The organism is Streptomyces soli (assembly GCF_003999195.1).
Classification (GTDB): domain Bacteria; phylum Actinomycetota; class Actinomycetes; order Streptomycetales; family Streptomycetaceae; genus Actinacidiphila; species Actinacidiphila soli.
On record NZ_RJVR01000176.1, the window covers coordinates 1 to 51,864 of the forward strand.

The following is a 51,864-nucleotide window of genomic DNA, read 5'->3' on the forward strand; positions in this document are numbered from 1 at the left end:
GGGCGCAGGCCGCCCCGGCCGCGCCCGTCGCCCCGGCGGTCCCCGCCCCGGCCGCCGAGCGGCCGCAGGAGGGCTGACCGCCTGTCGGCGCCGAGGCCGGTGCAGTGGGTCCTAGACTCATCCGCAGTCTCCAGCGTTCGGGTGCGTTCAGCGGAAATCGCTAGACCTGCCCGACCAAGGCTCAAACGCGCTGAACCCCTCTGAACGGTGGCATGCAGAGTTGGAAAGCGTGTTGGGGGCAACTCCTCACGAGTTCGAATCTCGTATCCTCCGCAATTGCTCTCACCGGGCAATACACGTGGCCCCGACCAGATCCTGGTCGGGGCCTTCGTGATCTTCCGTCTCACTTTCCGTCTCAGTCGGGGTCTGTGGAGTCGGGAGCGCCCCGGAGGGCGTCGCCGATCTGCCCCGCCACCCTCTCCGGCATGGGGCCGGTCAGGTGCATGCAGCGCGCTCGCATACGGGCCGCACCGCCCGGCTCCCAGCCCATGATCGCGTCCACCACGGCATCGGGGACTCCCAGCAGAAGAAGAACGGTCCCCGCGGTGTGGCGTGCGTCGTGCAGTCGCCGATCCCGTACGCCGGCGTCTGTCAGGAGCTTCTTCCAGCGGTGGTAGTCGGTGTTCGGATCAGCGGACCGTCGGCCGGGGACGCGAAGGTCCGTTGACCGCGTCACGCCCTGCAGCCTGGGCTCTTTCTCCAGCTCGGGAAAGAAGCGGTGTCGAGTCGCTTCATCCATCTGCCACTCCTTTTCACCATGGCGAGTGACTTGCCGCACCGTTCAGCTGTGGTGGCCGTTGTCCGGGGTGTCCAAGTTCTGCTGATGGGGCTTCCTACAGCGTGGTCTCCACAGCAGAAAGGCGAATGAAAGGGAACATCGTGTCAAAGATCAGCTTCGAAGAGCTGGACGGCCTGACCGGGGAAATGCTGCCGGAGCGCTCGGTCCTGTCCACTCTCGCAGCCCCCTTCCACGGCTGGGGTGGCGGCGAGGGCGGCGCTGCCAGTGACCAGAACGGGATCGTGTCGAACGCCTGCCAGTCCCAGAATATTACCGGCACGCCGGGGCTCACCACGTTGCTCTTCGGCTCGAACGTCCCGAGCTCTTCCCTCACCTGCATGCCGGGGTCGACGGCCGTCTTCTAGTAACAAATGGCAGTGGCCGGGGCCTCGTCCCCGGCCATTCGCCTCACATCAGCACATGCTTTCAGGAACGTGCTGTCGGCGCCTGCAGTGTCCGGGCGCCTCATCTGAAGGTGTCACGGCACCGCATTTCCGGCATGAGGAAGGGTAGCCATGCCAGACATCGGCTATGAGGAACTCAACGCTCTCTCCGGGGAACTGCTCCCCGGAAGGACTCTGCTGTCCATCGTGCTTATCAGTTACGACAACAGCAGCCACCCCACATACAACTTCCCCGCAGGCGGTGGCCATAAGGGCGGGGGAGCCACGGTTGTCTATGCCTGCCAGGCCGAGAGTGTTCACGGCACGCCGGGGCTGCTCGGCTCGCTGGGCCTGGGTTCCAACAACCCCAGCAGCAGCATGACTTGTGTGCCGGCTGCGGTAACCACCCACTGAGACGCACACCCTCTGCAGCTGGCCGCGTTCACCGTGACGGAAGTACCCGAAGCGGAACGTGCCCTCGCGGCCGGGACCAGGGTTGGCGGCTCGAGAACGCCTCTGTCGCAGGCGGTGGAGCACACCCGGGTCCGGCCGCCGCAAGGGCCCGGCGGGAGAACTATTCCCTTGGGAGATCGCTATCAGTACGCAAGCACTCACGCTGAATCCGCCTGCCCTCGCTGGGGCAGTGCCCGTGCTCACCCAGGGAACCGAGCTGGTAGGCGAGTTCGCTGGTTCTGGGTATCGCCGCCCACCACATCTGGTGCACCGCTTCGACGGGCAGGTCATCCATCTGCCCGACCTGCTCTACGAGACCGCCAAGAGCCTCGAGCGGCACCAGGCCATGGCGACGAAATCCGGAGACGGTGGTCACCTTCTCGCTCGTGTGGCGCAGGAACTCACCCGGACCACGGGCCGTACCTTCACTGCCGAACACGTGGCCTTCGTGCTCGACAATAAACTAGCTCCGCTGGGGATCACCACCCGAAGCGACGGCACTCTTGCCGACTTCGCCAAGGTCGAACACCCGATCCTCGGTCTCCGCCACCGCGCCGCGCTCGTCTCCGAACAGGCCACGTGGATCGTCGCGGGGATTTTTGCCTGGTTGTTCCGGCCCCTCCTCGTGGCCATGGTCGTAACGGCGTTCCTGGCCACCGAGATCTGGCTGTTCGCCACCCAGGAGACCGGCCTCGCCGTGGCTCGGGTGATGTCTGACCCCGGCGGTATTCTCAGCATGGTGGGCCTGGCTATGGCCTCTGCTGCTTTCCACGAGATCGGCCACGCCGCAGCCTGCCGCTACGGGAAGGTACGCCCCGGGGCCATGGGATGCGGGATCTACCTGGTTTGGCCGGCCTTCTACACCGACGTCACCAACTCCTACCGACTCGGCCGAAGCGGACGACTGCGCATCGACCTGGGCGGTGTCTACTTCAACGGCCTGTTCATCCTCGGCCTGGCCGCGCTTTACCTCCACACTCCGTCCCCGGTGCTGCTGGCGACGATCCTGCTCATCAACCTGGAAGTCATCCAGCAGCTTCTGCCGACCCTCCGTTTCGACGGCTACTACATCATCTCGGACCTGGTCGGCATCCCGGACCTGTTCAAGTACATCGGGCCCATCCTGCGACGCGCCATCCTGCGACGCCCGCCGGAAGAACGTCTTCAGGCCCTCAAGCGATGGCCCCAGGTCGTCGTGACGATCTGGGTGCTTGCGGTACTGCCCGCTCTCGCCCTGCAAGTCGGCATCGTTCTCTTTCGCCTGCCCCAGATGGGGACGACGGCATGGGCCACCGCCACCACGCTCATCGTCAACGCGACCACCAGCACCACACCCGTGTTAAGCACCGCAGCGGCCTGCGTGCAGATCCTCTTCCTCCTGCTGCCGTTGGTCGGCGTCCTTCTCATCCTCTGGCAGCTGGTCAACATGGTTGTCCAACTTCTCCGCAAGCGCTGCGGCAAGCACGCGGCCCGGGCCCAAGGCAGCTGGCATGGCACCCCGTCGCTGCTGCTGTGGGGGGCCGTGGCCACCGTCGTTGCCGTCGGCCTGGCATACCTGCTGTGGACCCTGAGCCGCCCCGCGGTAGGGCCGTCAACCGATGAGGCGGCCGTCCGCCGCGCCACCGGAACAGGGCCGACAGCCCCTTGGGGAACACCGCCCGCCGAGGTGCGGCCCCCAACAAACACCGCGCCGCCCTCCGGCACCACCGGCGTCGGCCACGGCCGCGTCACGCTGCGAAACCCCAGCAGGGCAACTGCCGAAACTCACGCCGCCTCCGGACCATCCGACCGCGGGCACAGAACGCCGACCGCCACCGGACGCACCCTCACCCCCAACAGCAGCAGGGCCGACGCCCCGAACGCTTCTCAGGCACCACCTGAGCCACCGGGGAAAGACCACTCCTCAGATCCCGGACACTCACCCGAAGGTGCGTGTGCTCCCCTTATGCAACTGCCGCTCATTGAGGTCGGCGTGCTCAACATCTGTCCCTGATGCAGGGCTGCTGATTCGGGCCGTTCGGCCAGCATGGTCCGGGTTCGGGGAACTCTAGGGGGCCGGACCGTTCAAGGGCGCCGGTAGGCAAGCCTGCTTCGGTGGCCAGTCGCCCATGAACGCGGGTGAACGGCCCTGTACGCGGCTCCCCTCACGAGTTCGAATCTCGTATCCTCCGCCATTGCTCTCACCGGGCAATACACGTGGCCCCGACCAGATCCTGGTCGGGGCCTTCGTGATCTTCCGTCTCGGTTTCTGTCTCAGTCGGGGCGCTGCGGACTCGGGAGCGCCCACAGCGAGTCCCCGACCTGATCCGCCACCTGGCCTCAGCCGTCCGCGCCCTGTGCGGGCCCCATCGGCTTGTTGCCGTCGCCATGGCAGGCGTAGCCCCCAACCTTTGACTCAGGAGGCGAACACTCCGCACTCCGGGCAGGCCCGCGCGCCTTCGTCAGCCGTGGTCAGGCGCATGCCTCTTTGTTCGGCTTTGTCCGGCCGCCCGCTGTGCGCGATCGTGGTGAGTACACCGGCGGCATCACCAGGCCGCGGCGCGAGATCCGGATCGCTGGAAGGGTGCCGCTTTCAAGCGGGAGGAGCCGGTCGAATGTCCATGACCGAGAACTACGACATCCTCGTCATCGGCAGCGGCGAAGCGGGGAAATACCTCGCCTGGACGATGGCAGGTGAGGGGCACCGTACGGCTGTGGTCGAGCGGAAGCTGATCGGCGGGTCCTGCCCGAACATCGCCTGCCTGCCGAGCAAGAACATCATCCACTCGGCGAAGGTGCGCTCTTTCACCAGGCGCGCCGCCGAATTCGGGGTCGAGCTGGAGTCGGCGGCGACCAGCATGAAGGGCGTACAGGCCAGGAAGCGGGCGATGGTCGAGGGCCTGCGCCGGCTTCATCTGGACCGCTTCCAGGCCAGCGGCGCCGAGCTGATCATGGGCGAGGCGCGCTTCGTCGGCGAGAGGACGGTCGATGTCGAGCCGGCTGACGGCGGCAAGCGCCGGATCCGCGGTGAGCGGGTGTTCCTGGACCTGGGCACGCACGCGACCGTGCCCGAAGTGCCCGGTCTGGCTGCCGCCCGGCCGATGACCCACGTCGAGACGCTGGATCTGGACCGCCTGCCGGAGCATCTGATCGTCATCGGCGGCGGCTATGTCGGGCTGGAGTTGGCGCAAGCCATGCGCCGCTTCGGCGCGCGGGTGACCGTCATCGAGTATGGACCGCAGCTGGCCGGCCGCGAAGACGTCGACGTCGCGGCGGCGATCCTCGAACTGTTCCGCGACGAGGGGATCACCGTCCACCTCCGGACACACCTCCGGAGGGTCGATGGAGAATCCGGCCGTGACGTGCGCGCCGTCACCGACGGGCCGGACGGCGAGCGCGTGATCGACGGTACGGACCTGCTGGTCGGCGTCGGCCGCACGCCGAACACCGGCGGGATCGGGCTGGAGCGGGCCGGGGTGAAGCTGACCGACACGGGCTACGTCGCGGTCGACGAGCGCCTCGCCACCACAGCGGCCGGGGTGTGGGCCATGGGCGAGTGCGCGGGCAGCCCGGCCTTCACCCATGTGGCCTTCGACGACTTCCGGGTGGTGCACGACAATCTGCACGGAGGCGGCAGCACGACCACCGACCGCCTGGTGCCGTACTGCATGTTCACCGATCCCGAGTTGGCGCGGGTCGGCTGCAACGAGTCCGAGGCCAGGCACCGCGGCATCGGATACCGCGTGCTCACCCTGCCCATGGCGGCCGTTCTGCGGACCAGGACGCTGTCCGAGCCGCGCGGGTTCATGAAGATGCTGATCGCCGCGGACGGTGACGAGATTCTCGGATTCACCGCGTTCGGGTCCGAAGCCAGCGAACTCATGGCCGCCGTCCAGACGGCGATGATCAGCCGCACCCCGTACACGGCGCTGCGCAGTGCGATATTCGCCCACCCCACGGCATCCGAAGGGCTCACTTTCTTGCTGAGGGAACACCCCGGACCGCCCTCTGCCGTCCTTGACACTCCCTGACAGCCCCTCGCACGTCCTGGGCGATCGGGCCCGCGTCGTACTCGGCGACCATGCGCGGCCTGTACTCCGGGGAGAAACGGCGACGGTCGGGGCCTTCGTGATCTTCCGCCCGTGTGGGGTGTGTCATGCAGTCGTCGTAGGCCAGCGGTCCCACGAACGACGGTCACGGGCGACTACGACCGCCGTGCTGGGACCTCGGGGCCGCCTGCGCGACGAGCGCCGGAACGAAGCTATGACGAGGGCCGACGTCGACGAAATCGAGGCTGGTCGTGGCCGCCGCACCGCCTGCACGCTTGTCCTCGGCCGGGCCGCTGTTCGAACCCCCGGCTCTCGTACCTACGACGTCCATTCATGGGCGAGGAGGCCGAGGACAACCTGGTCGGCGAACGTGCCGTAGACCCAAGCCTTCCGCCGGAGCGTGCCCTCGATCGTGAACCCGGCTTTCGTCGCAGCCGCGATCATCGAGGCGTTGTCCGCCAGGGTCTCCACCTGCAGCCGTTGCAGTCCGCGCACCGCGAACCCGTACTCGCACAGCACCCGGACGACGTCCGAGCCGAACCCGCGGCCACGGGAAGCGGGGAGCAGGGAGATCCCCAGGTGAGCCGACCTGTTGTGCGTGTCGATGCCCCAAAGCAGGGCCTCACCGGCCAGTGCCTGCGAATCGAGTTCCACCACCGAGAAGGTCACCGCGTCGTCCGCCGGCTCGGCCAGCTCAGCCGGCCCTGGTGAAACCGGCCGCCAGGGGCGGCCGTCGCCGCGCGACCGGGTCACCACGTCGTTGTAGAGCTCTGCGAGAAAAACCGGAACGTCCGCCTCGTGCCGGGCCCGGAGCCCGATCTTTTCGCCGCGCATCATCCGGCATTGCTACCGCAAGGCGACGGGCTGATCAACCGAATAGTCTGGCCGGCCGCCGACCGGACCAGCGGCAACAGACGTGCCGGCCAGCCCCATTGGCAGTCACAGAAGCGGGCCCCGGCAGTCAGCCGGTCAGCTGGCTGCCTTGTACGGCGGCTCGGCGGCGGCGTACACCCCCGGCTGGGCGGGAGCCGGGGCGGCGACCGCGGTCGGCTTGCGGAGGAGGAGGAGGGCGGCGTCGTCGTGGAGGCGGCCGCCGACGTGGGAGAGGAGCTCGGAGTGGAGGGCGGCGAGGGTCCGAGCGGACGGCTGCCAGTACGCGTTCGCGGCGCACGCGCTCCGCGCTGGCCAGGCCGCTGGCCAGGGCGACGGCGACCAGCGCGGACAACACGATCGCCTGCTCGTGGCCCCCCGCACCGCCCCGGGTGCTGAGCAGGGCGCCCAGCGCCACCGCGAGGACGCCGATGCGGAGGACTCCCCACGGCCTGCTGGTGGCGGCGGCCAGGGCGGGCCCGACGGCGAGCAGCGGCAGCCAGCTGAGCCCGGCTCCGCTGACGAGGGCCACGACCGCGACGGCGCAGACGATCAGTACGGGAACGCCGCCGGCGAGGTGTGCGCCGGCAGTGGTGAGTCGTTTCCGGAGTCGTGAGGTCGGCAGTTGCGAGGTCGGCCAGTGGTTGAGCTGGTGGTCTCGGGCATGGGTCATGTCCGCTTTCGCAACTCTTTCTGCTCACGACGCGCGCGCCTGAATGTCCGTTTCATCCAGGGAACGGGTAGTTGTGCGGGGGCCGCAAGGCCAGGGTTTTCAGATAGTGAGCGAAAGGCCCCTGGTCACCCGATTCGCGGTCGGGAGCAGCCGCGCCCGGACCTCGTCGATGCGGGAGAGCCGGTCGGCCCGGAGGGAGACGCCGAGAGAGCCAAGGGTGTCCCCGCTGTACACGGGTACGGCGACGCAGACCGTACCGAGGGAGTACTCCTCCAGGTCCGTGACCGCCGGGGCGGTGGGGGCCGCGTCGAGCTGGCGGAGCAGTTCGGAGCGGTGGGTGATGGTGCGGGGTGTGAGGTCGGCGAGGGAGTGCCGGGAGAGGTAGTCGTTGCGGGAGTCGCCGTCCAGCTCGCGCAGCACGCACTTGCCCAGCGCGGTGGCGTGCCCGGCGTCCTCGAATCCCACCCAGAGGTCGACCCGGGGTGCCCTGGGGCCGTCGACGATCTCGGCGACGCGGATCTCGCCGTCTTCGTAGAAGGTCAGGTAAGCGGCGGCCGACAGTTCGTCCCGCAGCGCTGCCAGCGTGGGCCGGATGCGGGTGAGGAGCTCCTGCCCGCGACTTCCGGCGTGCAGCAGGTGCAGCTTGTCCCCGATGACGAACCCGCCGTCGTCCAGCTTTCGTACGTACCCGTCATGGGCCAGCGTCCGCAGCAGGTGGTAGGTGGTGGCCAGGGGCAGCCCCACCTCGCGTGCCAGTTGCTTCGCGGGGGCGCCGCCCTCGTGGGCCGCTACGGCTTCCATCAAGCGGAAGGCTCGCTGCACGGATGTGATGAGCGTAGGGCCGTCCTGAGCACCCATGCCCCAAGCTTGCGCTCGGCGCACCGCGGCGGCAAGTTTCCGCGATGCGCCCGTCAGCTCGTGCGGACGGCGCTTGCCTCGGCTTCGGCGGCGATGTTACGGGCCATGCCGCCGAACACCATGGCGTGGAAGGGGGACACGCCCCACCAGTACAGATGCCCGGCGAGGCCGCGGGGGTGGAACAGGGCTTGCTGTCGGAACACCGTCCCGCCACCCGCCGGGTCACGGTCGACCCTCAACTCCAGCCAGGCCAGTCCCGGCAGCCGCATCTCGGCCCGCAGCCGCAGCAGCCGGCCGGGGTCGATCTCCTCCACCCGCCAGAAGCCGAGGCAGTCCCCGACCCTCAGCCGTGCCGCGTCCCGGCGGCCCCGGCGCAGGCCCGCGCCGCCCACCAGGCGGTCGAGCCAGCCCCGCAGTGCCCAGGCCCAGGGCGAGGAGTACCAGCCGTTCTCGCCGCCGATGGCCTCCACCACCCGCCACAGTGCCTCCGGCGACGCGTCGACGGCGCGCTCGCGGTGGTCCGTGTAGAGGCTGCCGCCCGCCCAGTCGGGGTCGGTCGGCAGCGGATCGCTGGGCGCGCCGGGGGCGGAGGCGGAGGTCCTGGGGGTCCCCCCGGACGGAGTCTGGGGGAGGGGGGCCACGTCGGCGTCGCGAATACGTGTCAGGGCCAGCCGGAGCGCCTGGTCGAGCCCGAGGGGACCGCCCGGGGGGTCCGGCACGTAGCGCGCGAGGTCGTGTTCGGCGCAGACGACCTCGTGCCGCAGCGATTCGACCAGCGGCCGTGCGACGGCGCCCGGCACCGGTGTGACCAGGCCGACCCAGAGGCTGGACAGGCGTGGGGAGAGCACCGGCACAGGAACGATGACCCGCTTCGGCAGTCCCGCGACAGCGGCGTACCGCCGCATCATCCCCTCGTACGTGAGGACGTCCGGGCCGCCGATGTCGAACGTACGGTTCACGTCGTCCGGCAGCCGCGCGCACCCAACGAGCAGGCGGAGCACATCGCGCACGGCGATCGGCTGCGTCCGCGTGCTCACCCAACTCGGCGTCACCATGGCCGGCAGCCGCTCGGTCAGATAGCGCAGCATCTCGAACGACGCCGAGCCCGAACCGATGACCACAGCGGCCCGCAACGCGGCGGTCGGCACCCCCGAGGCCATGAGGATGCGGCCCACTTCCGCCCGGGACCGCAGATGCGGTGACAGCTCACGCTCGGGCACCCCTTCCGGGGTCAAACCGCCGAGATAGACGATCCGGCGGACCCCGGCAGCGCGAGCCGCCTCGCCGAACAGCCCGGCCGCGCGGCGGTCGGCCTCCTCGAAGCCGGACCCGCTGCCCAGCGCATGCACCAGGTAGTACGCGACGTCCATGCCCTCCAGCGCCGCCCTGACGGAGTCCCCGTCCGTCACGTCCCCGCGTACGACCTCCACCCGTCCGGCCCACGGATGATCGCGCAACTTGCCGGGTGAACGGGCCAGACACCGTACGGAATGTCCCGCCGCCAGCAGCTCGGGCACCAGCCTGCCCCCGATATAGCCGGTCGCCCCGGTCACCAGGCACCGTAGCGCCCGACTGTCGGTAGCCATGCCGGTCCTCCAGAAGGCCAGAAGGCAGGGTGCCGCTTCCCCTCAGCCATCCTTGAACCGGCCGACGGCCCCCGCAACCGCAGGTCCGGTAGGCCGTGAGCGTGCATGCCCGCGAGAAGTAGGTCCCCCACGATGCCAAGACCCGACGGCAAGGCCCCCTTGCTCCTCGCACGCCTCGCGCAAGGCGCGATCGCGGCGGTGGTGGTTGCGGACGTGTTCCGGCTGGTGGCCGTCAGGGCCCACGACGTGCATCCCACGGACGCGTCGCTGAGCACGTCGGGCTTCGCGTCGTTGGTCTTCGTCTACCTGATGGCTCTCGCGTTCGTGCTCTTCCTCGTCTGGCTCAGCCGGTGCCGACGGAACGCGGAGCTTCTCTCCCCGGGCACTGCCGCCGTGAACGGTTTCTGGGCCGTCGTCGCCTGGCTCATCCCGTTCGTCAATCTCTGGATCCCCCGACAATTCGTTCTGGACATCGATCGCGCGACCACCGGCACCTCGGAGAGCGGGCGCAACTCGGTTCTGGGAGAGCTGATCGGGACGTCCTGCTGGGAGGTGGCCAGGAGCGGAGCCGCGGGCGCCACCCCGGTGATGGCACTGGCGGCGCCGTGACGTCTCACAGTGAGACACCGTGCACTCCCCGCCTGCGGCAGCCTCGGAGCAGCGCCGCCGCCAGGGCGAGCGCGAGCGGGAGGAGGCCGGGCCGTGATGATGAGGTCGTGGGGACACCAGGAGAGGCTGAAGGCGCTGGGCGGCGTGGGGCCGGGGTTGGCCGTGGTGGGGGTGGCGCTGGGGTGCTGGGAGGGGGTGGGGTTGTGGCTGGGGAGGATGTACGCCGGGTCTCGGGGTGGGCCGCGGGAGCGGTGACGGGCGGGCTCAGAGCCGGATGCCGTAGGCGGTGACCTTGCGGTAGATGGTGGCGCGGGAGATGCCGAGGGCGCGGGCGGCCTTGGTCTTGTCGCCGCCGTGGTCGAGGAGGGCCTGGACGATCATGTCGCGTTCGGTGGACTCCCAGGGGGACAGGGGGTGCTGGGCCTGGGAGAGCAGGGTCGGCGGCAGGTCGGTCTCCTCGATCATCGGCCCTGTGCGGTGCGCTTCGGCGTACCGGAGGGACCCTTCGAGCTGGCGTACGTTGCCCGGCCAGGGGGCCCGGGACAGGGCTCGGAGGGCGGCGTCGGTACAGCGGATGGCGTCGTCGCCCCTGCTGTGGCGGGCGAGCAGGCCGGCCGCCAGCGCCGGGATGTCGGCGGTGCGGTGGCGCAGCGGGGGCACGGTGACCTCGGCGCTGAACCGTCCCGTCAGGGTGGTGAAGGCGGGGGCCGTGGTGCCGGTGACAGCAGTGGTGTGCCGGTCGCGGGTGAGCAGGCCGGCGACCCAGCCGGAGCGCCCGGCGGTGGCACACAGCACCCCGTCGAGCTGTACGGCGACGGATGAGGGCAGCAGGTCGAGGTGGCGCAGGACGACGGTGCCCTGGTCCTCGGCGAGATCCCGGAACACCGCTTGCAGCCAGCGTGCCGTCGCACCTCGCGCGTTGGCGGCGTCGTGCACGGCGAAGGGGCTCGTCGGGCCGGCGTGCCGGTGGGCGCCCCGGACCAGTTCGAGCTTGCCGGTGCCCGCCTCGCCCTCCACGAGGGTCCAGCGGCTCTGCTCACACTGACGTACGAGCTGGGCGACGGCGCTGCCGAACACCGGGCTCGACCCGATGACGCCGGGCAGCCGGAGCGTACGGGACGGTGTGCGCGGGGCGGGCTCGTGCCGCTCGGCGACGATGCGCAGCTCGAGCAGGTATCCCGCCGGGGCCCCGCCCGCCGCCGGGCCGGCCACCGGCTCGCCGCGCACCTGTACGGTCCGGCCGTCGCTGAGCAGCAGCCGCTGGTCGAGGCCGTCCGGCTGGTCGGCGGCGATCTCGCGGAGCCTGCGGTGGTCGGCCGGGCTGAGCAACTCCGTGGCGGCGGCGTCGGCGAGCAGCAGGCCGTCGGTGAGGGTGACGAGCGCCCGGCGTGAGCCGGGGCGCGAGGTCAGGAAGGCGCGCAGGGCGGCGCGCTCACGCTCGGAGCCGATGTCGAGGACGCGTTCCTCGATGTCGGCGGCGGCCTCCCTGACCAGCGCCAGCATCAGCGGGGAGGCGGTGTGCTGCCAGGAGGTCAGGTCGATCAGGCCGAGCAGCCGCCCGCTGGCCAGGTTGCGGATGGGGGCGGCGGCGCAAGACACCCGCTGGAGGCGCTCGGAGAAGTGCTCCGAGCCGAAGACGTGGGAGGTCCGGCCCTCCTCGGCGGCGGTGCCGATGCCGTTGGTGCCGACGTACTCCTCGGCGTAGCTGAAGCCGGGCGCGAGGCTGATCTCGTCGAGGTGGCGGTGGAGCGCGTGGTCGCCGGTCCTGCGTTCGCGCACCCGCCCCCGGGAGTCGGTCAGGATGAGGCACATCGGGGTGCCGTGCAGCGCGTCGGACAGCCGGTCGAGGACGGGCCCGGCGGCGGTGGCGAGCCGGGAGTGCGGGTCGAAGTCGGCGTTGTACGGGGTCTCGATACGGTCGGCGTCCACGCCGAAGAAGCGCGAACGGCGCCAGGAGTCGAGGATCGGAGGGCGCACCTCGGCCCGTGAGACGTTCTCGTCCTCCAGCTCGCCCTCCAGGAACCGGGTCCGCGCGCGGACCGGATTGGGGTGCGGGACGGCACGCTCCAGGCTGATCCGCGAGCCCGTGAGCGGCGGTTTCCTCTGTTCCACGGGTGACACGTGGTCCATGGGTTCGATGGCTTCCATCGGCGTGTGCCCCTCTGCCGTGGAGTGACTCTCCGGATCCGGGGGGTTTCCTGCACGTTACGTCCGGTGGTCCCGCGATGGCCAGTCCCATGTTCGCGAGGCCGTCTCAACTTGAGACGTCCGGCGCTTGCGGACGACCCCACGATGGCAGCACCCCAGCCGCAGACGGCAGTGCGCCGCCGCAGGACCGGACGGGGCAGACCGAGGATTTTCACCTCGCCGCCGAGTCAGCCGGAGGAGCATCACCCGTGAGCCGACAGAGCCTGAGCAAGGCGCACAAGAAGATCACCGAGTTGTCGTGGGAGCCGACGTTCGCCACGCCGGCCAACCGCTTCGCGACCGACTACCGCTTCGACAGGGCCCCCAAGAAGGACCCGCTCAAGCAGGTCCTGCGCTCCTACTTCCCGATGGAGGAGGAGAAGGACAACCGGGTCTACGGCGCGATGGACGGCGCCATCCGGGGCAACATGTTCCGCCAGGTCCAGCAGCGCTGGATGGAGTGGCAGAAGCTGTTCCTGTCCATCATCCCGTTCCCGGAGATCAGCGCGGCCCGTGCCATGCCGATGGCGATCGGCGCGGTGCCCAACCCTCAACTGCACAATGGGCTCGCCGTACAGATGATCGACGAGGTCCGTCACTCGACGATCCAGATGAACCTCAAGCGCCTCTACATGAATCACTACATCGACCCCGCCGGGTTCGACATCTCCGAGAAGGCGTTCGCCAACTGCTACGCCGGCACTATCGGCCGGCAGTTCGGCGAAGGGTTCATCACCGGTGACGCGATCACCGCCGCCAACGTCTATCTGACGCTCGTCGCGGAGACCGCCTTCACGAACACCCTGTTCGTGGCGATGCCCGCCGAGGCCGCGGCCAATGGGGACTACCTGCTGCCGACCGTCTTCCACTCGGTGCAGTCGGACGAGTCCCGGCACATCTCCAACGGGTACTCGATCCTGCTGATGGCGCTCGCCGACGAGGAGAACCGCCAGTTGCTGGAGCGCGACCTGCGCTATGCCTGGTGGAACAACCACTGCGTCGTGGACGCCGCCATCGGCACCTTCATCGAGTACGGCAGCAAGGACCGCCGCAAGGACCGGGACAGCTACGCCGAGATGTGGCGCCGCTGGATCTACGACGACTACTACCGGTCGTACCTGATGCCGCTGGAGAAGTACGGCCTGAAGATCCCGCACGACCTCGTCGAGCAGGCCTGGCACCGGATCTGGGACCAGGGCTACGTCCACAAGGTCGCCCAGTTCTTCGCCACCGGCTGGCCGGTGAACTTCTGGCGGATCGACGGGATGACGGACGAGGACTTCGAGTGGTTCGAGTCCAAGTACCCCGGCTGGTACGCCGAGTACGGCGCCTGGTGGGAGGCGTACAACCGGCTCCGGCACCCGGGTGCCAACAAGCCGATCGCCTTCGAGGACGTCGGCTACCAGTACCCGCACCGCTGCTGGACCTGCATGGTGCCGTGCCTGATCCGACAGGACATGGTGGTCGACAAGGTCGACGGCCAGTGGCGCACATACTGCTCCGAGACCTGCGCGTGGACCGACACGACGGCCTTCCGGCCCGAGTACGAGGGCCGGCCGACCCCGTCCATGGGGCGGCTGACCGGCAAGCGCGAGTGGGAGACGGTCTACCACGGGCAGGACCTCGCCGACATCGTCACCGACCTCGGGTATGTACGCGACGACGGGAAGACCCTCGTCCCGCAGCCGCACCTGGACCTCGACGACCCGAAGAAGCTGTGGACGCTGGACGACGTCCGGGGCAACACCTTCGTCAGCCCCAACGTGTCGCTCAACGAGATGTCCGACGAGGAGCGCGAGGCGCACATCGCGGACTACCGCGGCCGCAGCAACATCACGCCGTCCACGGTCTGAGCCGACCGGCGGGGCCCTTGCGCCCGAAGGCCCCAGGGCCCCGCCCCGCCGCCTTCCCTACACCCGTCACCTGTCACTCGTACCCGTCACCCGTCCCCCGTCACGGAAGGCCTGGTCCCGTGGGCGACAAGCACCGCATTCGATTCGAACCGGTCGGCATCGAGATCGAGGCCGACGAGGACGAGACCGTACTGGACGCCGCGTTCCGCCAGGGCGTCATGCTGATGCACGGCTGCAAGGAGGGCCAGTGCTCGTCCTGCAAGTCCTTCCTGCTCGACGGCGACCAGCAGATGGAGCGCTACTCCACCTTCGCGCTGGCCGACTACGAGAGCGAGGAGGGATACGTCCTGCTCTGCCGGACGCACGCCTTCGGCGATCTGAGCGTGGAACTGATCAACTACGACGAGGAGATGCTGCTCAACGGCATCCCGCCCCGCGAGGCCCGCACCACGGTCGCCGCGGTCGAGCCGCTCACCCCTGACATCGTCCGGCTCGCCCTGGACATCGACGCCGGCGACGAGATCCCGTACCGCACAGGGCAGTACGTGGACATCGGGGTGCCCGGTACCGACCAGTGGCGGTCCTTCTCGATGGCCGGTCTGCCGGGTGAAGGCCCTGGCGGCAGGCTCGAGTTCCTCATCAAGCGCTACCCGGGCGGCATGTTCTCCGGGTTGCTCGACAGCACTCTGAGCCCCGGCGATGCGCTGACGGTCAAGGGTCCCTACGGCACCTGCGTGATGCGCGACGCCCCGGACCGCGACCTGATCCTGCTGGCGGGCGGCGCCGGCATGGCGCCGGTCCTGGCCCAACTGCGCGGCCTGGCCGCGACCGGCAGCGCCCGGCGCACCCGGTTCTACTACGGGGCGCGCACCGAGCGGGACCTGTTCGCCCTGGACGAGATCGCCAAGCTCGGTGCAGGCCTCACGGACTTCGCCTTCCTGCCGGCCCTGTCCGAGGACCCGTCGGGCAGCTACGAGCAGGGGCTGATCACCGAGGTCGTCGACCGCCACGAGGGCGATCTGTCGGGCGCCGACGCGTATCTGTGCGGGCCGCCGCCGATGTGCGACGCCGCGATGGAGTTGCTCACCGGCAAGGGCATGCCCGAGGAGCGGATCTTCCTGGACAAGTTCACCACTTCCACCGACACCTGACCCGACCCGTCCGATCCGATCTGACCGATGCGAGGAGCCGTACGCATGACCACGCAAGCCGACAAGCCGGTCAAGGAACAACGCAGCTTCCCCAAACCGCAGTTCACCGACGCCGAGGCGGGAGCACTGGTCTTCCCCAGCTCCGGCAGCCGGGCGTTCAACTATTACAAGCCGCAGAAGATGCGCGCCACCATGTACGAGGACGTCACCTTCGACGTCCAGCCGGACCCCGAGCGGCACCTCCTCCAGGGCTGGATCTACGGCTTCGCCGACGGCGACGGCGGCTACCCGCACGACTGGACCGAGCTGCGCTCCGGCGACTGGCACCGCTTCCGCGACCCGAACGAGGAGTGGGAGCAGACGATCTACCGCAACAACGCCAACGTGGTGCGGCAGATCCAGCAGAACCTCTCCAACGCCCGCAAGGCGGAGGCGTACCAGCAGTGGACGCCCACCTGGACCCGCTTCGTGGAGCGCAACGTCGGCGCCTGGATGCACGCCGAACAGGGCCTGGGCATGCATGTGTTCGTCACGATCCAGCGCTCAGCGCCCACCAACATGATCAACAACGCGCTCGCGGTCAACGGCACCCACAAGCTTCGCTTCGCCCAGGACCTCGCGCTCTACAACCTCGACATCGAGGAGCAGCTGCCCTCCTTCGACGGCTCCGCGCACATCGCCGCATGGCAGAGCGACCCGGTCTGGCAGGGCGTCCGCGAGACCGTCGAACGGCTCACCGCCATCCAGGACTGGGCGGAGGCCACCTTCGCCGCCAACCTGGTCTTCGAGCCCCTGGTCGGTGAACTGTTCCGCAGCCACCTGGTCATGCAGATCGCCGCCCGGAACGGCGACTTCACCACCCCGGCGGTGATCGGCGCGGGCGACGGCGACTACGACCGCGACCTGCGCTGGACCCGGGCGCTGTTCGACCTGGTCTTCAAGGACGAGGAGCACGGCGGCGCCAACCGCGCCATCGCGGCGTGCTGGCTCGACCAGTGGGTGCCGCTCAGCCTGGACGCCGCCCGCCGGCTCCAGCCGCTGTGGTCGCAGGCCGACGAGAAGGTGCTGCGCTTCGAGGACGGCCTCGACCGGGCCAAGGACCGTTTCGTCCGGCTCATGGACGGCCTCGGCCTCGGCTCCTCCGCGGAAGGGATGAACCAGTGACCAGCACGCCCGGGACCACATCCACGTCCGGCTTCTCCGTCGACCGCAGCTCCTCCAACCGCTGCGGGGTCACCCTCATGAACAACCAGAACGGCCACGTCGTCGCCGACATGATGCGCGGCAAGGAGAACGTCACCGTCACCGACTTCCCCTCCATGATCCGGGTGGACGGGGTGCGGCTGCTGACCTTCGACTTCGAGGAGATCTCCGAGGCGCTCGGCTTCGAGTTCGGTGTGAGCGACTTCGAGGAGATCATGTCCACCCACTACGGCCGGATGGTCCACCTGGACGACCGCACCATCCTGTTCGCCAACCCCGAGGACGCCGCCGAGTACATCGACTTCGACCTCGTCCCCGTCGACTGAGAAAGGCAAGAACACGCATGTATCACAAGGACGGAGTCGACTACTTCATCGTCGACGGGCACATCCACTACTGGGACGCCAGCGAGGAGAACACCACCAACAAGTACGGCGAGGGGTTCATCCGCTGCTTCTACGACTACCAGCGCAACCTCAGCCCGCAGGAGTGGGTCTGGCCGCTGGAGAAGTTCCGCAAGTACAGCGAGCAGGACCTGGTCCACGACATCTTCGACACCGGATACGCGGACTGGGCGATCTTCCAGCCCACGTACCTCAGCGAGTTCTACCACGAGGGCTTCAACACCACCGAGCGCAACGGCGCGCTGGCCCGCAAGTACCCCGACCGGCTGATCGTCAACGGCGCCTTCGACCCGCGCGAGGGCGAACCCGGCCTGGAGCGCCTGGAGAAGTTGCACGCCGAGTGGAACCTGCGCGGCGTCAAGCTCTACACCGCCGAGTGGCGCGGCTCCTCCAAGGGCTGGAAGCTCTCCGACCCCGAGGCGCAGGACTACCTGGCGCTGTGCGCGCGGCTCGGCATCCGCAACATCCACATCCACAAGGGCCCCACCATCTGGCCGCTGAACCGGGACGCCTTCGACGTCGCCGACGTCGACCACGCGGCCAGCGCCTTCCCAGAGCTCAACTTCATCGTGGAGCACGCCGGGCTGCCGCGCCTCGACGACTTCTGCTGGATCGCCACGCAGGAGCCGAACGTGTACGCGGGCCTGTCCGTGGTCCTCCCGTTCATCCACACGCGGCCTCGCTACTTCGCCAAGATCATCGGCGAGCTGCTGTACTGGCTGGACGACGACCGGATCGTCTTCGGCAGCGACTACGCGATCTGGAGCCCCAAGTGGCTCATCGAGCGGTTCGTAGACTTCCAGATCCCCGAGGACCTGCAGAGCGAGTACGGCGTCCTGACCACCGACATCAAGCGCAAGATTCTCGGCCTCAACCACGCCCGGCTCTACGACCTCAAGGTCCCCGAGCACGCCCAGCTGCCCACCGCCCGACCGGAAGAAGGCGCGTCGGTCGGGCCGAACACCGGGTCGGCAGCGGCATGACCGCCACCGTCACCGAGGCGGTGGACCGGGCCACCGCCGTCAACACCGCGCTGGCGACGGTCCTCGACCCGGAACTCGACCGGCCGATCACCGAACTCGGCTTCGTACGGTCCGTCAGCGTCGGCGCCGACGGCTCCGTGGAGGCCACCCTCCGGCTGCCCACCTACTTCTGCGCCCCCAACTTCGCCTGGCTGATGGTGGAGGACGCCCGGCGCGCCCTGGCCGCGCTCTCCTGGGCCGGCGAGTGCCGGGTGATCCTGGAGGACCACTTCGCCTCCGAGGAGATCAACGAGGGGGTCGGGTGCGGCAAGGGCTTCGCCGAGTCGTTCCCCGGCCTCGCCGATCCCGACCGTATGGAGGAGCTGCGGGCGGTGTTCGTACGCAAAGGACACCTCGCCGCCCAGGCCCGGCTCGGCAAGCGTCTGGTGGAGCGCGGCTGGACCATGCTGCAGCTCGCCGACGCGGTCCTCGGCGACGTGCCGGAACGGCTCACGGTGACGCTGCGCCGGCGGCGGACCCTGCTCGGCCTGCCCTCCGGTCCCGCAGCACCGCTGTTCGCCGACGATCAGGGGCGGCCGGTGCCGGCCGCCGCCCTCGAATGGCACCTGCGGCGGGGCCGTACGGCAGGGGTCGGCATCGGTGCCAACACCGAGGTCTGCGAGGGCCTGCTCGCGGTCCGTTACGGGCCGTCGGAAGAGGAGGGAAACCGATGAAAGCCGTACGCCTGCATGCTTACGACCGCCCGCCCGTGCTGGACGAGGTGCCCGACCCGGTGGTCTCCGGGCCGCTGGACGTGGTGGTCCGGATCGGCGGCGCCGGGGTGTGCCGTACCGACCTGCACATCATCGAGGGCCAGTGGGCGGCCAAGAGCGGCGTGGACCTGCCGTACATCCAGGGCCACGAGAACGCGGGCTGGGTGGCGGAAGTGGGCTCCGCCGTCACCGGTCTGGCCCCCGGCGACCCGGTGATCCTGCATCCGCTGGTCACCTGTGGCCTGTGCCCCGCCTGTCGGCGCGGCGACGACGTGCACTGTAGGGCGAGCGCCTTCCCCGGCATCGACACGGACGGGGGCTTCGCCGAGTACCTGCGGACCAACGCCCGCGCCGTCGTCCCGCTCGGCCCGGGGCTCGCCCCGGCGGCCGTCGCCGCCCTCGCCGACGCCGGCCTGACCGCGTACCACGCGGCCAAGAAGGCGGCCCGCAGGCTCGCCCCGGGCGACCAGGCCGTGCTGATCGGCGCAGGCGGGCTCGGGCACATCGGCGTCCAGGTGCTGCGTGCCCTGACCCCGGCCGAGCTGATCGTCGTCGACTCCTCCCCCGAGGCGCTCAAGCTGGCCGAGACGCTCGGCGCCCACCACACGGTGGTCGCCGACGGCGGTCAGGTCGAGCAGGTGGCCTCGCTCACCGGAGGACAGGGCGCCGAGGCCGTACTCGACTTCGTCGGCGAGGGCGGCGCCCTGGAGGACGGCGTACGGATGCTGCGGCGGGCCGGCGACTACTACGTCATCGGCTACGGCGGCACCTTGTCCGTGCCGACCATCGACATCATCTCCTCCGAGATCAACTTCATTGGGAATCTGGTGGGTTCGTACACCGACCTGGTGGAGCTGATGGACCTGGCGGCGCGTGGCCTCGTCACCCTGCACACCGTCACCTATCCCCTGGACGCCTTCGACCGGGCCCTGGAGGACCTCGACCAGGGCCGTGTGGGGGGGCGCGCGGTGCTCGTGCCCTGACGCTGCCCCATTGCCCCCCGTACAGGTGGCGGCGGCCCGGTCCGTGGACCCCCAGGGGTCGGCGCACCACGGGCTCTGCACCGGCCGCCGCCACCGCACCACCGGCCCGCAACCCCCTTTACCTACACCGCTGGACGGAAGGACGACACCGCTATGGCGAAGGACTTGCGCTTCAACGCCGAAGCGCGCGCACTGCTGGAGAGCGGGGTGAACGCGCTCGCCGACGCGGTGCGCGTCACCCTCGGGCCCAAGGGCCGTAACGCGGTTCTGGAGAAGCTGACCGGACCGCCGACCATCACCAACGACGGCGTCACCATCGCGCGCGAGATCCAGCTCAAGGACCCCTTCGCCAACATGGGCGCCCAGCTTGTCAAGGAGGTGGCCACCCGCACCAACGGGGACGTCGGCGACGGCACCACCACCGCGACCGTGCTCGCCCAGGCCATCGTGCGCGAGGGTCTGAAGGCGGTCAACGAAGGCGCCAACCCGGTGCTGCTGAAGAACGGCATCGAGGCCGCCGTCGCCGCCGCCGTCGACTCCCTCGCCGCCCAGTCCCGGCCGCTCAGCTCCGACGAGGAACTGGTGCGCGTCGCCGCGCTGTCCGCCAACAACGACCCGGCCATCGGCGCGGCCATCGCCGAGGCCGTGGCCCGGGTCGGGCGCACCGGCGTCGTCACCGTCGAGGAGTCCTCGGCGTACGGGCTGAGCGTCGAGTACGCGGAGGGCCTGGAGTTCGACAACGGCTGGGTCTCGCCGTACATGGTCACCGACCAGGGACGCATGGAGGCGGTGCTGGAGAATCCGTACCTTCTCTACTGCGACACCAAGATCGTCAAGGTGCGGGAACTGATGCCGCTCCTGGACCAGGTGACCCGCACCGGCGCCCCGCTGGTGGTGATCGCCGAGAACGTCGACGGTCCCGCGCTCGGCATGCTCGTCACCAACGCGGCCCACGGCACCTTCCGTTCCCTCGCCGTACGCGCCCCCGGCTTCGGCTTCCGGCGCATCGCGGAGCTGGAGGACATGGCGGCCCTGACCGGCGGCCGGGTCATCACCGGCACCGCCGGCCGCACCCTCGAAGGCGCCACCCTGGAGGACCTGGGGCGCGCCGAGAAGGTCATCGCCACCGAGCGCTCCACCACCATCCTCGGCGGTGCGGGCGGCAAGGAACGGGTGAGCGAACGCATCGAGAACCTCAAGACCGAGCTGGAACGCGCCACCAACGACCACGACCGCGACAAGCTCGGCGAACGCATCGCCAAGCTCTCCGGCGGCGTCGCCGTCATCCGCGTCGGCGCCGCCAGCGGCGTCGAACTCCGGGAGAAGCAGATGCGGTTGGAGGACTCTCTCGCCGCCACGCGTGCCGCCGCCGAGGAGGGCGTCGTCGCGGGCGGCGGGGCAGCCCTGGTGCACGTGCGCGCCGACATCGCGGCCCTCGACGGGTCCGGGTCCGGTGACGGTGACGGTTTCAGCGGCGACCCTGCCATCGGGCGCGCCATCGTCGCCAAGGCCCTCGCGGAACCGCTGCGCTGGATCGCCATCAACGCCGGCCTCGACCCCGACGAGGCCGAACAGCGGGTCGCCGCCCTGCCCGTCGGCTTCGGCCTGGATGCCCTGCGCGGCGACTACGCCGACCTGCACATACGCGGCGTCATCGACCCCGTCAAGGTCACCCGCAGCGCCCTCCTCAGCGCCGCGTCCATCGCCGCGCTCCTGCTCACCACCGAGACCCTGGTCGTCGAGGAGGTCATCGGCAACCCTGGCTCCATCGTCTCCCCGGAGATCGGTGACCTCGCGGAGGGGCTGGCCCGGCCGTCCAACATCCCGTGAGGGCGGGCGGCTACACGCCGTTGCGGTTGTTGTGCGTCGGCGACTGCGGCGAGGTGGTGGCTGAGCGCGCAGTTCCCCGCGCGCCTGTGGGGCGCAACCGGCGTCGACCGCAGCGGCGTTGTGGCTGACCGCGCAGTCCCCCGGGCCACGAGACGGAAGCGACAAGGAGTGCGGTGACATGACGGCTGATCCTTCCGCGGCTCGACCAGGCCGGCCACCGTGGTCGGCCATTCCGGGCCCGGTGTCCCTGGCAAAGACCGCCGGAGGCGGCCGGACCCCGGGGGAGCGCGGGCCGTGGCTGCGCTCGGGGCTGTCGTACGCGCTGCTCGGACCGGCCTTCGTCGCGGCCATCGCCTACGTCGACCCGGGGAACTTCGCCACCAATGTGCAGGCGGGCGCGGCCTTCGGACCGCTGCTGCTGTGGGTGCTGCTCAGCGCGAACGTCGTCGCGATGCTGCTGCAGTACCTCTCCGCCAAGCTCGGCGTCGCCACCGGCATGAGCCTGCCGCAGCTGTGCCGGGTCCGGTACCGGACGCCGGTCGTGTGGGGGCTGTGGGCCCAGGCGGAGGCCATCGTGGTGATGACCGACCTCGCCGAGGTCGTCGGCGGGGCCATCGCCCTGCAGTTGCTCTTCGGACTGCCGTTGTGGCTCGGCGGCCTGGTCGTCGGTGCCGCCTCGCTGGCGGTCATGCCGATGCGCGGCCGTGGGCAACGGCGGTTCGAGGTGCTGATGGCGGGCTGCCTGGCCTGTCTGCTCGGGCTGTTTCTCCGCCAGGTGCTGGGCACGGGCTCCCCGGTGGCCACGGCGGCCGGCGGGTTGCTGCCGCGCCTGTCGGGCGCCGAGAGCCTGGTGCTGGCCGGCGGCATCGTCGGCGCCACGGTGATGCCGCACGTCATCTACCTGCACTCGGCGCTGACCAGTGACCGCTACAGCCTCTCCCTCGCCCCCGGCTCCCTCGAGACGGGCGGCGGCCCGCCGGGTGACCGGGACCGCCCGCTGCGCCGCAGGCTCCTGCGTCACGTACGGGCCGACGTACTCATCGCGATGGGCCTGGCCGGCGCGGTCAACGTAGCCCTGCTGGTGTCGGCGGCGACCCTCTTCCACCCCGGTGCGCCCGAGGCGGCCCAGTCGCTCGGCGCGGCGCACGACGCGTACGGGCGGCTCGTCGGGCCCGGGGCGGCGCTCGTGTTCGCGCTGGCCCTGCTCGTCTCGGGCCTGGCCGGCACCAGCGTCGGCATGTACGCGGGGGAGGTGGTGATGGGCGGTTTCCTCGGACGGCGCATACCGCTGATCCTGCGCCGGGTGCTCACCATGGCGCCCGCCCTCGCGATCCTGGCCAGCGGCGCGAGCCCGACAGCCGCCCTCGTCATCAGCCAGGTCGTCCTGTCCTTCGGCATCCCCTTCGCCCTCTTCCCGCTGATCGCCCTCACCCGTGATCCCGCCGTCATGGGCCGGTGGGTCAACCGGCCCGCGACGACATACGGCGGCTGGGCTGTCAGCCTGGTCGTTGTGGGGCTCAACGCCGCCCTCCTGGTCAGCCTGCTGGGCGGCTGAGCCCGGCGCTTTTCCTTCGTCCCTCGGCCGGGCGGGGTGGAATGAATGAGGTCGGCGTGATCTCGTACCCGAACGGTCGCCGGTATGCGGCCGCGGTTTTCACGAGGTCCCGGCCGGGCTCGGACGACGCGGCGATCAATGCCGCGATCGGCGCCGCCGCCGCGCGGGCCGTCGCGGCGCTGCGTGAGTGATTTCGCTGCGAAAACCCGGGCCGGCGTGGCGCGGATTGCCGCCGTGACGGGCTTCGGCGGGGTGTGGACGGTGATGCGCGTCACCCGTGAAGGGCGATCCCCGGCATCCGCGTCAGAGCCCCGCAGAGGGCCGGTGATGGCATCCGATCATGCCGTCTGACCTGGGCTTTTGTGTCCGCCGGGGATAAAATTTCCTCCTGGGGAAAGGGGACCGGATGGACCGGAACATACGCTCGTTGGACGATGTGCTGGGGCTCTTGGACGGCCTGTTCGCGCCGGAGGCGGACCGCTGGACAGCGGGTGCGGCCTCGTGGTGGGACGGCTTCTACGCGGATCCGTCCAAGCCGGTGCCGTTCTTCGTGGCGAAGCCGGACGAGAACCTGGTCTCGTACCTGGACCGGGGCCTGATCACCGGGGGCCGGGCCCTGGACCTGGGCTGCGGGCCGGGTCGTAACGCGCTCCATCTGGCCTCGCGGGGCTTCGAGGTGGACGCCGTCGACCTCTCCCCGGCGGCCATCGCCTGGGCCGAGGAGCGCGCCCGCGAGGCGGGGGCCGAGGTCCGGTTCCGCTGCGGGGACGCCTTCGCGAAGCTCGCCGGTGGCGAACCGGGAGGCGGCCCGTACGACCTGATCTACGATTCCGGCTGCTTCCACCATCTGCCGCCGCACCGCCGCCTCAGCTATCTGGCCCTGCTCGACCGGGCCCTCGCGCCCGGCGGCCATTTCGCCCTCGTCTGCTTCGCGTCCGGCGGGATGGGGTCCGAACTCCCCGACGTCGACTTCTATCGCCAGTCCGGCCTCCATGGCGGCCTCGCCTACACGGCGGAGTCGCTCCGCTGGATCTTCTCCGACCTGACCGAGGTCGAACTGCGCCGCATGCGCGACGAACCGCCCGAGTCCCCGCGCTTCGGCGAACCCTTCCTCTGGACGGCGCTGTTCCGCCGGGAAGCCCAGCCGTAGCTTTGCCCGGCATGCTGGTAGTACGCGAGCGGGTCGGTCGGGAGGTGCTGGGATGCGGTGCTGGGCCGGGTGGACGGCGATCGCCGGAGTGGTTGCCGGGGTGGTCGTGCTGGCGGCGTGCGGCGGGCCGGCGGGCGGCGGCCCAGCGGGCGGGGGCGGTACGGGAGGGCCGTCCGGGTCCTCCGCCCCCACGGGGAGCTGCGCCGCCGGGCACGCGGAGATCACCGTGGAGCCGGGCGGTGCGGTGGAGCAGCAGTTGTGCGTGCGGCCCGGGACCGTGGTGACCCTGACCCTGCGGCCGCGCACCGACGACAGGCGGTGGACGGCGGTGCACAGTTCGGCGCCGGTTCTCGTACTGGCGTCCGGGTGGCGGGTTGACGCGGACGGCACCGGCCATGCGTCGCTGCGGTGCGCCGGGGTGCGGGCGGGGGCGGCCGAGGTCACCGCGCTGGCGAAGGCGCCGGACGTGGCGGGCGCGGCGCGGGCTGCCTTCAGGCTCAAAATCAGCGTGGTCCCGTACGCGAAGGAGGGGTGACCCCCGGTTCCAGCCCCGGGGTCACCCCTCCTCGTACCGCCGTGCCGCTTACCTGAGGCCGCGTACGCCGATCGTGTAGATCCCGCGGCCGTGGGTGGCCGCGTACAGGGTCTTGCCGTTCGGGCTGAGCTTCAGCTGGAGCACGGCGACGGCGGGCAGGTTGCCGACGCGCTTCCAGCTCGTACGGCCCGGCGCGCGGTAGACGACGCCGAGGTCGGTGGCGACGGCGAGGCCGCCGTTGGGCAGGACGATCGCGGAGTCGGCCGGCACGTCGGGGAGGTTCGCCGAGATGTCGGTCCAGGTGGTGCCGCCGTCCTTGGACTCGAAGACGTGGCCGACGCCCGCGCCGGGGCCCTCGGTCCAGTGCCGCGAGAAGCCGTTGACCGCGAGGTAGACGTGGTTCGCGTCCTTCGGGTCGATGGCGAAGCCGCTGAGGTAGCGGTTCGGCACGGTCCCGTCGGCCGGCAGGGTGATGTCGTGCCAGCCGGTGCCGTCCGCGTTGCCGACGGAGATGCCCCGGGTGAAGCCCTGGTTGTTGCAGGGGCCGCACCAGGCCGCGTAGACCTTGCCGCCGGAGGAGGCGACGGCGGTGGCGGTGTGGCCCGCGCCGAGGTCGTACGCGTTGGTCCACTCGTCGCCGCTGCGGATGGCGTAGCCGTGGGTCTGCACCCACACGTGGCGGCCGCCCGCGATCCAGGTCGAGCTGTCCTTCAGGTCGGCGGCGAGCGGGGCGATGAAGCGGGCCTCGCCGGTGGCGTTGTCGGGCGGCGCGACGGAGTACGAGGTGATCGGGCCGGATCCGTCGATCCAGGAGCCGTTGTTGACGGCGCAGTTCTGGGTGATCTGGACCGCGAGGTAGACGTACTCCTCGGCGATGTTGCAGCCGTTGGCCGGGTCGGTGAGGGTGTCGCCGCCGTCACCGCCGAAGTTGGAGCCCATGACCTTGTCGTTGCTGCGCAGCAAGGACTGGCCGTTGTCCTGCAGGCCGCCGGTGACCGAGACGCCGCCGTACGTCAGGTCCTTGCCGACGCCCACCGAGTAGTACTGGAGGGTGTCGATGGTGCCGTCGTTGAGCGACGTCCAGTCGGTGGCGTGGCCGGAGGAGTCCTGCGAGCCGTTGACCGGCCGCTTGTACGCGCCGCCGTCATTGCCCACGTACACGTAACTCTTGCCGTGGTAGCTACCGATGGCGACGCCGTGCTGGTCGGAGTGGGTGGTCTGGTTGCAGTCGCCGGTCTGCTTGGTGGGGTCGATGCTCCAGCAGGAGAAGCCGAAGTTCCAGTACGGGCCGACGGTCGACCAGCTGCTGCCGCCGTCCTTGGTCTCGTAGACCTCTTCCAGGCCCGCGTACACGTGCTGCGCGTTGGCCGGGTCGACGGTCAGGAACTGGTTGTACCAGGCCTGTACGCCCGGCATGTAGCCGCTGGAGGTCAGCGCGGAGCCGTCGGAGGCGAGGCCCTGGTAGTCGGCGATCTTCGTCCAGGAGCCGGTGGGAGAGCCGGACTTGGAGACGTAGATGCCCTCCAGGCCGCTGTCCGGGTTGGTGTTCAGCTGCTCCGGGGACTGCTCGATCGCGTAGTAGCGCGAGCCGTCGGCGGAGCGGGCGAAGGTGACGTTGCCGACGTTTGCCGCGTCGGAGGGCAGGTCGCCCAGGCCGCTGGTGATCCGCGTCCAGGTGCCGTTCACCTTGGTGTAGAAGCCGTTGTAGTCGTCACCGCTGCGCCAGCCGACCGCCAGGACCACCTTCGAGGGGTCCTTCGGGTCGATCGCGATGTCGTTGGCGATGTTCTTGTACGGGGCCGAGGGGTCGTTGGCCAGCGAACCGCCGGGCAGGTAGTCGGGGTTGGGCGCGTACTCGAGCTTCCAGGCACCGCTGAGCTTCTTCGTGGAGTGGCTCCACACGCCCTCGCTGGTCGCCGCGTACACCTTGCCGCCGCCGAAGCGCAGCTGGTGGATGGTGGTGCTCTCCAGTTCGTCGCCGCCGACCCGGCTGCGGGAGGAGAAGGTGCCGTGGTGGGGGCTCGACAGGACGTAGACCCCGCTGCCGAGGTAGGCGTCCGCGTTGGTGTTCGCCTCGCCGGTGCCCAGCCAGAGCCTGCCGCTGCTGTCGAGCGCGAGTGCGCCAGTGGACTGCGAGGAAAGCTTGTCGCTGATCGGCTGCCATTTCCCGCCGCCGGTCCCGGACCGCCACACTCCGCCGCCGGCGCTGCCCGCGTAGACGTAACCGCCGTTGTCGGCGGCCATCGCCGCCAGGCGGCCGGTGACGTTGCCCGAGCCGCCGCTGGAGTTGGAGTCGTAGTCGCGGTAGCGCGGGTCGTCGGAGTTGTACGGCAGGTTCGTGACGTTCTGCCAGCTTCCCCCGGTGCTCGGCAGGTTGCTCAGGCTGCTCCAGGCGGCGCCGTACGCCCCCGGCGCCACGACACCCGGCGACGTCCGGGCCTCGGCGTACTGGTCGGCGCCCTCGGCTATCTCGTCGGCCTCGTTGCCGCCGTCGGAGTCCTGCGCCTTCGCCTTGGCGCTGACACCGCCCATCGACTGCAGGCGCTCGGCCGCGAGTTGTGCAGTCGTACGGGCCCCGAAGGGACTGCCCTGGCTTGACGCGGCGCCTGCGGGTACGGCGACGAGGGCGGCGGATGCGGTGATGGCGCAGATCGTGAACCATCGTCTTTTACGGGTTGGTGCTGACACCAGATCCTCCCAAACGGGCATTGACACAGCCGTCGGAGGAGACCCGATCACGGCCGAGCCGAAACGTCCCTGGCTTGGCCAAATCTTTGTCCAGCACCTGTCATTTGCCGCCCCCACACCCCCGCTGCATTGGGTTTTGCGGGGGCCACCACCCCGGCAAGCCCCGGCCCCCGCCCGCCCCCGCCGCCGTCAGCCGGGCCACTTGCCGGTGAGGCTCCGGGTGGCCGTGGCGCCGCCGCGGTCGACGGCGGCTTTGACGGTGGCGAAGACGGCTCCCTGGACGGCGGCAGCGAGGAGGACTTCCTGCCAGGTGCGCTCCTCGTCGGTGGCGTTGGGGGCGTCGTCCTCGTGGCCGCGCGCCTACCCCGGCACGGTCGGCCTACCGTTCGTCCTCCCAGGTGCGGGTGTCGCGCGGCTGGACGTACGGCTCCTCGTCGGCGGGGAGGCCGCCGAGGATGGCGCGTTCGCGGGCCATCTCGGCGTCGAACTCCAGGCCCAGCAGGATCGCCAGGTTCGTGATCCACAGCCACACCAGGAAGATGATCACCCCGGCGAGGGTGCCGTAGGTCTTGTTGTACGAGCCGAAGTTCGCCACGTAGGCGGCGAAGCCCGCGGAGGCGGCCAGCCAGATCAGCAGCGCCAGGAAACTTCCCGGGGTGATCCACCGGAAGCCGTGCAGTTTCGCGTTCGGTGAGGCCCAGTACAGGGTCGCGATCATGCTGGTGACCAGCAGGGCCAGGACCGGCCACTTGGCGATGGACCACACCGTCAGCGCGGTGTCGCCGATCCCCAGCGCGGTGCCGGCCTGCCGCGCGACACCGCCGGTGAACACCACGATCAGCGCACTGGCGCACGCCAGCACCATCAGCACCACCGTCACCGCCAGCCGGATCGGGGTGAGCTTCCAGATCGGGCGCCCCTCTGCGATGTCGTACACGGCGTTCGCGGACCGGATGAACGCGGCCACATAGCTCGACGCCGACCACACCGCCGCCAGCAGGCCGACGATCGCCAGCACCGACCCGGTGCTGCCCCTGCCCTGCAACTGCTCCACCGCATTGGTGATCACCTGCCGCGCGGAGCCCGGCGCGAGCTGCCTGAGGTTGTCCAGCACCTGCTGCGTCGCCGACCGCCCGGCGACCCCCAGCAGCGACACCAGCACCAGCAGGGCCGGGAAGAGGGACAGGATCCCGTAGTACGTCAATGCGGCGGCCCGGTCGGTGAGTTCGTCGTCCTGGAACTCGCCGAACGTCCGGCGCAGCACCGGCCACCAGGCCTTCCTCGGCATCTGCGTCGGCTCGTCGGGCGCGGCCCGCTCCACCTGCGGATCCGGGCCCGGCCCCTCGCCGGGCGGCGCCCCGTCGGTGCGTCGTTCAGACTCGTCGTGCCCGCTACGGTGCCCGGGCATCCGTATCCGTGCCATGGGTGACGGGTAACCGTGAAGGCGCCGCTCAATCCTGCGGAGATCACATACGGGCGGGATACCCGAGCAGTGCCGCCGCCGTCTCGAGCGGGTTGAGGACCGCGACGGGGACGGCCGCGGGGGCCGGGCGGCAGGTGAAGCCGAGGCGGGTCAGCGCCCTGGTCACCTCGCCGGCGGAGAAGTCGCGCCGGTCCTGCCTGGTGATCACTTCCCCCACCTGCATGACGGGGTAGGTACGGCGGCCGATGATCACGGACGCGCCCGTGACGGGTTCGGGCTTGATGCCCTTCATCGACTGCAGCACTTCACTCTTGACCAGGTCGAACGAGAAGTGGGCGATGACGCAGCGCATGGGTGCCTCGACAGGGTTCAGGAGAAAGCCGGAAAGGGGACGTGGCTGGTCTGAGGTGCTCCGGGCAGCTCCTACGCGGCGCTGGTGAGAGAGGACCGGCGCTGCGTGCCGCCGGTCCGCGCCGAGGACGAGGAGGATCCGGGGGAGCGGCGGTCGTGAGCGGGGCGGCTACGCCGGCCGCGACCCGAGGAGGCGCCGCGCTCGGTACGCTCCGCCGCCGGTGCGGTGATCGTGACGGGGACCCCGGAGGGGGCCTGGGCGCCGGTGATCCGGGTCAGCTCGGCCTCGCCGGAGCGGACCTGGTGCGTCTGCGGGGTGATGCCGGCGGTGGCCATCAGCCGGGCCATCTCGCGGCGCTGGTTGGGCAGCACCAGGGTGACGACGCTGCCGGACTCACCCGCGCGGGCGGTGCGGCCGCCCCGGTGCAGGTAGTCCTTGTGGTCGCTGGGCGGGTCGACATTGACGACCAGGTCGAGGTTGTCGACGTGGATGCCGCGCGCCGCGACATTGGTGGCCACCAGCACCGTGACGTGGCCGGTCTTGAACTGGGCGAGGGTGCGGGTGCGCTGCGGCTGGGACTTCCCGCCGTGCAGCGCCGCCGCCCGTACGCCACTGTTCAGCAGGTGCTCAGTGAGCCGGTCCACGGCGTGCTTGGTGTCCAGGAACATGAGGACCCGGCCGTCGCGGGCCGCGATCTCGGTGGTGGTGGCGTGCTTGTCCGCGCCGTGCACGTGCAGCACGTGGTGCTCCATCGTGGTGACCGCGCCGGCCGAGGGGTCGACCGAGTGGACCACCGGGTCGTGCAGGTAGCGGCGGACCAGGAGGTCGACGTTACGGTCCAGGGTGGCCGAGAACAGCATCCGCTGGCCGTCGGGGCGGACCTGGTCGAGCAGCTCGGTGACCTGGGGCATGAAGCCCATGTCGGCCATCTGGTCGGCCTCGTCCAGGACGGTGATGGCGACCCGGTCCAAGCGGGCGTCGCCGCGCTCGATGAGGTCCTTGAGCCGTCCCGGAGTGGCGACGACGACCTCGGCACCGGCGCGCAGGGCGTTCGCCTGCCGGCCGATCGACATGCCGCCGACCACGGTGGCCAGCCGCAGCTTCAGCGACCGGGCGTAGGGGGTGAGCGCGTCGGTGACCTGCTGGGCCAGTTCCCGGGTGGGCACGAGGACCAGGGACAGCGGGCGGCCGGACTCGGCTCGCTGTCCGGCGGTGCGGACGAGCAGTGCCAGGCCGAAGGCGAGGGTTTTCCCCGACCCGGTGCGGCCGCGGCCGAGGACGTCACGGCCGGCCAGCGAGTTCGGCAGCGTGGCCGCCTGGATCGGGAACGGCTCGGTCATGCCCAGGCCGGTGAGCGTCGTCAGCAGCGGGAGCGGCATGTCCAGCTCGGCGAATGTCGCCGCCGGGGGCAGGGCCGGGGTGACGGTGACCGGCAGGGCGAACTCACCCTGCGGCGCGGCGGGACGACGTCGGTTGCCGCCGGAGCCGCCCGTTCGGGATCGGGAGTAACGGTCGTTCGTGCGCGATGTGCGGTTCATGCAGAACCTTCCTCGATGCGACACGTATCGAGGAATTCCTGGCAGCGATGAGCGGCGCAAGGAATCGCAGGAACGAGCCGAAGAAGACGAATTCAAAGCCCGGGCCTGGCGAGCGGAACGGCCCAAAAAAACAACGAGCCGGTGTCCGCACCTCGCGGTGCGGACCCAGCTGCGTCGAAGGGTTCAGCGTCAGGCGGGAACGATGTTCTCGGCCTGCGGGCCCTTCTGGCCCTGCGTCACGTCGAAGTTCACCTTCTGGCCCTCCTGAAGCTCACGGAAGCCGGAGGTGGCGATGTTCGAGTAGTGGGCGAAGACGTCGGCGCCGCCGCCGTCCTGCTCGATGAAGCCAAAGCCCTTTTCCGCGTTGAACCACTTCACGGTGCCACTAGCCATGTCAAATCTCCTTCGGGGCAATACCCGGAGGTCCGCACTGTGCGAACCCCGCGTCGCTGTAATGATTGCCCTGTCCGGAAGCAAAGCACCGGAAATACAAAAGAGCGCCTATCAGCAGAGAAAGCCGACAAGAGCACTTGAAGTCTTTGGGAACCACAACTGCAACTGTGATCAACCGTAGCACGGTGCGAGCGGCTGGGCGCGGCAAGTGATATCGCTCCGCCCGTTACGCCATAAACCCTCACCGCGCATTGCGATAATTTCTGCACCGGCGACAGTAGATATTCGCTCCGCGGAACGCGGCACTCCGGTCGTCAGGAAGCGGCGGCCCCGTCCGGGTCCGCCGCGGGGCGGCGGCGCAGTTCCTCGTTGAGCCGCAGGGCCTCCTCGAGCTGGTCCTCCAGGATGACGATGCGGCAGGCGGCATCGATCGGCGTACCGCCGTCGACCAGCTCGCGGGCGCGGGCGGCGACGCGCAGTTGGTAGCGGGAGTAGCGGCGGTGGCCGCCCTCGGACCTCAGAGGGCTGATGAGCCGGGCTTCGCCGATGGCGCGGAGGAAGCCGGGTGTGGCGCCGATCATCTCGGCGGCGCGGCCCATCGTGTAGGCGGGGTAGTCGTCGTCGTCGAATCGATCGGTGTGCTGCGGTTGGGTCTCTGGGGGCACTTGCACCTCTTCTTGCTTCCTGGTTCCAGGTCCTTGGGGCGCGTCGAGGGGCCCTGGTGCCGTTTGGCACCAGGGCCCCGAGGGATGTCAACACCATCTGTCGGCGCTGTGCGCCGACTTTTGTATTCCGCACGTCCGCCTGGGAGGCCGGAGGTGCGGGGATCGCGGATGCGTGACCGGGGACCACCTTCCAATCCGGGGGCCTGCGGTACCCGAGCGGACTACACACTCGCTCGGGCGATCCTGATGGCGTCTACTCCTCTCTTGTGCGTCTTCTTGGGCCGGTACTACTGGTACTGCTCTGTGCTGCGGTACTGCTCGGCGGCCCCTGGGGCCGCCCGACCCGGCAACCAGCCGTGGGACCTTTCCTGCACTTCCTGGCCCCATGACTCCGTTGCCGTGCCGGTTGTTGACTCGTTTGGCTACGAGAAAAACCCTAGCCGTGGGACGAAGGCATGTCTACTGCGGCCGCGATAGATTTCCCCGATTCGGAGCAGCAGGTTTTCTGCCACGGCCGCAGGGTCACGGGGAGCTCCCGAGGGTGATCGACTTCTCCCAGGGCACCCGCTTCCCGACGCCCCACCAGCAGGCCGCCTTCGTCACCGCCTCCACCCGCATGCTCGCCGGCCTGCCCTACCTGCGCCGCTACGCCTGGTTCGGGCTCCCCGCCTCCGATTCCGAGCCGAGCAGCGGCCTCTTCCGCAGCGGCCCGGTGGCCACCGAAGCGGGGCGCGCCTTCGAGGCCGCCCGCTGAAGGTCTCAGGCCAGTGACGTGAGCGTGCTCAGCACCGGTGCCCGGCGGGCGGTGTCGAGGACGACGATCCTGCCCTCGGCGTCATGGACCGTGGCCAGCCCGGCGTGCACGCGCAGCCGTGGAGCGGGGCCGCTCGGGAAGGTGACGCCGGCCCACTCCCTCGGCGGACGCGTCCCGCTGGTGCCGCCGCTGTGTGCGCCGCTTCCGGCGGAGTCCGCCATGCCACGCAGCCCGCGCAGCGCCTTCGGGGAGGCCTCGTCCACCCCGGCCGTCGCCCGCAGGTCGGGGCTCGCGGAAGGATCGGGCGGCAGCAGTGCGGCCGCCGGTGGCTGCGGCGGTTCCAGCGCGGCCAGCGTGTGCCTCGCGTAGCCGCTGAGGTCCAGCCATTCCGCCGGGTCGAGCTCGGGCAGGTCCGCGGTGTCGTACGTCCGCACCTCTCCTGCCTGCGGCACGTCGATCCGCCCGGCGCGCGGTCCGTCCGCCAGCGGCAGGCCGGGGGCCCGTTCGGCGCGTACGGTCTCCGGCTCGGGCAGCACCACCAGCCAGTCGCCGGTGGGGAGTCGGTGCACGGTGACGCCGGGACGCCACAGCTCCAGTACGCGGGCGCGGGCCTCGGTCCCGCCGATCAGCGGGGCGGCGAGGACGAACGCCCGGGCCTCGACGCTGCCCCGGAAGCGCTGGGTGGTGGTCATGCCTCGCTCCGCAGGGTGAGCAGCCGGTTCCCGGTCGCCAGGTCGGCCACGTCGATCGTGCCGTTCTGGCGCTGTACGGCGAGCAGCGGGAGGCTCGGGTGCAGAGCGGGCGGGTGCGGGGAGCCGGACCATTTGGTGAGTACGGTGTCGGCCACCGGGCCACGCAACCTCAGGAGCAGGCCCGAGGCGGAGCGGGTCACCAGGTGCGCCTGGCCCCCTTCCACGAGGACGACGCCCAGCGGTTCCTCGCCCTCCTCCGTGCGCCGGGTGCCGGGGTGCAGGCCGTCCGGCCCGGCGAACCGCCACACGTGTCCGGCCAGAGACCGGGCGTGGGCGATGCCGGGGCCGAGGACGGCATGGGCCTCCTTGAGGACCTGCTCGCCCGGCGGAGGCGCATCGCGGGTCGAGCGCGGTCAGCTGCGCGGCCCAGGGCGCGAGATGCGGCGGAAGCCCGTCGGCGCCGGTCACACCCGGTCCTTTCGCGGGAGTGGGCGCAGCTGCTCCTCCGCCACCGGGCGCTGCGGCTTGGGCGCCGAGAGCAGCAGGCCGGGGAGGAGGACGACGAGCGTGTGGGCGTCGGGCACTTGGCGGGCCGCGGCCCTCGCGACCAGGCCAGGGTCGGGCCGCAGGGTCAGGTACATCTGAACGGAGCCCACTCCCCCGTGCGGGCGACAGCCCGTTTCAGCCGCCCGTGCGGTCAGATGAGGCCGCGCGCCATGGCGCGGAACTGCGTACAGCCGTCGCGCTTCCGGAAGAAGTTGCTGAAGTCACACCCGGCTCACGGAAGCCGAGGTGGCCGGCGATGTCCGCAGCCGTGGCGTCGGTGTGGACGAGGAGGCGCTTGGCCTCCAGCAGGATGCGGGCGTCGAGGTACTGCTTGGCCGTGGAGCCGGTGGCGGCGAGGGTGGTGAGGGTGAGGGTGAGGGTGAGGGTGCGGGGGCTGGGCTTACCCCGCCGAGTTCCGCATGACCCAGGCCGATAGCGACAACGCCCCCGAGGTCCCCTCGATCCCGCCGCTCCTGGCCGGCGGAAGCCGCTGACGGTGGCTTGACCGTGCGCTGACAGCGACTGTCCATTCCGTCATACGGACAGTCCTTGACGACCTCGGCCGGCTCTTGAACGATCGCCGCATGAAGTCCGGTGTGGTTCTGACCTGCCGCCTGCACGTCGATCTGCGACGCCAGGCGAGCGACATGTGTGCGCACTGACTCTTCTTCTCCTCCTTCGCCTGTGCTGTCCTTGGAGCTTGATCCGCGAGATCCGTGTACCGCGATCGCCCGCAGGTCCGCCGTACGCGCCAACTCCCGACGTCGACGAGACCGCGAGGATTCCCCGTGATCAGATTTGAGGGCGCTGCCAAGCGCCACCCGGACGGCACCGTCGCCGTGGAGGGGCTTGACCTGGAGGTGCCTGCCGGACGGACGACCGTGCTGGTCGGGCCGTCGGGCTGCGGCAAGACGACGATCCTGCGCATGGTGAACCGTATGGTCACGCCGACGGCGGGGCGGGTGCTGCTGGACGGCGCCGATGTGGCGGGGCTGGACGCGGCGAAGCTGCGGCGGGGGATCGGGTACGTGATCCAGCAGGCGGGACTGTTTCCGCAGCGGCGGGTGCTGGACAACATAGCCACGGTCCCGTATCTGCTCGGGTGGGACCGCAAACGGGCCCGGGCGAGGGCCGCGGAGATGCTCGAACTGGTGGGCCTGCCACCGGAGACGGGACGGCGCTACCCCTTCCAGCTGTCGGGCGGTCAGCAGCAACGGGTCGGAGTGGCCAGGGCGCTGGCGGCGGACCCGCCGGTGCTGCTGATGGACGAACCCTTCAGCGCGGTGGACCCGGTGGTGAGGGCGGGGTTGCAGGAGGAACTGCTCCGGCTCCAGGCCGAGTTGCACAAGACGGTGCTCTTCGTCACGCACGACATCGACGAGGCGGTACGGCTCGGGGACCAGGTCGTGGTGTTGCGCGACCACGGACACATAGCCCAACGTGCTGATCCGCACACCCTGTTGACCAGCCCGGCCGACCAGGACGTGACCGCCTTCCTCGGCCCCGGGCGCGGCCTGCGCGGGCTGGGGCTGGTGCCCGCGACCGGGGTCGAGCTCGACGGCCTCGGTCGCGCCGACGGCTGGGAGCTGGCCCTGGACGCGGAAGGCCGGCCGACCGGGTGGACCGGCCCCGACGGCCAACTGCAGGGCCCCGCCCCGGTCTTCGTACCGGCCCGGGACAGCCTGCATGCCGCGCTGGACGCCGCCGTGCTCTCCCCGAGCGGCCTGGCCGTCGCCGTCGACGCGGAGACCGGGCGGGCGGTGGGCACGGTCAGCCGGGCAGGCATCCTCGGCGCACTGGCCGCCGGTGCGGCGGCCGCCGGTACATCGACCGGCACGTCGGCCGGTACGGCGAAGGTGCCGGGTGGGCGGCAGCCGTGACGGACGAACCTCTGGTCCGGTGGGGCTGGATCGGCAGCCACCTCGCGTATCTGCGCGACCTCACCCTCGACCACGCCGTGATCGCTCTCGTCCCGGTGCTGATCGCCCTGGTGATCGCGGTGCCGCTGGGGCTGCTCTGCACGCGCTTCCCGAGGCTCTACCAGCCGGTCGCCCTCGTCTTCAACGTGGTGTACGCGCTGCCCGGCGTCGCGGTGTTCGTGGTGCTGATCCCGTACACCGGACTGGCCACCCGCACCACGGTCATGATCCCGCTCACCTGCTACGCCCTGGCGGTCCTGGTGCCGGCCACGGTGGACGGGCTGCGCGCGGTCCCCGAGGCGCTGCGGCAGTCGGCGACCGCGATGGGCTACGGCCCCTGGCGCCGGCTCGCCGCGGTGGAACTCCCCGCCGCCGTCTCGTACGTGGTCGCCGGGCTGCGGGTGGCGGCGGTGTCGAGCATCTCGCTTGCGGCGGTGGGCGCGCTGATCGGGCGGGGCGGCCTCGGCTACCTCTTCATCGACGGCTTCCAGCGCACGTTCCCGACCCCTATCGTGGCCGGCATCGTACTGGTCGCCGCGCTGGCCCTGGTCACCGATCTGGCCCTCGTACTCGCCCTGCGGCTGCTCGCGCCCTGGGCCGCGCATGAGCGCCGGGCCACCCGCCGGCAACGAGGAGCGACCCAGTGAACTGGCTCGACTGGATCAGTGCGTTCGTCAACGACCCTGCCCACCGCAGCGGCCCGGACTCGATCGTCCACCGGGTCGGCGAGCATCTGGCCTTCACCGGCGAAGCGCTGCTGTGGGCAAGCCTGCTGGCGATCCCGGCCGGGCTGCTGATCGGCTACACCGGGCGCGGCGCCTTCGCCGTGACCGCGCTGGCCGGCACCGCCCGCGCCCTGCCCACCCTCGGCCTGGTCACGCTCGCCGTGCTGCTGGCCAAAATCAGCGACCTGACGGTCCTCATCCCGCTGGTCGCGCTCGCCGCGCCGTCCCTGCTGGTGGCCGCCGCCGAGGGGGTGCGCGGTACCGATCCGCAGGTCCGGGACGCCGCGCTGGGTACGGGTCTGACGCATCGTCAAGTCCTGTTCAGGGTCTGCCTCCCGGCCGCTCTCCCGACGCTGCTGGCCGGCCTGCGCACGGCGACCGTCCAGGTGATCGCGACGGCCACGGTCGCCGCGTACGTCGGTCTCGGCGGCCTCGGCCGCTATGTGATCGACGGCCTCGCCACGAAGAACTACCCGACCACGGTGGGCGGCGCCCTGCTGGTCGTCCTGCTCGCCGTGGGCGCCCAACTGCTGTTCGCCCCGCTGATCCGCTACTCGCTGCCGCCAGGTGCGCGCGCGCAGCGCCGATCCCTCACCCCGAAGGAATCCCTGTGACGAAGAACCTGCTCGCCAGACCGTCCGCGGCCGTCACGCTGGCCACCCTCGTCCTGGGCGCGACCGCGTGCGGCGGCTCCGGCAGCGATCCGCTCGCGAACAGTTCGAAATCCTCCGGCGGCGGTGGGACCGTAACAGTCGGCTCCGCGAACTTCCCCGAGAACGTGCTGCTCGCCTCGATCTACTCGCAGGCCCTCCAGGCCAAGGGCATCAAGGTCACGGAGAAGTTCAACATCGGCAGCCGCGAGGTGATCTACGGGCAGGTCAAGAGCGGCAGTCTGACCGTGCTGCCCGAGTACAACGGCTCCCTGCTGACCTACCTGAAGGCGAAAGCCGCGTCGAGCGACGAGGCGGCGGTGAACGCGGCCCTCGCCAAGGCGCTGCCCTCCTCGCTCACCCTCCTGGACTCCTCTGCGGCCGAGGACAAGGACTCGCTCACCGTCAGCAAGGCGGTCGCCGACAAGTACAACCTGAAGAGCATCCCCGACCTCAAGGGCCACGCGGCCGACTTCGTTGTCGGCGGCCCGCCGGAGTTCAAGACGCGCGACGAGCAGCTCTTCAAGGATGTCTACGGGCTGACCTTCAAGGAGTGGAAGGCCACCTCGGACGCCACCGCCAACGCCCTCAAGGACGGCACCGTCCAGGTCGGCGACATCTACACCACCGACCCGCGGATCATCTCCTTGAATCTGGTCTCCCTCGAGGACCCGAAGCACCTCTTCGACGTCCAGAACGTGACCCCGCTGGTCCACAAGGGCGACCTCAGCGACAAGGGCGTCGCCGCGCTCAACGCCGTATCCGCCAAACTGGACACTGCCGGGCTGGTTCAGCTGATGAAGCGGGTCGGCACGGACAAGGAGGACCCGGCGGTCGTGGCGAAGGACTGGCTGTCCTCCAACGGCCTGGCTTGAGCAGCACCCCGTACGGAGGAGTCGTCGTGAGCGTCGTCGCCGCCTTTCCCCTCGGCGCGGCGACGACGCTCGCCGAACTCACCCGTGACCCGCACCCCCGGCTGGCCCTGCTGCGCACGCACGAACCCGTCTCCTGGCTCCCCGAGCTGGGTGGCTGGCTGGTCACCCGGCGCGATCTGGCGCTGAAGGTGATGCGGGACCCCGAGGCCTTCACGGTGGACGACCCCCGGTTCTCCACCGCGCAGGTCGTCGGCCCCAGCATGCTCTCCCTGGACGGCGCCGAACACGCCCGCCACCGCGCGCCGTTCACCGCCCCTTTCAGGCCCCGGGACGTTCACACCGGCTTCGCCGCCCTCATCGAGCAGGAGGCCGACCGCCTGCTCGCGCCCCTGGAGGCGGCCGGCGCCGCCGAACTGCGCCGGGACTTCGCCGGCCCGCTCGCCGCCGCCGTCATGGCGGAGGCCCTCGGTCTGGAGGGGACCGCCGAGGACCTGCTCACCTGGTACGACGCCATCGTCCGGGCGGTTTCGGAGCTCACGGAGGGACGCGACCCGGGACCGGGCGGCGCTCAGGCCTACGCGGAGCTGAAGGCGGCCGTGGCGCGGACCGTCGCCGGAGGCCCTTCGCTCCTGGCTGAAGCGGCGGGCTCGGGCTCCCTCAGCCCCGCCGAGGTGGTGTCCAACGCGGCGGTGCTGATGTTCGGCGGCCTGGAGACCACCGAGGCGATGATCACCAACGCCCTGTTGCACCTCCTGGCCCACCCGGACCAACTCGCCCTCGTACGCGCCGATCCCGGGCTCCTCGACGCCGCGATCGAGGAGTCCCTGCGCCTCGAACCCGGCGCGGCCGTCGTCGACCGCTACGCCACCCGCGACCTCACCCTCGGCCCGGCCGCCCACATCCGCGCCGGCGACCTCGTCACCGTCTCCCTGGCCGGCGCCAACCGCGACCCGGCCTTCTTCACCGACCCCGACCGCTTCGACATCCGCCGCCACAACGCCCGCCTCCACCTGGCCTTCGCCCACGGCCCCCACCACTGCGTCGCCGCCCACCTCGCCCGCCTCGAGACCCGCGTCGCCCTCCACCGCCTCCTCCACCGCCTCCCCGCCCCTCACCTCGACCCCGCCCACCCCACCGCCCCCCAGGGCCTGGTCTTCCGCAAGCCGCTCTCCCTGCGTGTCCGCTGGGGGACCGTACGGTGACCGGCCCCCCCCGGGGGGGTGTCGTGGGGCGAGGCCGCACGGATGCTGGCGCGCTGCTGGGCAGTCCTGGGCTTGGCGTACGCCGTGCTGAGTGTGGTGGGCGAGTCGACGTTTGCGCTGTTCGGGCCGGTCGTGATGATGCTGACCCAGTGGGCCATGGCCCGGCACCCGCACTGGGTTGCGGCGGGCATGGCGACGGTCGTCGGGATCGTTGTCGGCGGAGTGACGGTCGACGGTCTGCGGCCGCATCTGGACCGGCTGGTGGCGGACACGCTGTCGGTGGCGGTGGCCGTGCTGTTCTCCCTGGTCGTCTTCACGCTCGCCTCGCGGACGAGGGCCGGGGCCGGTCGACGCAATGGGATGGGCCGCTGGTCGGAGTAGCGTTAAGGTCTGAGTTTCGGGGTCGTACTGATAACGAGGGGGCGGCCGGGGATGGCGCCGGACGAGGCCGTGGTCGGCTGTACCGGGGTGGTGATCGTCGGGACCCGCGGATCCGCCGGTCCTGGTGAGATCCTGGTGAGTATCCGGGGTGGTTCGGAGGCGTTTCTGGCCTGGTCGGAGCGGCCTCTGCCGAAGGGGGCGCCGGTGTTGGTGGTCGAGTCCCGGGGCGAGCGCCAGGTCGATGTCATCGAGTGGGCAGATCCGTTGGACGCGTTGGCCGGCGATGCCGGCGACGCCGGTTGAGGAGACTGAGGATGTTCGGTTACCGCGTTCCCGCGCCTGATGAGGCGATGCTGATCTCGGGTGGCAGGCGTGGACTGCAGGGTGCGCCGTTCCGCGTGGTGACCGGCCACGGGAAGTTCGTCCTGCCGATATTCCGCAAGACCCGCTTTCTGACGCTCGCGATGTGCGAGGCGGAGGTCGATGAGACGTGCGTGACCCGGCAGGGCATCGTGCTGACGGTGCGGGCGGTGATCGCGTTCAAGGTGGGGAATGACACCGAGAGCATCGTCAACGCGGGCCAGCGATTCCTGTCCGACCAGGACCAGATGTCGGTGCTGACCGGGCGGATCTTCGCGGGGCATCTGCGCTCGATCATCGGTTCGATGACGGTCGAGGAGATCGTCACCGAGCGGCAGAAGCTCGCCACTGAGGTGCTGGAGACCTCGAAGACCGAGATGGCGAAGATCGGTCTGATCGTGGACTCGCTGCAGATCCAGTCGATCGACGACGGGGAGACCGGCTACATCGCCGCGATGGCGGCCCCGCATAAGGCGGCCATCCAACGGCAGGCCCAGATCGCGCAGGCGCAGGCCACCCAGCTGTCGGTCGAGGCCGAGCAGGTGGCGGCGCGGAACCAGGCGGAGTACGCCCGGCAAACCGCGGTGGTGAAGGCGCAGTACTCGGCGGAGGTGGAACGGGCGCAGGCGGAGGCCGCGCAGGCCGGGCCGCTGGCCCAGGCGCACGCCCAGCAGGAGGTGCTGGCGGCGCAGACGGAGCTGGCACAGCGGGCGGCTGAGCTGCGGCAGCAGCAGCTGGTGGCGGAGGTCGTGAAGCCCGCCGAGGCGGAGGCGGAGCGGATCAGGGTGCTGGCCCTGGCCGACGCCGAGCGGATGAAGATCCAGGCGGAGGCGGCGGCTTCGTACGACCGGGTGGCGCTGGACCGGATGCTGATCGACCAGCTCCCGCTGATCGTCAAGGAGGCGGCGGGCGGCCTCGCGGGCGCCAACGTCAACGTGCTCAACGGCGCTGACGGGCTGGGCGAGATCGCGGCGGGCCTGGTCGGCCAGGGCCTGACGATCCTGGACTCGGTCAGGCAGAACCTGGGCTCGCCGCAGAGCCGTGCGGCGGACAAGGACGGGGACCCGAACGGCCGGGCGTCCGGCGGACCGATCGAGATCCAGTAGCGGGGTCCCGGTAGCGGGGCTCCCAGCAGGGGGATCCCAATAGCGGGTTTACGCAAGGCCCCGGCCGCTGACCCGGCCGGGGCCTTCGTGCCGTTCTGTCCCGGTCTCGGCGCCCGGTCCGTAAAACTCCCGCCCAAGGCGAGGCAAAGGCCTTGGGCCGTGGCTGTCCGGCCGGGACAGGGCTCGGATACGTTCTGGCCATCGCTTAGCTCCATCACAGCGGATCCAGAGATCCACTGGGTCTACGCGTGTCAATTGGCATGTCATGCCCATGACATCAGCCCATGTTCAACCGAGGAACCGCGCCCGCACCCGCCGAGAACCCCCACTTCCGGCTCTGGCACCGCGACCGGCCACACCCCGGCCCCGCGCTGCCGGCCTCGATCAGACGGAGGCGCAACCATGCGTCGTGAACGCATCCGAACGCCCAGACCCAGCCTGCGCAAGGCCCTCACCGCCGCCCTGACCACCAGCTGACGCACCACCCCGCGCGGGCCCCGGCCGTCTCCCCACGGCCGGGGCCTTCGTCTGTGGATCCTGATGCGGGTGTGGCACGTCAAACCGGAAAGGAGGCCCACCCATGCGCCGTACGACCCCCCACGCGACCCCTCACCTCACCATCCGCCGCGTCCCGCTCGCCGCCCTCGCAGCGTCCGTGCTCCTGCTGGCAGGCTGCGGCTCACAGACCGTCGGCTCCTCCGCCGGCACCGCGCCGTCGCCGCCGGCCTCGTCCTCGGCCTCGCCGTCCGGCACGAACAGCGGCGGCGGATGCTCGGCCGAAGTGACCCTCGCCGCTGACGACAACGGCCGTACGGTGTGCGTGACCTCGGGCGGAACGATTCGGCTGACCCTGGACGGGACCACCTCACGCCCCTGGGCGGCCGTCGAGGCCACCGGCAGCGCGCTCGAAGCCACCAACGCGGGCATCACCGTCGCGCCCGGCGACGCCGCCTCGGCCTTCCACGCGGTGGCCGCCGGCACGGCGCAGCTCAGCTCCACCCGGCCACTGTGCGCGCAGGCGCCGGGCAAGGTGTCCTGCAAGGGCCTCCAGCTGTGGACCGCCCATGTCACCGTTCGTGCGAGTTGACACGCGACGGACCACCGGCGGGAAGCCCCGCCGGTGGTCCGTCGCCTGCGCGGTTGAGCGCCTACGCTCCTACGACATCGCCGGGAGGCTGTAGACGTGGCCGGGCGTCACGATGCGGGTGATGGCCTGGGCGAGGAGGGTGCTCGGCTCGTACCCCCGGTACAAGGTGTCCGAGTTGGAGAGAATCACCAAGGTCGCCTCGCTCTGCGGCAGGTAGACGACTGCGCTCTGGTAGCCGGGCAGTGAGCCGTTGTGCCCGATCCAGCCGTGGTTGTCGAAGACGCCGACGCCGTAGGCGGTGTCGGGGAAGCCGGTGGATCGGCGACGCCGAAGGAGCGGACGTACTGACCCTTCCCCGGAATCCAGAGCCCGATTGTGACCCCGGGCACTCCGGCCTGGCGCATCACGTCGCTGATCGCCTTGTCGAGCTTCTTGACGGCGGAGGGGCCCAGCTGCCGGTGTGCGGCGGTGGGCGCCGCTGCCACGGGGGCGGCGAGCGCTATGGACAGTGAGGTGGCGGCCAGTGCCGCTGCGATCCTGCGCTTCATGTCTGCGAACGTAGGTTGGGCGGATCACGGCGGCGACCGGTCAGCCCCTGCTTCCGGCCACTCGGGTGACTACCGCCGAGTCGGCGGTGTCCGCCGCCGGCCCATTTCTTTCTGCGTCTCTCGCGCCGCTTCGCGGGCTTTGAGGTGCTGCGCCGACTTCCGGCCGTCCTGCCCGGGTACCGTCTACTCTCCGACACCGCTGGGCGGCTGCCGGTAACGTCTTCGGAAGTTTGCCTTGTCGCTGTGGGGAGTTTGCGTACTCCTGGTGACACTGAGGCCCATGAACGCCATTGACCGTCGCAGATTCATGCAGCTCGCCGGCGGCACCGCCGCCATGTCCGTCCTCTCCACGAGCATCGCCCGGGCCGCCGAAATTCCGGCGAACCGCCGTACCGGCAGCCTGCGGGACGTGGAGCACATCGTTGTCCTGATGCAGGAGAACCGCTCCTTCGACCACTACTTCGGCTCGCTGCGCGGCGTTCGCGGCTTCGGCGACCCGCGCCCGGTGACGCTGCCCAGCGGTAAGCCGGTCTGGTACCAGTCCGACGGCACGAAGGACGTCCTGCCCTTCCACCCGACCGCCAGCAACCTCGGCCTGCAGTTCATACAGGACCTCCCGCATGGCTGGAACGACACCCACGCCGCCTTCAACAACGGCAAGTACGACAAGTGGGTGCCGTCGAAGTCCGCGACGACGATGGCCTACCTGACGCGTGACGACATCCCGTTCCACTACGCGCTGGCCGACGCCTTCACGATCTGCGACGCCTACCACTGCTCCTTCATGGGTTCCACGGACCCGAACCGCTACTACATGTGGACCGGCTACACGGGCAACGACGGCTCCGGCGGGGGCCCGGTGCTCGGCAACGACGAAGCCGGCTACTCGTGGACGACCTATCCCGAGCGCCTGGAGAAGGCCGGGGTCTCCTGGAAGATCTACCAGGACATCGGCGACGGCCTCGACGCGAACGGCTCGTGGGGCTGGATCGACGACGCCTACCGGGGCAACTACGGCGACAACTCGCTGCTGTACTTCGACCAGTACCGCAACGCCAAGCCCGGCGACCCGCTCTACGACAAGGCCCGCACCGGCACGAACGCCAAGGCGGGCGACGGCTTCTTCGACATCCTCAAGGCGGATGTGAAGGCCGGCAAGCTCCCGCAGGTCTCCTGGATCGCGGCCCCCGAGGCCTTCTGCGAGCACCCGAACTGGCCGGCGAACTACGGCGCCTGGTATATCTCGCAGGTTTTGGACGCGCTGACGGCGAACCCCGAGGTGTGGAGCAAGACCGCCCTGTTCATCACGTACGACGAGAACGACGGCTTCTTCGACCACATCGTGCCGCCCCACCCCCAGTCCGGCCGCTCGACCGCCGACCTCACCAACGAGCTCCTCACCCCCTCCGGCTCCGACACCCACGTCGCCGGGCCCTACGGCCTGGGCCAGCGGGTCCCGATGCTCGTCGTGTCCCCGTGGAGCAAGGGCGGCTGGGTGAACTCCCAGGTCTCCGACCACACCTCGATCATCCGCTTCATGGAGAGCCGCTTCGGCGTCCACGAGCCCAACATCTCGGCCTGGCGGCGCGCGGTCTGCGGCGACCTGACCTCGGCCTTCGACTTCGCCAAGACCGACACCAAGGTGCCCGCGCTCCCCGACACCAGCGGCTACCTCCCGCCGGACGGCAACCGCCACCCCGACTACGTCCCGACGCCCCCGGCGAATCCGACGCTGCCCCGGCAGGAAGCGGGCCTCCGCCCCACCCGCCCCCTCCCGTACGATCTCGCCGCCGACGGCGTCGTCACCTCCGCCGGCCACCTGTCGGTCACCTTCACCAACCCCGGCGACGCGGGCGCCACCTTCCACGTCGTCTCCACGACCGACTCCAACGGCCCCTGGACCTACACGGTCGAGCCCGGGCGCCGGCTGTCCGGCGACTGGACCTTCAGCGGGGACTACGACTTCTCCGCGCACGGCCCCAACGGCTTCCTGCGGCAGCTGAAGGGCCACATCCCCGGCCCCGAGGTCTCCGCCCGTCACGAAGGGGACAAGCAGCAGGTCCGCCTGGTTCTCACCAACGCCGGCCCCGCCACCGTTCGCCTCACCATCACCGACGGTTACCGCGAGGAGAGGCCGGCCACTTACCGCCTCCGCCCCGGTGCCCGCGTCGTCCACACCGCGCACACCGACGGCAGCCACGGCTGGTACGACCTCGCGGTGACCTCGGATCACGACACGGCCTTCCTCCGCCGGCTGGCCGGCCACGTCGAGACCGGTCGGCCCGGCGTGAGCGACCCGTCCTTCTGAGCCGCCGGCTCCGAACAGCAGCTCAGCCGGACAGCCCGAGGAGCCTGGGGAGCTCCGCGGCGGCGATTCCGAGGCCCGTCGGACCAGGGATGGTCAGGGCGGGCCTCGGATGGTGCCGGAGCAGGGCGGACTCCTGGTAGCGCCGGCAGTCTCGGTGCCAGTTGAGGATGCCGGCCATCCAGTCCTGCAGCTCCACGACATAGCCGTCGAGGATCCGGCGGGCCTCGGCGCTGAGGTCGAAGTCGTCGTAGAGGACGGGTAGTTCGTTCTCGGCGACGTGCTCGAACTGCCGCATGCGGGAGGTCATGAGGTCGTCGATGATGGCGAGGGCGGTGGGGTAGTCGCAGTCGAAGAAGTTCTGGACGACGAGGATTCCGTTGTGGACCTCGCCCTCGAACTCGATCTCCTTCTGGTACGAGAAGCAGTCGTTGAGCAGGCAGGCGTAGTCGGCGGCGGCATTTTCCAGGGACTGCAGGGGACCGCTGCTGTAGATCTCGTCCGGGACCTGCCGGCCGTGGCCGATCCGGGACAGGCTCATGGTGAGGTCGGAGCCGAAGGTCTTGCGGCGCATCTCGATGTAGTCGACGGGGTCGGGGACGCGGTTCTGGGCCTGGTTGGTGAGCTCCCAGAGCCAGCCCTCGGTCATGTTCTCGACGGCGGTACGGAACGAGCCGCGGGCGCCCTCCTCCATCGGCCCGGCGGTGCGGGTCCAGAGGTCGGCGAGGCCGCGCTCCATCGCGTTCGCCGGGGCGAGGGTGAAGTGGCCGTCGACCGGCATGAAGGCCGACAGGCGGTCGTTGCAGAGCTTCGCCCCGGCCAGGTCGCGGCGGTGGCCGAAGACGACAGGGTAGTAGTCGTCGCCGTACGTGCCCCAGGCCAGCCAGGCCGACGACAGGTCGAGCTCGGCGGGGGTGGCGTCCGGGTCGAGCCCGGCGGAGCAGAGGGGCAGGTCGTAGTCGATGATCTTGCCCTCGTCCCACACCCCCTCTTCGAGAATGCCGACGCCGTGTGCCCAGGCCACCACGTTGTCGCGGGCCTCCTCCAGGTGCGGGCTGAGGGTGACCGGGAAGGGCATGAAGAAGTCGGGCAGCCGGGACGCCCCCACCCGCTGGAACGGCACGTGGGTGAAGCCGCGCAGCCGGGCGGATTCGGCGCGGGCGGTGGTGAGCTTGAGGTTCGCCGCCGAGACGCCGATGCCGCTGGGCCCGGGCAGGGCGGCTCCGGCCCCTCCGCCGTTCATGTACCGGCTGGAGCGCATGTGCCACTCCAGGCCGCCGGACTGCCAGTCCTGCAGTCCCTTGACGTACGCCAGGACATCCGCGCAGGACAGCGGGTCGAGTCCGGTCTCGACGAAGAGCGGGGGCAGTTCGGTGAGCGCGGTGTTCTCGAACTGCTGGAGGCGCGAGGTGCGCAGGTCGTTGACGGCTTCGGCTGCCTGCTGCGTAGTGCAGTCCAGGAAGGTCTCCAGGACGAGTACGCCGTTGCTGTTCTCGCCCTCGTTTTCGACCTCACGCTGGTACGAGAACAGGTCGTTGCACAGGTGGACGCCGTCGGAGAAGGCGTCCCGCAGCACCCGCATCGGCCGGGACGCCGCGATCACGTCGGGGACCTCGGCCCCGACCGCGTACTCGACGAGCCCGGCGGACCAGGGCGCTCCGCCGACCTTGCGGCGCATCTCGATGTACTCCACCGGATTGGGAATCCGGTGCGCATTCATGTTGGACAGCTCCCACAGCGATTCGTTGAGCAGATTCTCGGTGCTCTCGATGAACCGCTCCCGCCATTCCATGGACATCGAGGGCACGGTCCGCGCCCACAGGTCCGCGAGCCCCGCCTCGACCGGATTGGTCGCCTCGGGAATCCCGGCAGCCTCCAGGTCCCTCGGCATGAAGGCGGGCAGCCGGTCGAGATAGGCTTTACCGCCCTCGCGGTCCTGGGTGCGCTTGAAGAGTTCCAGAAAATGGTCGTCGAAGAAGAAGACCCACACATACCAGTCGGTCACGAGCGAGAGCGCGGGACCGTCGCAATCCGGGTGGGTGCAGGAGCAGAGGAGGGCGTAGTCATGGGAATCGAGATCCTTCTCCTCCCAGATGCCCGAGCCTTCGAGCATCCCCATCCCGCGCGCCCATTCCCGGGAATGGGCGCGCGCCTCCTCCAGGTGGGGGTTCAGTCGGGCCGGATACGGCATGTAGAACTCAGGTAGTTCAAAAGGCTGTTGCTGCACAGGTCAGGACTACCCGGGGTTGCAAATGGCTATCCCAGTCCTGAAATGGTCATATCAGTACATAAAAAAGGGAGGCGTGATGGCCAGGACGTTGACGAACTGGGCGGGCAACGTCGAGTTCGAGGCGCGGCGGCTGCACCGCCCGGCCTCGGTGGCCGAGCTGCGCGCCCTCGTCGCCGCGAACGACCGCGTGCGGGCGCTCGGCGCGGGCCACTCCTTCAACCGGATCGCCGACACCTCCGGCGTCCTGGTCAGCCTTGACGACCTGCTGCCGTGTGTCATCGACGTCGATCCCGGTCGCCGTACGGTCCGGGTGGGCGGCGGCGTACGGCTGGCCGAGCTGTGCGCGGAGCTGCGGCGCCACGGGCTGGCGCTGCCCAATCTGCCGTCCACGCCGCACTTCTCCGTCGCCGGCGCGGTCGCCACCGGCACTCACGGCTCGGGGGACGGCAACGGCACGCTGGCCGCCGGCGTCAGCTCCGTGGAGCTGGTCACGGCGGACGGCTCGCAGGTCGTCCTTTCCCGGGGGGAGGACGACCTCGAGGGCGCGGTGACCTCGCTGGGCGCGCTCGGGATCGTCGAGGCGCTCACCTTCGACCTGCGGCCAGGCTTCGAGGTCGAGCAGTACGTGTACGAAGGGCTGCCCTGGTCCGCGCTGGTCGACCACCTCGACGGCATCTACTCGGCCGCGTACAGCGTCAGCGCCTTCACTGACTGGGACGGCTCGCTGCGGCTCTGGGTCAAGCGCCGCACCGGCGATCCGCTCCCCGACCTCACCTGGACCGGCGCCCGGCCCGCCGACGGCCCGCGCCATCCCATCGACGGCATGCCCGTCGCCAACGCCACCGGGCAACTCGGCGTCCCCGGGCCCTGGGACGAACGGCTCCCGCACTTCCGCGCCGGCTTCATGCCCAGCGTCGGCGACGAGCTGCAGTCCGAGTACTTCGTGCCGCGCGCCGACGCGGCCGAGGCCGTGAAGGCGCTGCGCGAGCTGCGGGCGTTCATCTCGCCGGTGCTCCAGGTCGGCGAGATACGCTCCATCGCCGCCGACACCGCCTGGCTCAGCCCCAGCCACGGCCGCGACAGCATCGCCTTCCACTTCACCTGGATCGCCGACCCGTCCGCCGTCGCCCCGGTCCTCCTCCGCATCGAGGCGGCCCTCGCCCCCTTCGGTGTCCGCCCGCACTGGGGCAAGCTCTCCTCCATGGACCCGGGCACGGTGGCGGCGTCGTACGAGCACGGGCACCGCTTCCGCGAGCTGCTGGGGCGCCTCGACGCGGCGGGGAAGTTCCGGAACGAGCTGATCGACAGCTACTTCCCCAGCGACTTGTAGAAGAAGGTGCAGGGCTGCAGCACACCGGCCGGATCCGCCGCGTAGTCCGGCACGACCGCCATCTCGGTCCAGCCCGCCGAGCGGTACAGTCGCTCGGCGGGGCTGCCGGCCTCCGTGTCCAGGAGCAGCAGCTTCACCCCGGCCTCGGCGGCGGCCTGCTCCGCCAGGGCCAGCAGCTCGCGCCCGAGGCCCTGCCCGCGGGCCTGCCGGTGGACGATCAGCTTCGCGATCTGGGCGCGGTGCCACCCGTTGGGCTTGTCCTCGGGGGCCAGGGTCACGGTGCCGGTGAGCCGTGCGCCGCTACGGGCCGCCCAGATCAGCAGCCGGCCCTCGGCGACGGCCGGGGCCAGCTCCTCCCACCAGGAGGCGGCCGCGTCCTGGCCGAAGGGGGAGAGGAAGCCGAGCGAGGAGCCGCTTTCCACGGCGTCCACGAGCAGGTCGGCCAGTTCCTTGGCAGAGGCGAGCAGTTCGGCGGCGGAGAGCCGGCTGATCGTGGGCACGGACGCGGTTCCTTTCACAGCGGCATGACTCACGGCAGTACGACAAAGACCACATAGCGGACCGGCTCCGGCCCCGGGCACTCGAAGCGGGTCCCGCCCCACAGCCGGAACCGCAGGCAGTCCCCCGGCCCCAGCGTGTACGCCTCGCCCTGCACCGTCAGGCCGAGGGACCCCTCCAGCACCCAGACGTGCTGCTCAAGGCCCGGCACGGGCGGCGCGTCGTAACTGATCACCGCCCCCGGCCGCAGCACCCCCTCGACGACCTCGCCCCGCAGCCCCGCGTGCGGCGCGGACACGGAACGCCGTACGAAGCCGGACTCGGCGTCCGTCCACACCATCTGGTCGGCCGCGCACACCAGTTGGGCGGGATGCGCCTCAACCTCGCTGAGCAGGCGCGACATCGTCAGCCCGTACACCGAGCAGAGGCGGCCGAGCAGGGCGGCGGTCGGGCTGATCTCGGCCCGCTCCAGCCTCGACAGCGTCGACCGGCTCACGCCGGTGCGGTGGGCGAGGTCGTCCAGGGACCAGTCGTGCTCCGCGCGGAGCTCCGCGAGGCGGGCGGCAAGGCGCGCGTCGACGTCGTCTCTCATATCCAGGATTCTATCCCGAATATGAGAGACGTCAGGGGTCTTGGTGGTCTCGCTGTCAGAGGGTCAGGCCTGCTGCTGCCGGCTCGTCGGACGCAGCCCCAGCGGCGCGGCGATCTCGGCGGCCATGACCTTGCCGGCCTCCTCGGCCAGCCTCTCTTCGTCGCCGCTGTTGTCGTCCGTGTCGAGGCCATCGAGCGCGTCGAGCGGGCTGTCGAGCCGCACGTGGGCGACCAGTGACTGCAGGGCGCGCAGCGAAGCGGACGCCGTGGGGCCCCAGTTGGAGAGGTACGAGAACTGCCACCACCACAGCGCTTCGGTGACGCGGCCGGCGCGGAAATGGGCCAGGCCGTGCGAGAGATCGGTGACGACATCGGCCAGGTCGTCCGAGATGCGGCAGGCGACCGGCGTCGAGCGCGGGACGTACGGGTCGAAGACCTCGGAGTAGACGTCGATCGGCTCCAGCAGCACCGCCAGGCGCTCGCGCAGCTCGTCGGCATCCGGCTCGGGGCCGATGTCGGGCTCGTAGCGCTCGTCCGGGAGGATGTCCTCGTGCGCGCCGAGACGGCCGCCGGCCAGCAGGAGCTGGGAGATCTCGAGCAGCAGGTAGGGCACCGCACTGTCGGGGTCGTCGCCCTTGGCCACCTCGCGGACCGAGAGGATGAAGCTCTCGATCTGGTCGGAGATCTGGACAGCGAAGTCGTTGGGATCCAGCGCGTTGTCAGACATCAAGCAGTCGCCTTCCTTCAAAGGCCCGACCGAGCGTGACCTCGTCGGCAGCAGCTTCCATTACGCCCCTCGCACCGCTTCGCGGGCTTCGGGTCGCTGCGCCGGACTCCGTCCGGCGAACGTGGCACATGGCGGGCTCACACATCCAGCAGCCGCCTCCCCTCAAAGGCACGCCCCAGAGTGACCTCGTCGGCATACTCAAGGTCGCCACCCACCGGCAGGCCACTGGCGAGGCGGGTGACCTTCAGCCCCATGGGCTTGACCATGCGGGCGAGGTACGTCGCTGTCGCCTCGCCCTCCAGATTCGGGTCGGTGGCCAGGATCAACTCGGTTACGGTGCCGTCGGCGAGCCGGGCCAGCAACTCCCGTATCCGCAGGTCGTCCGGGCCGACGCCCTCGATGGGGCTGATGGCGCCGCCGAGGACGTGGTACTTGCCGCGGAATTCACGGGTGCGCTCGACCGCGACGACGTCCTTGGACTCCTCGACCACGCAGATGACCGCGGGGTCGCGTCGCGGGTCGCGGCAGACCCGGCACAGGTCGGCCTCGGCGACATTGCCGCAGGTCGCGCAGAAACGGACCTTGGCCTTGACCTCGGAGAGGACGTGCGCCAGCCGGCGTACGTCCGCGGGGTCGGCCTGGAGGATGTGGAAGGCGATGCGCTGCGCGCTCTTGGGACCCACGCCGGGCAGCCTGCCCAGTTCGTCGATCAGGTCCTGAACCACGCCTTCGTACACCGTCGGTACGCCTTTCCGGACTTCTTGGGACTTCTCAGAACGGCAGGCCGGGCATGCCGCCCAACCCCTGGGCGAGCGGGCCCAGCTTCTGCTGCTGAAGCTCCTGCGCGCTCGCGTTCGCATTGTGCACGGCGGCGACGACCAGGTCGGCCAGCGTCTCCGTGTCCTCAGGATCGACTGCCTTGGGGTCGATGACCAGCCCCCGGAGCTCACCGGCTCCGGTCACGGTCGCCTTCACCAGGCCGCCGCCCGCGCTTCCCTCGACCTCGGTCTCGGCCAGCTCCTGCTGGGCCGCGGCGAGGTCCTCCTGCATCTTCTGCGCCTGCTTCAGCAGCTGCTGCATGTTGGGCTGGCCACCACCGGGGATCACGGTCTCGCTCCTGCCGTACGACAACGATGTGCGGGTAGGGCGAGCCTACGTGTTCCCAGGCCGGTGCGCCCTACACCCCAAGGAGGAGAACGGAGGTACTAGGACCTGTCCGGCCCTAGTCGTTCGAAATCTCCTCGATCACGGTCGCTCCCAGCTCGCGTACGAACAGGTCGTGGCCGCTCAGCGCGGTGTCGTCGAGGTCGGGGTCGTCGTCCTCCGGGATGTCGTCCTCGATCGGCGGCGGCTCCGGGGTGTCCTGCCGGGGCGCGGCGGCCGCCGCCCGTGGCGCGGGCGGCGGCGGGGCCTGCGCCTGGGGCGGCGGGCTGTACTGCGGCTGCTGCTGGGGCT

At 70.4% G+C, this 51,864-nt stretch carries 50 protein-coding genes and 4 pseudogenes; 29 read left to right on the forward strand and 25 right to left on the reverse strand.

What is annotated here, in order from left to right; all coding sequences use genetic code 11:
- Positions 1–355 precede the first annotated feature (355 nt).
- Positions 356–657 (reverse strand): annotated as a pseudogene (locus EFK10_RS15100) (tyrosine-type recombinase/integrase); the annotation flags it as partial.
- A 222-nt stretch (positions 658–879) separates the two neighbouring features.
- Between EFK10_RS15100 and EFK10_RS15105 the strand changes: the two are divergent.
- From EFK10_RS15105 to EFK10_RS15120, 4 genes are all read left to right on the forward strand, one after another.
- Positions 880–1,143, forward strand: coding sequence for a hypothetical protein (locus EFK10_RS15105; protein ID WP_127356210.1), 264 nt, complete (start codon positions 880–882; stop codon positions 1,141–1,143).
- 150 nt (positions 1,144–1,293) lie between these two features.
- On the forward strand, positions 1,294–1,575 hold the full coding sequence (locus tag EFK10_RS15110; RefSeq protein WP_127356211.1) for a hypothetical protein: 282 nt from the start codon (positions 1,294–1,296) through the stop codon (positions 1,573–1,575).
- Between the two features lie 235 nt (positions 1,576–1,810).
- The gene (locus EFK10_RS15115; protein ID WP_127356212.1) at positions 1,811–3,607 is read left to right on the forward strand and encodes a hypothetical protein; all 1,797 of its coding nucleotides are present in this window, start codon (positions 1,811–1,813) and stop codon (positions 3,605–3,607) included.
- Between the two features lie 601 nt (positions 3,608–4,208).
- Positions 4,209–5,624 carry an FAD-dependent oxidoreductase gene (locus tag EFK10_RS15120; RefSeq protein ID WP_127356213.1) on the forward strand — a complete coding sequence of 472 codons (1,416 nt, stop codon included), beginning with the start codon at positions 4,209–4,211 and terminating at the stop codon, positions 5,622–5,624.
- A 336-nt stretch (positions 5,625–5,960) separates the two neighbouring features.
- Here the strand turns inward: EFK10_RS15120 and EFK10_RS15125 are convergent, their stop codons facing one another.
- The 4 genes from EFK10_RS15125 to EFK10_RS15140 form a co-directional block, all read right to left on the reverse strand.
- Positions 5,961–6,479, reverse strand: coding sequence for a GNAT family N-acetyltransferase (locus tag EFK10_RS15125; protein ID WP_127356214.1), 519 nt, complete (start codon positions 6,477–6,479; stop codon positions 5,961–5,963).
- Between the two features lie 124 nt (positions 6,480–6,603).
- Positions 6,604–7,185 carry a hypothetical protein gene (locus tag EFK10_RS48665; protein WP_206305459.1) on the reverse strand — a complete coding sequence of 194 codons (582 nt, stop codon included), beginning with the start codon at positions 7,183–7,185 and terminating at the stop codon, positions 6,604–6,606.
- Between the two features lie 99 nt (positions 7,186–7,284).
- Positions 7,285–8,043, reverse strand: coding sequence for an IclR family transcriptional regulator (locus tag EFK10_RS15135; protein WP_127356215.1), 759 nt, complete (start codon positions 8,041–8,043; stop codon positions 7,285–7,287).
- 53 nt (positions 8,044–8,096) lie between these two features.
- On the reverse strand, positions 8,097–9,629 hold the full coding sequence (locus EFK10_RS15140) for an SDR family oxidoreductase (protein ID WP_127356216.1): 1,533 nt from the start codon (positions 9,627–9,629) through the stop codon (positions 8,097–8,099).
- Positions 9,630–9,761: 132 nt separating this feature from the next.
- Here EFK10_RS15140 and EFK10_RS15145 point away from each other — a divergent pair, with 132 nt between their 5' ends.
- Positions 9,762–10,238 carry a DUF4328 domain-containing protein gene (locus EFK10_RS15145; protein ID WP_164836009.1) on the forward strand — a complete coding sequence of 159 codons (477 nt, stop codon included), beginning with the start codon at positions 9,762–9,764 and terminating at the stop codon, positions 10,236–10,238.
- A gap of 264 nt (positions 10,239–10,502) precedes the next feature.
- Here EFK10_RS15145 and EFK10_RS15150 read toward each other — a convergent pair whose 3' ends face one another.
- Positions 10,503–12,350 carry a sigma-54-dependent Fis family transcriptional regulator gene (locus EFK10_RS15150; protein ID WP_164836010.1) on the reverse strand — a complete coding sequence of 616 codons (1,848 nt, stop codon included), beginning with the start codon at positions 12,348–12,350 and terminating at the stop codon, positions 10,503–10,505.
- 284 nt (positions 12,351–12,634) lie between these two features.
- On the opposite strand from EFK10_RS15150, the gene EFK10_RS15155 reads away from it, so the two are divergent.
- The 12 genes from EFK10_RS15155 (at position 12,635) to EFK10_RS50185 (ending at position 24,824) form a co-directional block, all read left to right on the forward strand.
- Entirely contained in the window at positions 12,635–14,278 is a 1,644-nt protein-coding gene (locus tag EFK10_RS15155; RefSeq protein WP_127356219.1) for a ferritin family protein, read from the forward strand.
- A 119-nt stretch (positions 14,279–14,397) separates the two neighbouring features.
- Entirely contained in the window at positions 14,398–15,429 is a 1,032-nt protein-coding gene (locus tag EFK10_RS15160) for an FAD-binding oxidoreductase (RefSeq protein WP_127356220.1), read from the forward strand.
- Positions 15,430–15,474: 45 nt separating this feature from the next.
- The gene (locus EFK10_RS15165; protein WP_127356221.1) at positions 15,475–16,593 is read left to right on the forward strand and encodes an aromatic/alkene monooxygenase hydroxylase subunit beta; all 1,119 of its coding nucleotides are present in this window, start codon (positions 15,475–15,477) and stop codon (positions 16,591–16,593) included.
- The gene (gene mimD / locus EFK10_RS15170; protein WP_127356222.1) at positions 16,590–16,958 is read left to right on the forward strand and encodes a propane 2-monooxygenase effector subunit MimD; all 369 of its coding nucleotides are present in this window, start codon (positions 16,590–16,592) and stop codon (positions 16,956–16,958) included. Before EFK10_RS15165 ends, mimD begins: the two co-directional genes overlap by 4 nt.
- 17 nt (positions 16,959–16,975) lie before the next feature.
- Positions 16,976–18,019, forward strand: coding sequence for an amidohydrolase family protein (locus tag EFK10_RS15175; RefSeq protein ID WP_127356223.1), 1,044 nt, complete (start codon positions 16,976–16,978; stop codon positions 18,017–18,019).
- Positions 18,016–18,732, forward strand: coding sequence for an iron-sulfur cluster assembly protein (locus tag EFK10_RS15180; protein WP_127356224.1), 717 nt, complete (start codon positions 18,016–18,018; stop codon positions 18,730–18,732). Before EFK10_RS15175 ends, EFK10_RS15180 begins: the two co-directional genes overlap by 4 nt.
- Positions 18,729–19,754, forward strand: a complete 1,026-nt coding sequence (locus EFK10_RS15185) for an NAD(P)-dependent alcohol dehydrogenase (protein WP_127356225.1) — start codon at positions 18,729–18,731, stop codon at positions 19,752–19,754. The genes EFK10_RS15180 and EFK10_RS15185 overlap by 4 nt, the downstream gene beginning before the upstream one ends.
- A 153-nt stretch (positions 19,755–19,907) precedes the next feature.
- Complete coding sequence (gene groL / locus EFK10_RS15190; protein WP_127356226.1) at positions 19,908–21,584, forward strand: chaperonin GroEL; 1,677 nt, start codon at positions 19,908–19,910, stop codon at positions 21,582–21,584.
- A 241-nt stretch (positions 21,585–21,825) separates the two neighbouring features.
- Entirely contained in the window at positions 21,826–23,139 is a 1,314-nt protein-coding gene (locus tag EFK10_RS15195; protein WP_240677231.1) for an Nramp family divalent metal transporter, read from the forward strand.
- 56 nt (positions 23,140–23,195) lie between these two features.
- The gene (locus EFK10_RS52055; protein WP_265737513.1) at positions 23,196–23,330 is read left to right on the forward strand and encodes a hypothetical protein; all 135 of its coding nucleotides are present in this window, start codon (positions 23,196–23,198) and stop codon (positions 23,328–23,330) included.
- Between the two features lie 215 nt (positions 23,331–23,545).
- Positions 23,546–24,289, forward strand: a complete 744-nt coding sequence (locus tag EFK10_RS15200; RefSeq protein ID WP_127356227.1) for a class I SAM-dependent methyltransferase — start codon at positions 23,546–23,548, stop codon at positions 24,287–24,289.
- Positions 24,290–24,341: 52 nt separating this feature from the next.
- Positions 24,342–24,824 carry a hypothetical protein gene (locus tag EFK10_RS50185; RefSeq protein ID WP_240677232.1) on the forward strand — a complete coding sequence of 161 codons (483 nt, stop codon included), beginning with the start codon at positions 24,342–24,344 and terminating at the stop codon, positions 24,822–24,824.
- A 48-nt stretch (positions 24,825–24,872) separates the two neighbouring features.
- Here EFK10_RS50185 and EFK10_RS15210 read toward each other — a convergent pair whose 3' ends face one another.
- The 7 genes and pseudogenes from EFK10_RS15210 to EFK10_RS15240 all read right to left on the reverse strand — a co-directional run bounded on the left by EFK10_RS15210 (position 24,873) and on the right by EFK10_RS15240 (position 31,883).
- The gene (locus tag EFK10_RS15210) at positions 24,873–27,512 is read right to left on the reverse strand and encodes a beta propeller repeat protein (RefSeq protein ID WP_127356228.1); all 2,640 of its coding nucleotides are present in this window, start codon (positions 27,510–27,512) and stop codon (positions 24,873–24,875) included.
- A gap of 189 nt (positions 27,513–27,701) precedes the next feature.
- Positions 27,702–27,866 (reverse strand): annotated as a pseudogene (locus tag EFK10_RS15215) (DUF4235 domain-containing protein); the annotation flags it as partial.
- Positions 27,867–27,891: 25 nt separating this feature from the next.
- Positions 27,892–28,935 (reverse strand): YihY/virulence factor BrkB family protein, encoded by a 1,044-nt coding sequence (locus EFK10_RS15220; protein WP_127356229.1) that lies wholly within the window; start codon positions 28,933–28,935, stop codon positions 27,892–27,894.
- 43 nt (positions 28,936–28,978) lie between these two features.
- The gene (locus tag EFK10_RS15225; protein ID WP_127356230.1) at positions 28,979–29,287 is read right to left on the reverse strand and encodes an SCO5918 family protein; all 309 of its coding nucleotides are present in this window, start codon (positions 29,285–29,287) and stop codon (positions 28,979–28,981) included.
- A gap of 71 nt (positions 29,288–29,358) precedes the next feature.
- Positions 29,359–30,825, reverse strand: a complete 1,467-nt coding sequence (locus EFK10_RS15230; protein ID WP_127356231.1) for a DEAD/DEAH box helicase — start codon at positions 30,823–30,825, stop codon at positions 29,359–29,361.
- Positions 30,826–31,014: 189 nt separating this feature from the next.
- A complete protein-coding gene (locus tag EFK10_RS15235; protein WP_010985872.1) occupies positions 31,015–31,218 on the reverse strand; it encodes a cold-shock protein in 204 nt (67 codons plus the stop codon).
- 314 nt (positions 31,219–31,532) lie between these two features.
- A complete protein-coding gene (locus EFK10_RS15240) occupies positions 31,533–31,883 on the reverse strand; it encodes a MerR family transcriptional regulator (protein WP_127356232.1) in 351 nt (116 codons plus the stop codon).
- 541 nt (positions 31,884–32,424) lie between these two features.
- On the opposite strand from EFK10_RS15240, the gene EFK10_RS15245 reads away from it, so the two are divergent.
- A complete protein-coding gene (locus EFK10_RS15245; protein WP_127356233.1) occupies positions 32,425–32,637 on the forward strand; it encodes a glycoside hydrolase family protein in 213 nt (70 codons plus the stop codon).
- A gap of 5 nt (positions 32,638–32,642) precedes the next feature.
- Here the strand turns inward: EFK10_RS15245 and EFK10_RS15250 are convergent, their stop codons facing one another.
- The 3 genes from EFK10_RS15250 to EFK10_RS47425 form a co-directional block, all read right to left on the reverse strand.
- Positions 32,643–33,329, reverse strand: a complete 687-nt coding sequence (locus EFK10_RS15250) for a bpX6 domain-containing protein (RefSeq protein ID WP_127356234.1) — start codon at positions 33,327–33,329, stop codon at positions 32,643–32,645.
- Complete coding sequence (locus EFK10_RS15255; protein WP_127356235.1) at positions 33,326–33,637, reverse strand: hypothetical protein; 312 nt, start codon at positions 33,635–33,637, stop codon at positions 33,326–33,328. Before EFK10_RS15255 ends, EFK10_RS15250 begins: the two co-directional genes overlap by 4 nt.
- A 156-nt stretch (positions 33,638–33,793) precedes the next feature.
- On the reverse strand, positions 33,794–33,970 hold the full coding sequence (locus tag EFK10_RS47425) for a hypothetical protein (RefSeq protein WP_164836011.1): 177 nt from the start codon (positions 33,968–33,970) through the stop codon (positions 33,794–33,796).
- 693 nt (positions 33,971–34,663) lie between these two features.
- Here EFK10_RS47425 and EFK10_RS15265 point away from each other — a divergent pair.
- The 9 genes from EFK10_RS15265 (at position 34,664) to EFK10_RS15305 (ending at position 42,180) form a co-directional block, all read left to right on the forward strand.
- A complete protein-coding gene (locus EFK10_RS15265; protein WP_127356236.1) occupies positions 34,664–35,755 on the forward strand; it encodes an ABC transporter ATP-binding protein in 1,092 nt (363 codons plus the stop codon).
- Positions 35,752–36,441: an ABC transporter permease gene (locus EFK10_RS15270; RefSeq protein WP_127356237.1), complete on the forward strand. Its 690-nt coding sequence runs from the start codon at positions 35,752–35,754 to the stop codon at positions 36,439–36,441. The genes EFK10_RS15265 and EFK10_RS15270 overlap by 4 nt, the downstream gene beginning before the upstream one ends.
- Positions 36,438–37,133, forward strand: coding sequence for an ABC transporter permease (locus EFK10_RS15275; protein ID WP_127356238.1), 696 nt, complete (start codon positions 36,438–36,440; stop codon positions 37,131–37,133). Before EFK10_RS15270 ends, EFK10_RS15275 begins: the two co-directional genes overlap by 4 nt.
- A complete protein-coding gene (locus EFK10_RS15280; RefSeq protein WP_206305460.1) occupies positions 37,130–38,044 on the forward strand; it encodes an ABC transporter substrate-binding protein in 915 nt (304 codons plus the stop codon). The genes EFK10_RS15275 and EFK10_RS15280 overlap by 4 nt, the downstream gene beginning before the upstream one ends.
- Before the next feature lie 26 nt (positions 38,045–38,070).
- Positions 38,071–39,246 carry a cytochrome P450 gene (locus EFK10_RS15285; RefSeq protein WP_127356239.1) on the forward strand — a complete coding sequence of 392 codons (1,176 nt, stop codon included), beginning with the start codon at positions 38,071–38,073 and terminating at the stop codon, positions 39,244–39,246.
- An 18-nt stretch (positions 39,247–39,264) separates the two neighbouring features.
- Positions 39,265–39,627 (forward strand): hypothetical protein, encoded by a 363-nt coding sequence (locus EFK10_RS15290; RefSeq protein WP_206305461.1) that lies wholly within the window; start codon positions 39,265–39,267, stop codon positions 39,625–39,627.
- A gap of 51 nt (positions 39,628–39,678) precedes the next feature.
- Positions 39,679–39,930 carry a hypothetical protein gene (locus EFK10_RS15295; protein ID WP_127356241.1) on the forward strand — a complete coding sequence of 84 codons (252 nt, stop codon included), beginning with the start codon at positions 39,679–39,681 and terminating at the stop codon, positions 39,928–39,930.
- Between the two features lie 11 nt (positions 39,931–39,941).
- Positions 39,942–41,093, forward strand: a complete 1,152-nt coding sequence (locus EFK10_RS15300) for an SPFH domain-containing protein (protein WP_127356242.1) — start codon at positions 39,942–39,944, stop codon at positions 41,091–41,093.
- 580 nt (positions 41,094–41,673) lie between these two features.
- Entirely contained in the window at positions 41,674–42,180 is a 507-nt protein-coding gene (locus EFK10_RS15305) for a hypothetical protein (RefSeq protein ID WP_127356243.1), read from the forward strand.
- A 69-nt stretch (positions 42,181–42,249) separates the two neighbouring features.
- Here EFK10_RS15305 and EFK10_RS52645 read toward each other — a convergent pair.
- Positions 42,250–42,495, reverse strand: a pseudogene (locus EFK10_RS52645) (serine hydrolase); the annotation flags it as partial.
- 513 nt (positions 42,496–43,008) lie between these two features.
- Here EFK10_RS52645 and EFK10_RS15315 point away from each other — a divergent pair.
- Positions 43,009–45,036 carry a phosphocholine-specific phospholipase C gene (locus EFK10_RS15315; RefSeq protein WP_127356245.1) on the forward strand — a complete coding sequence of 676 codons (2,028 nt, stop codon included), beginning with the start codon at positions 43,009–43,011 and terminating at the stop codon, positions 45,034–45,036.
- 22 nt (positions 45,037–45,058) lie between these two features.
- Here the strand turns inward: EFK10_RS15315 and EFK10_RS15320 are convergent, their stop codons facing one another.
- Positions 45,059–47,224, reverse strand: coding sequence for a terpene synthase family protein (locus EFK10_RS15320; RefSeq protein WP_127356254.1), 2,166 nt, complete (start codon positions 47,222–47,224; stop codon positions 45,059–45,061).
- A 115-nt stretch (positions 47,225–47,339) separates the two neighbouring features.
- On the opposite strand from EFK10_RS15320, the gene EFK10_RS15325 reads away from it, so the two are divergent.
- Complete coding sequence (locus EFK10_RS15325) at positions 47,340–48,593, forward strand: FAD-binding protein (protein ID WP_127356246.1); 1,254 nt, start codon at positions 47,340–47,342, stop codon at positions 48,591–48,593.
- Here the strand turns inward: EFK10_RS15325 and EFK10_RS15330 are convergent.
- The 7 genes and pseudogenes from EFK10_RS15330 to EFK10_RS15355 all read right to left on the reverse strand — a co-directional run.
- Positions 48,572–49,093, reverse strand: a complete 522-nt coding sequence (locus tag EFK10_RS15330) for a GNAT family N-acetyltransferase (protein WP_127356247.1) — start codon at positions 49,091–49,093, stop codon at positions 48,572–48,574. The two genes, EFK10_RS15325 and EFK10_RS15330, sit on opposite strands and share 22 nt — an antisense overlap.
- 29 nt (positions 49,094–49,122) lie before the next feature.
- Complete coding sequence (locus tag EFK10_RS15335; protein ID WP_127356248.1) at positions 49,123–49,683, reverse strand: helix-turn-helix domain-containing protein; 561 nt, start codon at positions 49,681–49,683, stop codon at positions 49,123–49,125.
- A gap of 63 nt (positions 49,684–49,746) precedes the next feature.
- Positions 49,747–50,409, reverse strand: coding sequence for a DUF5063 domain-containing protein (locus EFK10_RS15340; RefSeq protein ID WP_127356249.1), 663 nt, complete (start codon positions 50,407–50,409; stop codon positions 49,747–49,749).
- Positions 50,402–50,605: a hypothetical protein gene (locus tag EFK10_RS53265; protein ID WP_407647082.1), complete on the reverse strand. Its 204-nt coding sequence runs from the start codon at positions 50,603–50,605 to the stop codon at positions 50,402–50,404. Before EFK10_RS53265 ends, EFK10_RS15340 begins: the two co-directional genes overlap by 8 nt.
- The gene (gene recR / locus EFK10_RS15345) at positions 50,547–51,146 is read right to left on the reverse strand and encodes a recombination mediator RecR (RefSeq protein WP_127356250.1); all 600 of its coding nucleotides are present in this window, start codon (positions 51,144–51,146) and stop codon (positions 50,547–50,549) included. Before recR ends, EFK10_RS53265 begins: the two co-directional genes overlap by 59 nt.
- Positions 51,147–51,180: 34 nt before the next feature.
- A complete protein-coding gene (locus tag EFK10_RS15350) occupies positions 51,181–51,516 on the reverse strand; it encodes a YbaB/EbfC family nucleoid-associated protein (protein ID WP_127356255.1) in 336 nt (111 codons plus the stop codon).
- Positions 51,517–51,631: 115 nt separating this feature from the next.
- Positions 51,632–51,864 (reverse strand): annotated as a pseudogene (locus EFK10_RS15355) (DNA polymerase III subunit gamma/tau); the annotation flags it as partial.

What these genes read in the sequence shown, in the direction of transcription:
- EFK10_RS15295 (WP_127356241.1), top strand. Translation starts at nt 39,679, where the DNA reads ATGGCGCCGGACGAGGCCGTGGTCGGCTGTACCGGGGTGGTGATCGTC.
- EFK10_RS15135 (WP_127356215.1), bottom strand. Translation starts at nt 8,043, where the DNA reads ATGGGTGCTCAGGACGGCCCTACGCTCATCACATCCGTGCAGCGAGCC.
- EFK10_RS15165 (WP_127356221.1), top strand. Translation starts at nt 15,475, where the DNA reads ATGACCACGCAAGCCGACAAGCCGGTCAAGGAACAACGCAGCTTCCCC.
- EFK10_RS15175 (WP_127356223.1), top strand. Translation starts at nt 16,976, where the DNA reads ATGTATCACAAGGACGGAGTCGACTACTTCATCGTCGACGGGCACATC.
- EFK10_RS15315 (WP_127356245.1), top strand. Translation starts at nt 43,009, where the DNA reads ATGAACGCCATTGACCGTCGCAGATTCATGCAGCTCGCCGGCGGCACC.
- EFK10_RS15140 (WP_127356216.1), bottom strand. Translation starts at nt 9,629, where the DNA reads ATGGCTACCGACAGTCGGGCGCTACGGTGCCTGGTGACCGGGGCGACC.
- groL (WP_127356226.1), top strand. Translation starts at nt 19,908, where the DNA reads ATGGCGAAGGACTTGCGCTTCAACGCCGAAGCGCGCGCACTGCTGGAG.
- EFK10_RS53265 (WP_407647082.1), bottom strand. Translation starts at nt 50,605, where the DNA reads ATGCCGACGAGGTCACTCTGGGGCGTGCCTTTGAGGGGAGGCGGCTGC.
- EFK10_RS15235 (WP_010985872.1), bottom strand. Translation starts at nt 31,218, where the DNA reads ATGGCTAGTGGCACCGTGAAGTGGTTCAACGCGGAAAAGGGCTTTGGC.
- EFK10_RS15185 (WP_127356225.1), top strand. Translation starts at nt 18,729, where the DNA reads ATGAAAGCCGTACGCCTGCATGCTTACGACCGCCCGCCCGTGCTGGAC.
- EFK10_RS15200 (WP_127356227.1), top strand. Translation starts at nt 23,546, where the DNA reads ATGGACCGGAACATACGCTCGTTGGACGATGTGCTGGGGCTCTTGGAC.
- EFK10_RS15250 (WP_127356234.1), bottom strand. Translation starts at nt 33,329, where the DNA reads ATGACCACCACCCAGCGCTTCCGGGGCAGCGTCGAGGCCCGGGCGTTC.
- EFK10_RS15225 (WP_127356230.1), bottom strand. Translation starts at nt 29,287, where the DNA reads ATGCGCTGCGTCATCGCCCACTTCTCGTTCGACCTGGTCAAGAGTGAA.
- EFK10_RS15340 (WP_127356249.1), bottom strand. Translation starts at nt 50,409, where the DNA reads ATGTCTGACAACGCGCTGGATCCCAACGACTTCGCTGTCCAGATCTCC.
- EFK10_RS48665 (WP_206305459.1), bottom strand. Translation starts at nt 7,185, where the DNA reads ATGACCCATGCCCGAGACCACCAGCTCAACCACTGGCCGACCTCGCAA.
- EFK10_RS15335 (WP_127356248.1), bottom strand. Translation starts at nt 49,683, where the DNA reads ATGAGAGACGACGTCGACGCGCGCCTTGCCGCCCGCCTCGCGGAGCTC.
- EFK10_RS15145 (WP_164836009.1), top strand. Translation starts at nt 9,762, where the DNA reads ATGCCAAGACCCGACGGCAAGGCCCCCTTGCTCCTCGCACGCCTCGCG.
- EFK10_RS15230 (WP_127356231.1), bottom strand. Translation starts at nt 30,825, where the DNA reads ATGAACCGCACATCGCGCACGAACGACCGTTACTCCCGATCCCGAACG.
- EFK10_RS15120 (WP_127356213.1), top strand. Translation starts at nt 4,209, where the DNA reads ATGTCCATGACCGAGAACTACGACATCCTCGTCATCGGCAGCGGCGAA.
- EFK10_RS47425 (WP_164836011.1), bottom strand. Translation starts at nt 33,970, where the DNA reads ATGTACCTGACCCTGCGGCCCGACCCTGGCCTGGTCGCGAGGGCCGCG.
- EFK10_RS15180 (WP_127356224.1), top strand. Translation starts at nt 18,016, where the DNA reads ATGACCGCCACCGTCACCGAGGCGGTGGACCGGGCCACCGCCGTCAAC.
- EFK10_RS15220 (WP_127356229.1), bottom strand. Translation starts at nt 28,935, where the DNA reads ATGGCACGGATACGGATGCCCGGGCACCGTAGCGGGCACGACGAGTCT.
- EFK10_RS15110 (WP_127356211.1), top strand. Translation starts at nt 1,294, where the DNA reads ATGCCAGACATCGGCTATGAGGAACTCAACGCTCTCTCCGGGGAACTG.
- EFK10_RS15300 (WP_127356242.1), top strand. Translation starts at nt 39,942, where the DNA reads ATGTTCGGTTACCGCGTTCCCGCGCCTGATGAGGCGATGCTGATCTCG.
- EFK10_RS15325 (WP_127356246.1), top strand. Translation starts at nt 47,340, where the DNA reads ATGGCCAGGACGTTGACGAACTGGGCGGGCAACGTCGAGTTCGAGGCG.
- EFK10_RS15125 (WP_127356214.1), bottom strand. Translation starts at nt 6,479, where the DNA reads ATGATGCGCGGCGAAAAGATCGGGCTCCGGGCCCGGCACGAGGCGGAC.
- EFK10_RS50185 (WP_240677232.1), top strand. Translation starts at nt 24,342, where the DNA reads ATGCGGTGCTGGGCCGGGTGGACGGCGATCGCCGGAGTGGTTGCCGGG.
- EFK10_RS15320 (WP_127356254.1), bottom strand. Translation starts at nt 47,224, where the DNA reads ATGCCGTATCCGGCCCGACTGAACCCCCACCTGGAGGAGGCGCGCGCC.
- EFK10_RS15305 (WP_127356243.1), top strand. Translation starts at nt 41,674, where the DNA reads ATGCGCCGTACGACCCCCCACGCGACCCCTCACCTCACCATCCGCCGC.